We start from the raw sequence: 55195 nt of genomic DNA, 5'->3' as shown, positions 1-55195 counted from the left end.
GACCGTGTTGCCAAGTACAACCAGCTGATCCGTATCGAAGAAGCTCTGGGTGCCAAAGCTCCTTTCCGCGGTCTGAAAGAAGTTAAAAACCAGGCTTAATTTGCTGGTTTGCCAGCCTCGGCTGGAATGAAAAAAACCGGAACCCTTGGGTTCCGGTTTTTTTATGCCTGAGCCTTGCCACAATGGCCTGAGAGGTGAGAGGGCTGTGGCTCTGGTCTCGGGTCAGACAAAGGGGAGCGTGCGCTGATAGCGCCCTGCATGCGCCTTGAAGCCCAGTGTTTCAAACAGGGCGATAGAGCGGACGTTATCTGCATCGATATCTGCGGTGAGGCAGGTGACTCCCAGTGTGCTGGCGTGGGCGAACAGCAATCCCAGCGCCTCCGACATAAACCCTCTGCGCCAATAGGCCGCATTGAGCAGGCAACCTACCTCGCAGGGAAGACCTTGGACACCCATCTTTTGGGTGCGGGCTATGCTGCGCCTTGCTCAGAAAGGTGGGTGTCCCAGATTTAGGTTCTTCGTTGAAGAAGCGGTCAAGCTCTGAAAAGAGTGGGTCGGTTTTTTGAAGTTCAATCATGTGCGAATTCTGTGCCTTCTAACGCCGCGTTAAGGGGCAGCCAACGCTACTGCCAAGCTTCCGCATAACACCGTAATCACAAAAACCAACGCATAATAAAAATGCCACGCGTTGGCTGTCCCTCTTTAACGCCTTGTTAAGGCTCGGTACTTAAGGGGTATCCGACTGTAATAACTTCACGTAGTTGAGGAAAGTTGTAAGTAGATAAAGCTTTTGTAATGCCATTCGCGTTGGGAGATATATTGGTAGAAATACTGTCTCCGAACAATTTCATCAAAATCTTTCTATTGCTCTCACTTTCAGACTCCCACCACTTCGGTGATACAAAGACATTTTCGAAATTCTTGAACATGTACTGAATGATGATCGGAACGTAGTCCTCTCGATCTTTATGCAGAAGCGATGACATTAGTTTGCAGCATGTTTCATCACTATTTTCTAACCACGAAAAGGCGATAATTCCCTTTTCACCATCATAATAAGATGTAACAGAGAGGTTATCAGTCCTTTTCATAAGATCCATTAAGTCCTGAACAGGGTTTCCATCAAAGTCAAAGTCTGGATTAATTCCGCCACAGACCATAACAGGAGGAGCTTCATCGAATGTAAATATTACCGCCCTTGCTGTAGAAAAGTCGTCATTTTCCAAGGCACAATCAAAATAGCTTTTATGGTGCTTTAGGTCTTCAATAGCAGCTCTGTTCCCTAACTCGTAAAGGAAGTTGTTCATCTGAATATCAAATTGAGCCTCAATGTGTTTACCTTTATCTGCACCATGCCTCAATGTGGAAAGGTCGTGAGCACCTTCTTTAGCGTAGTACTCCCGAGCAAAAGCTCGATATGCGAGTAGAAAACACTGTTTCTGACTCGCCACAAATGACTCTTTTTCTAAAGGAGCAAAAATCACGTCATCATGATATTTACAAAAGCCATTGAATGTAGACGCATGATTGATACCGATTTTCTCTAATAAAGGTCTACCTCTATTCTTTCGGATCGCCTCATAACTCATTTTAAGCCCAAGGACATGCCCTGCTTCAGAGATTGCTTTCAAACTGGAAGTCTTGGGGACAGTATGAGCTCGTATAATATTTCCGGCGCAATTCTCATTAAATGAGTCAGGACAAGAGCACTTTTTACGTGAGTTTACATTGTTAAATTCTCTGTTTATTTCCCAATGTTTCATTGGCTCTTGTCTATCACGAAACAAGTGACATTTTTTGTATTTTATCTGAGAACCACACCAACAAGGGTCATTTCTACCAATCTTTTTATCGTACAAGCTAAACTCCTTCGTGAGCCTTAACGCCCGCCTAAGGGGCTGGCAACGCATAACAACCAAACTCAAACACAACAACCGAAACCACCGCGGCTCATTGGGACTGGAAACGCCACGCGTTGACAGTCCCTCTTGAGGCGTTTGTTATGCCACTTGTGATTTCAGATTTTCATAAGATTCATTTATTCGTTGCATCATATGTTTACTACCACCTTTGTCAGGATGATGTATAGAGGCTAGACTCTTGTACCTCTTCTTAAGCTCATAGCTTGACGGCAGTTGATCAAAACCGAGAATATCTTTGTCCGAAAGACTACAAGATAATTCTTGTAGTCTATTGTTCAATTTTTGATTTGCCTCGTACAATTCTGAAATTGTGAGTTCAGCTGCTTGTAGTTGCAGCTTCAGTTCATTGATTCGTGCATTAGCTTTACGAATAGTTTCATTGGCTCTATCGAGTAAGTTGTCACTATTTTCAGTATTATTTTTTACATTATCTGAAGTCAGATAACCTAATTTAGTTAAAACATAAACAACCCTTTCTCTCTCTATCTCATTGTAATAATTTGTATAAAGGCGACTGAGCATTAACTTAGCAGTCTTAACTGAGATCTCTTCACTGCCTTCATAAAGCACGGCTCTTTGCTCAGAGTGAGTAGTAGTAAAAATATCAAACATAGTCCATTTAACTCGTGAGTTAATTTAAATCAGAGATACCTTGGACACCCACCCTTTGGGTTCTGGCTATGCTACGCCTTGCTCAAAAAGGTGGGTGTCCCAGATTTGTTAGTCTCAAAAAGTAATTACTACAGATCCCGCACTACGCTTTGCCTCACCGTGATAAACCGCTTCGATATTATTGCCGTCCGGGTCGAGGACAAAAGCTGCGTAATAGCCGGGGTGATAATTACGCTCGCCCGGGGCGCCGTTGTCTTTGCCGCCATTGGCCAGTGCGGCCTGATAAAAGCGATCCACCATAGCGCGATCTTTTGCCTGAAAGGCGAGATGGTGGCGACCGGTCAACACCCCCAGCGCGGCGGGGCTATCGACAGCGGTGACAAACAGTTCGTCTGCCCAGAAGTAGCCCTCACCTGTGCCGCCCAGCGGAATATCGAGGGTGGTGAGAATGGCCGTGTAAAAGCGCTGGCTGGCGACCAGATCTTTGACCACCAGCTGGATATGGTCGATCAAGCGACCACGATGCAGGGTTTGTGTTTCCATACACCACCTTGATTTGCATGTTGTGGATGAGTCAGCGGCTTGCCGGTCAGTTTGTTTGGATCAAAAAGGGACCGGGCGAGATATGGCATGGCTACCGCCCCTGAATTTCAGCCTCCAGTCTGCTGTTTTGTAACCAATGGGGTGAGATTGGCATGGCTCATGGGAGACTCCGACGAGGCAATTGTTGCCAAATGGCAATATTAACCATGGCGCTGTGGAGAGAAAGCTCAATATTGAGAATTTCTGTGCAAGATCAATAAATTAATCAAATGTCACCCACGATTGATGACGCGCCGACATAGCGTGAACAACCATTCTTGAGCTATCGCCATAGAATATTCATGGTTATATCTGGCTTGAACCAGCATAAAACTCTTTGTTATTGTCCGCGCTCCCCGCTCAAACAGCTTATTTATCTATAAATCAACAAGATAGCATTATGCGGTGGCGTCGCGGGGGCATCTGCTATCGGGAAGGAGAGTTATGAAGTCGCAGTTCAAAGTGGCGCTGGCCATGTTGGCCCTGTTCGTCGTCCAAGGCTGCACAGCCCCGGATTCATCCACCAAGCGCAATGCACCCGGCCCGGTGCTGACCGTGCATTACGAAAGTGCCCCCCTGATCCCCGTCACCATCGCAGGTGAGCAGTACCAGTTTTTGCTCGATACCGGGGCCAGTATCACCTTTATCGATCGTCGTCTGGCCAGCCGCTTCAAGGCGCTGACCTTAAGCGAATTGCCCAGGGCCTATCAGGCTGATTTTGCCAGTGTGAACAGCGTGTCGAGCCAACTGGGCAGCGAGCAGCTTGGCTTTGTTGAGCCGCAGCCCTTCTCGGTGGGGTCGGTCACCATTGATGACAGCGATCTGTGGGCAACTATTGATTTCGATCTTTTCTCCCAGTCTCTTGGCAGCCGTATCGATGGCATCCTCGGGATCGACACCATCCGCCGTTTCAACTGGGTGTTTGATCGCGACAGGCATCAGCTCACGGCTTCGCTGACGGCACCGTCGGCAGCCACGTTCGAGCGTTGCATCGGCTATGAAGACAGCTACAACCGCTCCCCGGCAGTGTATCTGACCCACGGCGAGAGCAGCGTGCGTATGTATCTGGATACCGGGGCCGATCAGAGCTATGCCGATCATGCCTTTATCGACTTTATGGCGAGCCAGAAGGCGATCTCTGGCGAAGATGCCACGCCACGCAAAGGGGTGGACGCCAGCGGTATGGTGGAGGGGCGTGAACATATCCTCACCGGCCTGCACTTTGATGAGCGCCAGCTCGGTGAGCTGCGCGTGTCGGAAAACAGCAATGAGCAGTATGGTCTGGGGCTGGATTTTGTTAGCCGCTTCAATCGCTTTGCGATCATGCCCGGGCGGATGATGCTCTGCTACGACGCCGACAGCCTGGCGCGCAAAGTGCCGCCAATCCTGCGCAATATCGGGGTGCGCTTTGATGGCAAGCATCTGCAGGTCTACTACAGCGACGAACGGGATCTTGCCCCCTATGGTCTGGCCAACGGCGACATTCTGGAGCAGATCAACGGGGTGGCTTATCGTCCCCTCGATATCGACAAGGTGCGTGAACTGCTCAGCACCGGCAAGCCGGGGTCGCTCAAGTTGCGGATTGTGCGGGAAGGAAAACCGCTGGATATCGCCATCTAGTCAAGGTGGGGGCGGCAAGACGAGCCGCCCCTATGAGCCTCAGCCCTTGGTTGGATTTTCCATGCAGGTGAGGGTTGGCTGGCCGTAACGCTCCAGCGTGGCTTCATCCCCTTTGGTGAAGAAGGTGAGGTTTTGCCCTTCATAACGGGCGCCGCTGGCGCTGGGGGCTTCATAGGCGAGCACTTGTTGCTGCTTGTCGCCCTCGCTCAGGTTAATCACCGCGGCGGGCAGCTTGGCATCGTTATAGAAGTAGGTAGAGAGCATAACGCTCTTGCCGCACTTGTAGTTGACCGGTGCCGGCACCATCAGCTGGCCGCCGCTGATCTGCAGTTCGGTGATCCGCAGCAGGTAGTTATCCTCCACACACTGGCGCAGATCCTGCCCCTTCCAGCAGTCGTTGCGACCCTTGATCCAGCCGCGCTGCATGGCGCGCTCTGTCTTGAGCTGTTCGGGAGAGAGTGCGGCAATCGCCTTGGGATAGAGGGCCGCCAGTTCGTTATCAAGGGCGGCCAGTCCAGCATCCTTGCAGATCAGGGTTTCGACCGACCCGGAGGCTTTGGTGCAGTCAAAGGAGGGGGTTGCGGCGCTGGCCAGCAGAGGGGCAAACAGCAGGGTGGCAAGCAAGGTCTTGTTCATCGATAGATTCCAGCAATGAGGAGGGTATATCTGCCTACTACAGCACACTCTACAGGGCAATGCAGCAGGGGAGCCGAGCGCATTTTGCGCAGCTGTGTGTGCTGGCGACCGGTTTTGCCGCGCTACTCCAGTGGGGAAGGGAACTGTTGCTGGATGAGGCCGGCTTGTTTGAAAACTGGTCAGGAGTGGTCGCTATTTTGAGCATTCAGACAGGCCTGCAGCATTGTACTTTCACTCCTGTTCGAGAGGCGTGCTAGATTTGCCGCCTTTTCTTAATAACAAAAATGTTAGCTATGTTCAGGTTGATGACGGGGGCCTTGCTGGCCATCATGCTGTCCGGTTGTGCGGCCATGTTTAACGGCACAAGTCAGCAGGTTTCCATTCGCAGTCAGGATCCCGATGCGGAGATCTACGTCAACGATATGCTGCTGGGCCACGGCAATGTGATCACCTCGTTCAAGAAGAAAGAGAATTACACCATCACGGTCAAGCGTGCGGATTGCTACTCGGTGACAGTGCCGGTCTCAAAGTCGTTCGATGCCACCACTCTGCTCGGGATCTTTGTCGATTTCGGCGTGGTCTCCATTCTGGTGGTCGATGGGGTCGGCACCGGCGCCTGGCAGAAGTTTGATCAGAATGCCTTTATCGTTGATCCCATCTGCAAGAAAGCCTGATCGTTATGGATGGGGCATCGGATGATGCATCCAGATACAGCTCTTTGCTGATGTGAAAAACCCGACACTCCTGGCCGGAATGTCGGGTTTTTTGTGGCCGCGATAAAGGGGGGGCGGGTTGCCAGGTTGATCAGGCCAGCGCCAGTTGCTGACTGCGGGCGCGCCACAGCCGCTCGTGGAAGAAGAACACCACGGTATTGATGGCCGGTTCGATCATCGCCATCACGCCGCCGGTGAGCAGCTCGCCGCTCAGCAGGAAGGCCACTCCGAAGGCCACCGAGAAGTGGACCACCGCGAAGCTGCTGGTCTTGGCCTGCAGGCTGTGATTTGGTTTGAGCTTGTGCCAGCCAAGGTCATGAAAGTAGAAGGCGACCGTGTTGACGGCGGGCTCGATCAGGGCGATCAGGCTGGCGGTCAGCAGCTCACCGGTCAGCAGGTAGGCCACGGTAAAGGCGACACCGAAGTGCAGGATGGCAAAGCTGATGGTCTTTTTCATGATGGCGGCTCCCTCTGTTGATGATGAGAGTATCCGCCGAAATGAGATTAAATGAAAACTATTCTCATCTATTGCCAGAATAGAGAGAACCTATCAACGGGCGAGTGGCCGGTGTGGTTCAGCGGTTGCCAATCGCAGCCAAGGCGATAAAGTACAGGTTCCTCACACTTGCCCATGAAAAAGGATCTTTCATGAATATCAATGCCACCCTGCTTGGCCAGTTCATTGCGTTGCTGATGGTCATCGTCGGCGTCATCGCCTGGCGACTGGCGCGCCGCAAGAGCGAGCATCCGGCGCTGATCACCCTTATCTGCTCCCTGCTCTGTCTGTTTCCGCCCTTTGGCCTGTTGGCCCTGTTGCTGGTTGCGCTGAAACAGGATCTGCCCGCCCGTTCATAGGGCGCGCAGGTTCAGGCTGCCGCACACACCGGCTGCACCAATAGAAAAAGCCCCGTGATGGGGCTTTTGCTTTTGAACTCGGTGAGCAGAAGGCCTTGGACACCCATCTTTTGGGTTCGGGCTATGCTACGCCTTGCTCAAAAAGGTGGGTGTCCCAGATTTGCTGCATTTCTTATACTCCCGTTACTTTGTTACGGCCAATTGGGAACGTTTTTGTAAAGAGAGCTGGTGCCAAGCAGGCGCTTGGTACTGCTCACATCAGCCGCAACATAATTGGCAAAATTATTCATGGCATAGTCAGCAAGATCTTGTGCACTTATCTGTAAACTCATGTCACTCGGTTCTACGACTTGCAGCCACGCTGTCCTGCCAGCCTCTACAGCGATAACGGCATAAAGATTGACCTGATCAGATCGGCAGACTAGCGCGACGCCATCGATAATCTGCGGTTTATTGCCGGTATTCAGGCAGTGGTCGAAGAAGTCAGCATAGATGCCCACAACACCAGGCAATTTGAGCGTTAATTTTTCCTGGATAGCATAGGAGGAGCGGAAAAACTTACCTCTCGGAAAATCAAATGTGTTATCAACCGAAACCATGAGAACGCTGAATTTGTCATGTGCGAACTCAATTCCAGATGCTGGTGTGTTCTGGGAAGGGTTGGATTGGCAACCAGCTATCAAAAATGCACTGGCAACTACCTGTATCAGGTTCTTCATTTTTTCCTCGGTCTCACTACTTCATGCACATTTCAACGCCTTTCGATCATGAGGCTATTTGCTCTACTTTAACCGTACCTTTCATTCTTGATGCCACTTCGGTTGCTTGCTCATGGTCGAATCCTCGGGCCTCATGAATTTCTGATGATGCGCGAGGTTTGCCATCTTTACTCAGACTCGTAATGTAAAGTGGCCCCGTGGGAAGTCCGTGGTCTTCGATTTTAACGATCCAGCTCCCTGGAGGGGCCTTCATGGGAGGTGGAATTTGCTCATGCTCAAAATTGCCATTTTCATTACGATTGATTGCAACAGCAATAGCATATCCTGCGCCTCTACGTTTGGCTGATGTCCACGCTTTTGCAGCAGTTTCATAGATTATCGCAGCTGCTGGATCCCATAGATAATTACTCGGAGATGCGGTTGCCAAGTAACCAGCCTCTATCTCGCTGTAAACTGCATAGCCTATTCGTTCTGACATCCTGTTTTTCCTTTTTTGTTGATGCCCAACGCCGCGTTAAGGGGCAGCAACGCGCTACCCAAACTTCAATTTACCGCCGTAACCACCGACGCCAAGATTTAAGCCAAATTCGCCACGCGTTGACTGTCTCTCTTGAACGCTTTGTTAGCAATGTTTGACTACTTATTCCCAATACCTTTGAACGTAACGAACTGGATTAGAGTTATTAAATTCTACATTTTCATATAGCAAGACAGGATCGATTTCCTTGTAATCTCTGAAATAAATGTCTATCCGACCATCCATGTTCTGCTCAGTTTGGCATGTTACTACATGTTCCGTTGCATGCGAAACCTTAGCTAATACAGCTCTATTATTAAACGTATTAGTCATCACAATATGGCTAATTTCAGAATTAACTCTGTTCAAGGAAGCTTTAAAGCCCGGAGCAAAACCCTGTTCCAGCATTTGATCTATTACTTTTTTGTCTAAGCTTTCATTCGCCCGAACAACTATTACCGATTTATACATATGTTAATTCCAATTTACTCAACAATATTGCTAACGCCCGCCTAAGGGGCTGGCAACGCATAACACTAAACTTAAACACAACAACCGTAACCACCGCGGCTCAATGGGACTGGAAACGCCACGCGTTGACAGTCCCTCTTGAGGCGTTTGTTATGAGGGAATTTGAAGCGACAAAGAATAAAAGTGCTCGTCACTATCAATAAGCTGATAACCAAGCGATTTGTAAAATCTTACCGCGGCCTCATTTCGGATAAAGCTGGATAACGTCACCTGATTTCTCCCCTCAGCGTCCGCGAGCTTATGGACATAATTCATTATCTTTTCCCCAAATTTTTGGTTCTGAAACTCGGGAAAAACAACAAGTAGATGAACATGAATTGCATTGCCATAAGGTTTGAAACACAACATGCCAATTCGCTGACCTCCTTGTTGTACCCAGTAAAACCAACTAGGGTCATAGTCTCTTTTTAGACGGTTACGTTGAAAGTCATCGTTCCAACCAAAAACACCATCAACGAGTGAATAAATTCCCTGCTTTACAACAGAAAAAAGACTATCGAACTCTTCACTTTCTATTGGTCTTAATTTGATATCCATATTCCTCATAACGCTCGCTTAAGTGGTGAGCAACGCAATACGGTGTTTCCGCAAACCACCTTAATCACTAAAATCAATGCATGGTAAAAATGCCACGCGTTGCGAATCCGTCTTGAAGCGTTTGTTAAGTTTTGACTTTAGAAATGCTACGCAAGACAATATCAGCTTTCAGCACAAATAATTCAGTTCTACGACTGATTCTCCCTACCGCAAAAACAAACCTTGGATACCAGCGTCTTGATGTAGCGGTGACACTAAATAGTATTCCTGCAACAACGACTAGGGGTATTGTGATCGGTAAAATAGCGAGCCCTAATATAAATTTAACCACGTCCCACAAACCCGACAGAACCTTACCTAGAGTTAACCTTCGGTCAAATTTGAAATTTCTAGTTATCACTTCCGTTAGCAGGTTAGTGCCTATAGCTGCCGTGACAAAAGGAAATACAAATAAAAAGAGAGTGCTTTTCTGTTCAAAGTCATCAAACACTTCTTTAGACATTCGTTGAGATTCCACCCAACCAATTGCCATCGATTTCATATTTTCTATGTACATAACAGCACCCGCAGACAAAATAATAAGTACTAAGCCCACGCAAAATACCGTTAGAGCATATGGGTTTTCTCCAGAAACCAGTGCTGAGATACCCATAGCTAAAAAAAGAAACATAACCCCGAATATAAGTTGCATTTCCAATGAGAACATAAAATCTAACTGCATTACTGAATATTACCTCTTAGAAACTTAACAGTGATTAGATAGAAGGCGGCACTAATCCGTTAGCAGAGCATTCCATATAACTCCGTAACATTTTCACTGCCGCCAAGTAAAAAAATCATTAAATCATAATGTTACAAACTTGTTCTCGTGCTGAGCGTATTCGCTTGACTTCCTCTTTTTGCGCCACCGTTACTACTGTATGAAAAATCAGTGCTCAGCGCACTCTTGGCAAGCGCCGCCAAAGCACGCCTGCGTAAGCGGGTCAGAAATCAGCATAAGGCTGCCACCATGTTGACTGGGTAGTCGTAGGCAACGTTCGCTTATCCATTCCATCCGGCATGGCTACCGCCCCTGAATTACAGCCTCCGGTCTGCTGTGTTTAACCAACGGGATGGGGTTGGCATGGCTCATGGGGTGACTCCTACGAGGCTTTGTTGCCAATCGGGTATATTAGCGGCGGGTAGGCGGAGGGAAAGGACCAGATGGCCGATTTCTGATCTGGATCGGCTAATTAGTCAATAACGACTGATCTGGTGTGCAGATGGGGCGGGTGCTGCCATTGGTGAGGAAAATGGTGAGGAAAACAGTTAGTGAGGAAAAGAGTTAGTGGGTAAAGCGGTAGCGGGTAAAAACAAGAAGCCCCTCAACGGGGCTTCTCTTTGCTGGCCATGCCGCCACTGTGAACGGCTTGGCTGACCGGCTCGCTGACGTGTTGGCCGGGCGCCGGAGCGGGTTGGTGCGGGCCTACTCTTCGACCTTGTTGAGCCACTCCACTTTGTACTGGGCGCCGGCGCCCTGAGCCAGTTTGGCACAGAGCGGTTTGAGGAAGGCTTCGATCTGCTCGTCCAGCATCCAGGGCGGGCTGATGATCAGCATGCCTGAGCCGTTCATGCCCCAGTCGGCTGTTTGACCGGCCACTTCCAGCTCGGCCACCAGGACGTTACCGAAGTTCTCGCGCTTGATGGCGCGCAGCATGTCGCGGGATTTGTCCGCCTCCTGCCCGAGGATGGGATACCAGAGGGCGTAGATGCCGGTCGCCCAGCGCTTTTGCGCCTTTTTCAGGGTGTCGACCACGGCGAAGTAATCTTCTTTGAGCTCATAGGGCGGATCGATCAGCACCAGCCCGCGGCGCGGAGTCGGCGGCAGCAGGGCGATCAGCCCCTCGAAGCCGTCACGGTGGTGCACGGCGACGCGGGGGTCATAGCCCATGTTGGCGCGCAGATCTTCGACCTCGTTGTTGTGCAGCTCCATCAGCGCCAGCTTGTCCTGCTCGCGGGTGAGGCGGCGGGAGAGCTCCGGCGAGCCGGGGTAGTAGTGCAGCTCGCCGTTCTGATTCATCTCCTCGATAACGCCCAGATAGGTGGCTATGGCAGACCACTGGGTCCGCTCGTCCCACAGGCGGCCGATGCCGTCGGCATACTCGGCCTTCTTCTGGGACCAGTCGCCGCGCAGGTCGTAGAGACCGCCACCGGCATGGGTGTCCAGCACGATGAAGGGTTTCTCCTTCTTCTTGAGGGACTCGATGATCAGGGCCTGAACGGCGTGTTTCAGCACGTCGGCATGGTTGCCGGCGTGAAAGGCGTGGCGATAGCTCAGCATATTAGATCTCTGAGGGGGCCCTGCTGGGCACCCAGTAACGATAGATAGTTCAACAAATTGCGGCTGTTGCCGCGAAACAGGGAGAGGCTGCGCAGGGTCTGCAACAGGACGCCCTGTTGCAGCCGCTCCAGCTCCAGCTCGTGGGCCAGCATCGACTGATACTGCTGCTCGTCGAGTCGCGTCTTGGCGCTCTGGCGCAGGGCGCGCCACGGGGTCAGCACCGCTTCGGTCTGCACCAGCGCCGGTTGCAGGTCGGTCAGATCGACCACGATGCCGAGTTGATCGAGCCGGTGCAGCAGCAGCGCCAGATTGACGTTGCCCCCCTGCTCCTGCACGGTGAGCCAATCCTGGCTGCGCTCACCATAGACTTTGCTGCTCCAGTGCCAGAAGCCGATCGGCGTCGGCAATTCGTGGACCGCGACCCGCTCGCTGGCCATCAGCTGTTCGTCACGCAAAGAAGGCTTGCTCCATGGTTTCCAGCTCCTCACTGAGGCTCATCCACTCCAGCTCCACCTCTTCCAGCTGCTCCTTGAGGGGCCCCTGGGATTTGAGCAGCTCGGAGAGCTTGGTTTTAGCACTCTCTTCATAGATGGCGGGGTCGGCCAGCTGGCTCTCGATGTCGGCCAGCTTGCCCTGCAGCTTCTCCATGCTCGCTTCGAGCTTTTCCAGCTTCTGGCGCAGGGGACGTGTCGCTTGCCGGAACTCAGCCTCGCGTCGCTTCTGATCCTTGCGCGCCACCGCCGAGTTGGCAGAGACGGGACCATCGGCCGGTTTGGCGTTGGCCTCTTTCTCCTGCTCGCCGAGCCACTTGTGGTAGTCATCCAGATCGCCGTCGAACGGCTCGACCCGGCCACCGTGTACCAGATAGAAGTCATCTGTGGTGGTGCGCAGCAGGTGACGGTCGTGCGACACCACCACCATGGCCCCTTCGAAGCCTTGCAGTGCCATGGTGAGGGCGTGGCGCATCTCCAGATCCAGGTGGTTGGTCGGTTCATCCAGCAGCAGCAGGTTGGGTTTTTGCCAGGTGATCAGCGCCAGCACCAGTCGCGCCTTTTCGCCGCCGGAGAAGGGGGCCACCTTGTCGAGCGCCTTGTCTCCGTGAAAACCGAAGCTGCCCAGATAGTTGCGCAGCTCCTGCTCGGTCTTGTCCGGCGCGAGGCGGGCCAGATGATCGAGCGGGGAATCATCGAGACGCAGGGTCTCCAGCTGATGCTGGGCGAAGTAGCCGATGCTCACCCCGGCGCTCACTTCGAGCTTGCCCGACAGCGGCGGGTTGGAGCCCGACAGCATCTTGATAAAGGTCGATTTACCGGCGCCGTTGCGACCGAGCAGACCGATGCGCGAACCCGGTACCAGATTGAGTTTGATCTTCTCCAGGATCACCTTGTCGCCGTAACCGGCAGAGAGGTTCTCCATGGCGATGAGCGGGGTCGGCAGGGCCGAGGGCTCGCGAAACTCGAAGCTGAATTCCGAGTCGGCGTGGGCGGGCAGGATCTTCTCCATCCGCTCCATGGCTTTCAGGCGGCTCTGGGCCTGACGGGCCTTGGAGGCCTTGTAGCGGAAGCGATCCACATACGCCTGCATGTGGGACATCTCCCGCTGCTGTTTCTCGTACATCGACTGCTGCTGGGCCAGCTGTTCGGCGCGCTGCAGTTCGAAGTCGGAGTAGCCGCCGGTGTATTCGTTGAGCTTGCCGTTCTCGATATGGATGATGCGGCTGATGACCGAATCGAGGAAGTCGCGGTCGTGAGAGATGAGCACCAGCGTGCCCTGATAGCCTTTGAGCCACTTCTCCAGCCAGATGACGGCGTCGAGATCCAGGTGGTTGGTCGGTTCATCCAGCAGCAGCAGATCGGAGCGGCAGAGCAGCGCCTGAGCGAGGTTCAGGCGCATGCGCCAGCCACCGGAGAAGCTGCGCACCGGCGAGCTTAGCTGCTCGTCGCTGAAACCAAGGCCGTGCAGCAGTTCGGCGGCGCGGGCGCGAATGCTGTAGGCGCCTATGGTATCGAGGCGACCGTGCAGCTCGGCCACCAGCAGCCCATTGTCATCCTGCTCGGCTTGCACCAGCTGGGCTTCCAGCGCGCGAAACTCCTTGTCGCCGTCGATCACATACTCGAGCGCGGAGCAGTCGAGCGCCGGGGTCTCCTGCGCGACGCCTGCAATCTGCCAGCCAGCGGGCAGGCTGAAGGTGCCGCTGTCGATGGCCAGCTCGCCCCGTACCAGTGCAAAAAAGGTGGACTTGCCACAGCCGTTTTTGCCCACCAGACCCACTTTGTGGCCGGGGTGAATGGTGGCGGAGGCGTTGTCCAGCAGCTTGCGGCCGCCGCGGATCAGTTCGATTTGACTGGCAACTATCATGGGTGGGATCTGCTTGCTCAAAATGGAGGAGAAAAACTGGCGCGGATCTTACGTGAAATGACGCTGATTTGCACTGTAGCGAAGGGCTGGCCACTGGCTGGCGCTGCAAAAACATGCCATAACAGAGAAACCAGTTTGGTTACGGGAGGTTAGCATGCATATCAGGGATATTATGACGACCCGGGTCGCCACCGTTTCAATGGATGATCGACTCAGTGTCATCAAGGATATCTTCGAGCAGGCTCACTTTCGCCACCTGCTGGTACTGGAAGAAGGGGAGCTGGTAGGGGTCATCTCGGATCGGGATCTGTTCCGTGCCATTAGCCCCTATCTCGACTCCGAAGCCGAGATGAGCCGTGATACCGAAACCCTCACCAAGCGGGCTCATCAGATCATGAGCCGCCACCCCGTCACCATCGCCCCCCATCTCACCGTGCGCGACGGCGTCAAGCTGATGCTGGAGAAGGGGGTCTCCTGCCTGCCGGTGCTGGAGAATGGCGCCCTGGTCGGCATCATCAGCTGGAAAGATTTTCTCAAGGCGGCGCTGGAGAGTGACGCGCTGGTTTGAGCCAACGCTCATCGCCATCAGCTGACAGAGAGCCAATATAGAGAGAGGGGAGCCTTGGCTCCCCTCTCTCTATATTGGCTTTGCCGACAATGCCGGTTTGCACGCCGCCAGCATCCTCACGGCTCGGGCTGCCCTGCGACAAGGCAGGAGGGGCCGCTGCCGGAGAGGTGCGGCTGAAGATGGGTGCGGATCTCCTGCAGGGTGCGCTGGTACTGCTGGGCATGTTGATCGAGAAACGCGGGGCTGTGCTTGAGGCGTCGCTCCAGAGTATCGACCAGCAGCGCCACCCTGGGGGCGGCCATACCCGCAGGCCAGCAGTGTTGCAGCAGCTCCAGCAGTTGCCAGGCATCGCCCGGCAGGGCGGGGAACTCCTCCAGCAGCTGCAAGCCCGCTTGCAGGGCTATCTGATATTGGCTGGCCTGCATCGCCTTGTGGCGCAGTTGGCGCAGTTCGCTCAGCCGTTGTTCTCTCGCCGTCAGGCGCTGGCCCAGTTCGGCCACCAGATGGTGGAACAGCTGGCGAGTGAGCGGGTGGGGCGCCACCCTGACGCGGTATTGGGTCAGCTGGATCAGGTAGCGCTGGGCGTGGTGGGGCAAACCGCAGAACTGGCTGACCGCAAAGCCGAGCAGCAGGGTGAGGTGGTTGTCGCTCCCCTCATCCGGCTGGTGGTGGGCAATCAGGATCAGCGCCTCGTCGAAGCGGTAATCCAGCCCCAGCATCAACGCCTGCAGCAGCTCATATTCGTGGGGTTGCAGGTGGACGGTGCGCTTGAGGTGCTCCCACTCCTGTTGCAGGGAGCGGATCCGGTTGCTGGAGGGGGCGTGCCACAGCACCGCCAGACTGGCATTGAGCATGAAGCTGTCGATGGCGAGGCGGACGCGCTGCTCGCTGAAGTGGCGCAGGGTCAGGCTGTTGGCCTGCTCCAGCACCTTCTCCTCATCTTGCAGCACCAGCCCGAGCAACATCGCCAGCTGATGCCAGCGCGGCTGATGGGGGCGGATCTGCAGCAGCTCTCCCATGGTCTCCCAGGCCGCCAGCCAGTGATGCTGATGCAGCTGGCTGGCGAGTTGCAGCTCCAGCCGGGTGGCCATCGAGACGCTGGCCTGATGGTGCTGCAAGTCGGTCTGGGCGCTTTGCAATTTGCCGAGCCCCAGCATGGCGTAGAAGAGCCCGGCCCTTGGCCAGCTCGCCTGATACTCGTTGGCACAGAGGGCATAGTGCTGGGCGGCGGTGATCCGCTCGGCTGATTGCAGCAGCAGGTAGCCCTTGAGCCGATCCAGCCAGTGGGTCAGCGAGCGATTCTCCCGTTGAAACAGCAGGTCTTCGCACAGGGCAGTAGCCAATTGCCACTCCCGCAGCAGAATGGGGGCGGCCAGCGTGCGGGTCAGGTTGCTTAGCTTCACCAGCTGGCCGAGCACCGCGGTGAGCTGCTGGGTCATGAAGGGGAGGGGCAGATAGAGGGAGAAGTAGAGATCCGAGGGGAGAAACTCCTGCTCGCTCTGATCGGCATCGAGCAGCAGTAATACGCAACCGGGTTGTAGCAGGCCGAGATAGTGCGCTTCGTGCAGCAGCCGGGCTCCGTCAAGATCCTGCTGCTTGTCCTGCTGACAGATGATGGCGTCGAAGGCGTGCTGTTGCATCAGGGCCAGCAGGCCACTGCGCTCGTGGTTTGGATGGCTGTGGTAGTGGATCCGGTCGGCGGGCACCCCCTGTTCGGTCAGTTCCCGGGTGATGGCGCTACGGAGCAGGGGATCCTCTTCGAGCAGCAGTATCGTCATGCAGGTACTTCCTGTGAGCAAACCATTAGGTTGATTATGGTAGACCCAAGAGGAACATAGGCACAGCACTCGCTGAGTGAAAAGCTGACAGTAGCCAGCAGGGGGCTGTAGGGCGCACTATGGGCTGTTATTTCAATCGGTTATACCACCTCTCAGGGCGGCAACCTGTTATTGCTGAGAGCGGATCTGCGTCCCGAAGGGGCAGTCGCTCTGGCGGATCAGCCGCGACCCCTTGCCCTGTTCCCCCAGCCAGCTTAATTCCAGTTTGCCGAGGCGGCCCAGATGGCGCAGCTCGAACTCGTAGCGCTGGCAGAGGTTGTCCTGGGGCAGACTCGCCATGCCCGCTGGCAGTCGGTATTGATAGCGCAGGAGTGGCCCATCCTCCAGCTTGCTGGTCACCGGCACCAGCCCCTCTGGCGTGGGCTGCGGCGCCCCGAGTGCGCGGCGCAAACTGAGCGGTGCATCGATCGCCTTTTGATAGTGCAGGCCGTTCATCGCCGCCAGCTCCTCTTCCAGTCGTTGCAACTCCCCTTCCAATCCATTGAGTGCCGCCCCCAGCTGCTGGTGGGTCGTTGACGAGGCGCAGCCACCCAGCAACAGGGTGGCAAGCAGCAGGGCGGCTCTGATGGGGGGCACGGCATCTCCTTGGCAATGACGATGAAGCGTGAAGGTCAGGTTGGCTGGCCCTGACTATAGCAGGGGATTGCTGGGGGGCGTCCCCTGCAGCAGTTGGGCCAGACGAGCCAGCCCTTCGCCGACCCGGGCGTCGGTGGCGGGTTGGCTCAGGCTCAGGCGCACCCCTTGCGGAGCGGCAAACTGACCGGCGGCGAAGTGTTCCCCGCTCGCCACGCCAACGTCAAGGGCGTCGGCGGCGGCAGCAAACTGCTGGCTGCGCCAGGGCTCAGGCAGCGGCAGCCAGGCGTGCATGCTGCCAGGCTGCCAGCGGGCGGCAGGCAGCAGGTGGCGCAGCAGTTCGCCACGGCGCTTGAGGATCTCCCGCTGCTGCTCGACCAGCGGCATGATCTGGCGCTGACTGACCATTTTGCAGGCCAGTTCGATCAGCAGCGGACTCACCATCCAGCTCGACAGCCGCATGGTCTGGGCGAAGGCGCTGCGCAGGGCAGGAGGCGTCAGCACGAAGCCCACCCGCAGACCGCCGCAGGCGATCTTGGCCAGACTGCCCAGATAGATGACCCGCTCCGGCGCCAGATTGACCAGAGGGATCACAGGTTGCTGGGGCAGCAGGCCGTTGACGTCATCCTCGATGATCAGCAGATCGTGGCGACGGGCGATGGCGACGATGGCCTCCCGCCGCGCCAGACTCATGATAGCGGTGGTGGGGTTTTGCAGGGTCGGCGTGAGGTAGAGCAGCTTGGCCCGGCGGGTACGGCAGGCGGCGTCCAGCGCTTCGGGCAGCAGCCCCTCCTCATCCATCGCCAGTCCCACCACCTGATTCTTCAGCTGGCGAGCGTTACCCAGCATACCGGGGTAGCTCAGCCCCTCGCACAGGATGGTCTCCCCTACGCAATTGGTAGCCAGCAGCGCCAGCATGATGCCGTGCTGGGCGCCGTGGCTGAACAGCAGGCGATCCTCACTGCAGGCCACCCCTTGCTCCGCCAGCCAGTTGACGAACTGCTGGCGCTGATCCGGTCGTCCCGCCTCCTTGTCATAGCCGAGCAGGGCGTTGAGATCCCCGTCTGCCACTTCCCCCAGCATGGGGCGAATGATGGCCGCCCGATCCAGCTGCACCGGCAGGTTCTGCCACAGCTCGATGCGGTGCCCCTCCTCCTGGCGGATCACCCACTCATTGGCGGGATCCGTGTTCGCTCCCTTGACCCAGGTGCCGTGGCCCACCCGGGCGGCCAGCAGGCCGCGCCGCTCCGCCTCGCTGTAGGCGCGGGTGACGGTGCCGACGGTGACACCCAGACGATCCGCCAGGGATCGGTGGGTAGGCAACCGGGTCTGCGGTGGCAGCTCGCCATTCGCGATCCCCTGTTCGATCGCTTTGACCAGCTTGAGGTAGAGGGGGCCATCGAAGGCCGTAAGGTCGGGTGTCCAGATTGTCATGGTGACAATAAATCCATTGATCAAAATTTGCTGTCAATATAGCGTGAATTTCAACCTGATAACAACCAAATAGTACATATTGTATCGATACAATGTGGCGGATAAGGAGTCACAATATGACGATGGAGTGGTATGTCACCCTGTTCGGTTTTGCCGTACTCACCTGCGGTACGCCGGGGCCCAACAACCTGATGCTGACGGCCTCCGGCGCCAACTTCGGGGTGCGCCGCACCCTGCCACATCTGCTTGGGGTCGGATTGGGGCAGCCGGTGTTGCAACTGGTGCTGGCGCTGGGGCTCTATCCGCTGTTCGAGCGCTGGCCCCTGCTGCGCCTCGGTTTGCAGATCTTCGGCAGCCTCTATCTGCTCTGGCTGGCGTGGCGTATCGCGGTGGCTGGTGCGCCGGGGGATCCGGCCCGGAGGGCCCGCCCGCTAACCATGCTGGAGGGGCTGGGCTTTCAGTTCCTCAATCCCAAGGCGTGGATGATGGGGATCTCCGCCATCAGTCTGTTCAGCCTGCCCGGCGCCAGTTACTGGTCGAGTCAGCTGGCGGTGATGGTCATGTTTGTGCTGGTGGCCCTGCCGGTCTGCTTTGTCTGGGTACTGTTCGGCCATCAGCTGAGCAACTGGATCAGCTCGGATCGGGGCTGGCGGCGACTCAACGGTTCTCTCGGTCTGCTGACGGCACTCTGTGTGGTGATGCTCTGGTATTGAGCCGTGTTGCGCTGATGGGGGAGGTGGCCTAGAAAGAGGCATTTCTGACTTGTCGCCACGGGGTTGGCTCTGCATATTAGAAGGCTTTCCCCATAACGGGTGCGTTGTATCGACAAGAGGTTGAGATGGATCTGAACTGGTTACTGCCCCTGGCGGGGTTTGCTCTGGTTACCTGCGGCACGCCGGGGCCCAACAATATGTTGCTCACCAGCGCCGGGGCGGCGCAGGGTTTTCGCCGCACGATTCCTCTGCTGGTTGGGGTGGTCGGGGGGATCAATCTGATGATCCTCGCTACCGCGCTGGGGCTTGGCGTGGTGTTCGAGAAGGTGCCGCTGCTGCACGACGGCCTCAAGATTATCGGCTCGGCCTACCTGCTCTGGCTGGCGTGGAAGGTGGCGACCGCCAGCGGCCCGGCCGAGGGCACCCGGCCGCTCATTCCCGCTCATCAGGGGGCCATGCTGCAACTGCTCAATCCCAAGGCATGGATGATGGCGCTCTCCGCCATCAGCGGTTTCACCCTGGCGGGGGAGGCTTACTGGCCCTCTGCGCTCTGGGTGTTGGTGATCTTCTTTATTACCGGCCTCTACACCGGGGCGTTTTGGGTGCTTTTTGGTGCCCAGGTGCGGCAAATCATTCGCACCGCCCGGGGCTGGCGGCGTTTCAATCTCGGCATGGGGCTGGCGACGGCCGCCTGTGTCGCGATGATCTGGATTTAGCCCGGGGTTGACCCGGGCCTTTACCGGCTGTCTTGTTGGCCCTGCGGGGCCTTTTTTATCTCGATCCCGTGACCTTGCCTGCAAGGTGGCGTGGTTCTGCCCTCCCTTGGGATGAAAGGAGTTCATATGAAATGTATCGGTCTGCTGGGTGGCATGAGCTGGGAGTCCACCGTCAGTTACTATCAGGCGCTCAACCGCGGGGTGCGCGTACAGCTTGGCGGTTTGCACTCGGCGCGGGTGCTGCTCAATAGCGTCGACTTTGCCGGTATCGAGCAGTTGCAGCATGCCGGTGACTGGCCCGCTACCGCCCGTCTGCTGGCGGCGGAAGCGCGCAAGTTGCAGGATGGCGGCGCCGATTTCTTGCTGATCGGCACCAACACCATGCACAAGGTGGCCCCCGAGATTGAGGCGGCCATCGATATCCCGCTGCTCCATATTGCCGATGCCACCGCGGCCAAATTGCGGGCGGACGGGGTAACCCGGGTCGGCCTGCTCGGCACCCGCTTCACCATGGAGCAGGATTTTTACAAGGGGCGCTTGCAGGAGCGCTTCGGGTTGGCGGTGCTGGTACCCGATGAGGCCGGGCGGGAGCGGGTACACAGGATCATCTATGACGAGCTCTGTCTGGGGGAGATCCGCGAATCATCGCGGGCCGAGTATCTGGCCATTATCGAGGGGCTGGCGGCCGCGGGTGCCGAGGCGGTGATTCTTGGCTGCACCGAGATTGCCCTGCTGGTGGGCGATGCCCGGGCGGCGGTGCCGCTCTACGACACCACCGCCATCCATGCCGAGGCGGCGGTCGCGCTGGCACTGGCATCCGATTAATAAACTGGTCAGATCTCACTATTCATGCTTGTCTCATACCCCTTGCCATAAAAGCGTGTAAAATTGCGCCCTGAATTTTCCCCGGCCAACGCGGGTTGGCTGCGGTTTCCTAGCATGCAAGGCTGACATTGTGACTGAAGTAGATAGATTCGCGGATATTCGCCCCTACCGCGATGAAGAAGTGCCGGCAGCCATCGAACGGCTGATCCAGGATGATGAATTTATCGGCGCCATCGCCAAGTATCGTTTCGGTTCCCTGATGAGCTGGCTGGGTTGGGCCATCCGCCCGATGATCCGCCTGTTCCTGCGCCGCAAATGGTCAAAAGTGACCACTGTGCATCAGGTCCAGATGGGGGTCACCCGGTACATGTCCCGCATGATCGCCACCTCCACCAAGGGGGTGACCTTCTCCGGGATCGAGCATCTGAAGAAAGAGCAGGGCTATCTGTTTGTCTCCAACCACAGAGACATCGCCATGGATCCGGCGTTCGTCAACTGGGGGCTGCACACCCACGGTTTCGATACCGTGCGCATCGCCATCGGTGACAACCTGCTGCGCAAACCCTGCGCCACCGAGCTGATGAAGCTCAACAAGAGCTTTATCGTCAAACGCTCCGCCAAGGGGCCGCGAGAGATGATGAAGGCGCTCGGCGAGCTGTCTGCCTATATTGGCAACTCGGTCCACGAAGGTCACTCCATCTGGATCGCCCAGAAGGAAGGGCGCGCCAAGAATGGCGATGACAAGACAGATCCCGCCATCCTCAAGATGTTCTACGTCGACGGCAAGAAGCAGAAGATCGACTTCGTCGACTACATGCGCAGCCTCAATATCGTGCCGGTCAGCATCAGCTACGAGCTGGATCCGACCGACAAGGCGAAGGCGCGCGAGCTCTACGAGAAGTCGGTCAACGGCAGCTACGAGAAGGGCGAGTTCGAGGATATCGAGAGTATCGTCGCCGGTATCGTCGGCATGAAGGGGCGGGTACATGTCTCCTTCGGCGCGCCGATTACCGAGGGCTTCAGCGATCCGGACGAACTGGCCGCGCTGATCGACAAGGCGATCTGGAGCAGTTACCACCTCTTCCCCAGCAACTATCTGGCGGCAGATGTTTCCGGCAAGGCCAATACCATCGAACAGGCTGCCTTCCTGACCCGTCAGTCAGAGGTGCCGGAAGAGCACAAGGCGATCTGGCGTGCCATGTACGCCAAACCGGTGGAAAACGCCAAAAAGGCTTGAATGAAACCGGTTGTTAAACGGTTTTGCGAAAAAAACGGGCGCTGATGCGCCCGTTTTTGCGTCTGGTCAAAGTCGAGGGGAAAAGGGTGGTGAATAATATGGTTTCAGCTGGTACGATCACTATGAAAATGGGATTATGTCTCTTGGCAAGGTGCTGACGAGTGTGTAACAGTGCCCATATAGCTGAACATGAGCAAAAGCTCTAAACCGGTTTGCACGGATTGCAGACGGCATTATTGAAGGACCTGTCACAGGTCCTTTTTCATTGGCTGGCAAAGATGCCGCCCAGATATACCTAACAGGAAACAGACGCCATGATCACCGGTAGCCTGAACACCCTGCAGCGGACGCCGCTGCCCGCCCCGCTGGCCCGCATCATGGCCGAGGTGGTGAAGAGCGTGGCTCACTGGGGTGACGCTCCGCTCGGCAAGACCGAGATCGATGGCCTGAACCTGTTCTGTCTGGTGAGCGAGGATCTGACCGAGCCAGCCGCGGATCGCCGTGGCGAATTCCATCAGCAGTATCTCGATATCCAGCTGCTGCTGCGCGGTGAAGAGTGGATAGGTGTGGGCCCCCACGACTACGTGAGCGACGGCGCCGACCATCCCCATCCTGACCTCTGGTTTGTTGATGACGAGCAGACCACTTATCTGGCGCTGCAACCGGGCGATTTCGCCATCTTCTGGCCGGGCGAACTGCACCGCCCGCTCTGTACCTTCAACCAGCCCGCCAAGGTGAAGAAGCTGGTGGTCAAGGTACACAAGGATCTGCTGGCTATCGCCTGAGCATTCCCATTGAGGCGAGCCCTGCGCAGCTGATGTGTTGAGACTCGCAAGCATTGAAACCAGTGATACGCACCACAAGTTGCGATGACTCTTTCAAGAGCAAGAATTGAAAAATTGGACGCACCCTCCTGCGACCATAAGCCCCCGGCAGGGGAATCCCATCCTCTTTTGGATGACACGACACTGTCGGCATAAAGCCGAAGCACAGGAAGATGTAGAAAATGAGCAAGTTGGTATTGATCCTTAACTGCGGTAGCTCTTCCCTGAAATTTGCCGTAATGGACGCCGAAACAGGTGAGGACATGCTGTCCGGCCTGGCCGAATGCTTCAATCTGGATGATGCACGTATCAAATGGAAACTCCACGGGGTCAAGGGCGAAGCCATGCTGGGAGCGGGTGCCGCTCACCAGGAGGCCCTCGACCATATCGTGGGTCACATCCTGCCGCAGGATCCGACTCTTGCCGAGCAACTGGTGGCCATCGGTCACCGAATCGTACACGGTGGCGAGCAGTTCTCACGCTCCGTGCGCATTGATGACGGCGTGATCGCCGGTATCGAAGCCGCCATTCCGTTCGCCCCGCTGCACAACCCGGCGCACCTCATCGGTATTCGCGCCGCGCTGAAAGTGTTCCCGCAGCTGTCCGAGAAGAACGTGGCCGTGTTCGACACCGCTTTCCACCAGACCCTGCCGCAAGAGGCCTACCTCTATGCGCTGCCGCACAAGCTCTACCGCGAACACGGCATCCGTCGTTACGGTGCCCACGGTACTTCTCACCGCTACATCGCGGAAGAAGCGGCAAAAGAGCTGGGCAAGCCGTTGAATGAACTGAACATCATCAACTGCCACCTGGGTAACGGTGCCTCTGTCTGCGCCATCAAGAACGGCGAATCCGTAGACACCTCCATGGGTCTGACTCCGCTGGAAGGTCTGGCGATGGGAACCCGCTCCGGTGATATCGATCCGGCCGTGGTCTTCTTCATGCACGACCAGCTCGGTTACAGCGTGGAGCAGATCAACCACACCCTGACCCGTGAGTCCGGTCTGCTGGGGATGACCGAAGCGAGCAGCGATTGCCGCTACGTCACCACCAACTACGCTACTGACGCCGGTGCCAAGCGCGCGCTGGATGTCTTCACCAACCGTGTGGCCAAGTATGTCGGCGCCTATGCCGCTGCGATGGACGGTCGTCTGGACGCCGTGGTCTTTACCGGTGGTATCGGTGAGAACGCCGCCATGGTGCGCGAGATGGTGCTGAACCGTCTGGCCCTGTTCGGCTTCAAGGTGGACAAAGAGGCCAACAACGCCGCGGTACTGGGTGGCGAAGGTCGCATCACCACCGCCGAGAGCCGTTGCGCCATGGTGATCCCGACCAACGAAGAGCTGGTCATCGCTCGCGATGCCCTGAGCCTGGTCTGCTAAGTCAGCCTCGCTTTGAAACAACGCCCGGCCTGTGCCGGGCGTTGTCATTTCTGGCGTACGCCGATTTGACATGGGGGAGGGGAGCGGTACCCTGACCACCACTGTTTTTGCAGCCAGCGGGCTGCCAGGTTCGGGAGAGAGCAATGAAAGAGGCGTTTTTTAACTGGTTGTCGGGCCTTGGGGTGGAAGTGACCAGCCTGATGGCGCTGGTGATCGCGCTGGGCTTTATCGTCATCACCTCGTTGCTGCTGCACATGGCGCTGCACCGGGTGCTGCTGGTCCGGCTGGTGGGGATCCTCGGCAAGGCCAAGCAGGTGTGGCTGCCGCCCCAGCTGCAACAGCGCCTCTTCAACCGGCTCGCTTTCGTGTTGCAGGGGGCCGTGCTGCTCGGTCAGGCGGAGATCTGGTTGCCCCGTCAATCGGATAGCCTCAAGCTTATCGAGATGGTGGCCCAGCTCTGGATCTTGCTGTTCCTGCTGCTGGCCTTCTTCGCCCTGCTCGACTGCCTGTTGTCGGTGAGCCGTTACACCCGCCTTGGTCGGGATTTGCCCCTGCGTGGCATCTTCCAAGGGGCCAAGCTGGTAGGCAGCATTCTGGTGGGCATCCTGATGATCGCGCTGCTGCTCGGCAAGTCGCCGTTGTTCCTGTTCAGCGGTCTGGGTGCCATGACCGCAGTGCTGATGCTGGTGTTCAAGGACCCCATCCTCGGGCTGGTGGCGGGGATCCAGCTCTCCGCCAACCGGATGCTGAGCGTCGGTGACTGGCTGCAGATGGACAAGTACGGCGCCGATGGCGAGGTGACCGACATCGGGCTTACCACGGTCAAGGTATCGAACTGGGACAAGACCATTACCACCATTCCCACCTATGCCCTGATCTCCGACTCTTTCAAGAACTGGCAGGGGATGACCGAGTCGGGCGGCCGCCGCATCAAGCGCAGCGTCAATATCGACATGACCAGTGTGCGCTTTCTGACGGCTGAGGAGCAGTTGCAGCTCAAGCAGGCGCAGCTGCTGGCACCCTATCTCAGCCGCAAGGAGCAGGAGCTGAGCGCTTACAACCAGCAGCTGAGCGATGCATTGAGCTGCCCCATCAATGGTCGTCACCTCACCAACCTCGGCACCCTGCGCGCCTATCTGGATGCCTACCTGCGTGCCCACCCCGGCATTCGCAAGGACATGACCCTGATGGTGCGCCAGCTGGCACCCACGTCAGACGGTTTGCCGCTGGAAATTTACTGCTTTACCGCGACCACCGCATGGGCCGATTACGAAGGGATCCAGGCCGATATTTTCGACCATATCTTCGCCATCATTGAGCAATTTCATCTGCGGTTGCATCAATCTCCCACAGGTTACGATATGCGTGTCTGGCAACGGGGATAAACAGGGAAACCGGGCGGGTCGAGGACGTGGAAAAAACCGCATATTAATCATCGACCCGTCGCCACTTGTCAGTTGAAATTTGCCGTACAGAGGAGAAAAATGGCGGCCTTCTCTTCGCGCCCCTGATCCTCTCTTGATCAGCTGCCAGCCCAGAGACGTCACTTCAAGTCATCATCATGGGAAAGTTATGAAGCTCCTTCGCAATAGTGTGGCAACACTCTGCTACAGCCTGCTGCTGACCGCTGCGCCGGTTTTCGCTGTTGAATATGCTCTGCCTGCGGCCAACAGCCGTCTGGTAGGGGAAAATCTGGAATACGTGGTTCCGGCCGAAGAGAACGGCCAGCCGCTGGAGGCCATTGCGGCCAAATTCCAGCTGGGGCTCACCAACATGACCGAAGCCAACCCCGATGCGGATCCCCTGCTGGTACAGACCGGCGAGAAGCTGGTGATCCCCCAGCAACTGATCCTGCCGGATGCACCCCGTGAAGGGATCGTGCTGAACGTGGCCGAGATGCGCCTCTACTACTACCCCAAGGGTAAAAAAGTGGTGGAAGTGCTGCCCATTGGCATCGGCCAGCTCGGTACCGATACTCCGGAAAACTGGGTGACCAGTGTGCAGCGCAAGAAAGCGGGCCCGACCTGGACCCCGACCGCCAAGATGCATGCCGAATATGCCGCCCGTGGCGAGAGCTTGCCTGCGGTATGGCCGGCCGGCCCGGACAACCCCATGGGTCTGTTTGCCCTCTACATCGGCAAGATGTACGCCATCCACGGTACCAACGCCAACTTCGGCATCGGCCTGCGGGTGAGCCACGGTTGTGTGCGTCTGCGCAACGACGACATCGCCTACCTGTTCAAGCAGGTACCGGTCGGTACTCGCGTCCAGTTCGTCAACCAGCCGATCAAGGCCTCCCTCGAGCCCAACGGTGTCCGCTATCTGGAAGTGCATCAGCCGCTGTCGCGCAGCGAAGAGGAGTTCAACTCCAAGCTGCCGGCACCGCTGCCGATGACTCCGGCGGTGACCCGCTTCATTGCCCACGCCGACAGTGACTCCCAACTGGTGAAGCAGGCGCTGGAGCAGCGCAACGGCATGCCGATGGCGATCAACCGCTAAGGGCAAATCCCCGTCACGACAAAGGGCGAACAGCATGCTGTTCGCCCTTTTTGTTTCTGCTGCGTTGACTCAGCTTCGCAGCAGATTTGTCTGCAGCTCGCTGCCGAGCTGATCGAGCAGCTGATAGCGCGCCTTGTAGCTGGCCCGCTTGCGGGAGGGGATCTCCTCCAGCGTCTTGCGGGGCACCTCCAGCGGCAGGCTCATCCAGAGTTCATCCTGCACGCTGCCCTGATGCTCCTGCCACAAGCCGTCGAGGTCGAACTTGACCCGATCGGCGGTGCGCTTGCTGCTCTGATAGACGTGGCTTTGGGTGCGGATCCCGAGCAGGCTCTTGCACGCCAGCCCCCGGGCCAGCTCGGCGGCCATATAGACCAGCAGGGACATGGGGCGCAGCCCGCCGCACGCCTTGGTGACCAGCTTGATCTCCTCGCTCTGCCCCTTGCCGCCCTGCAGCGAGCAGATCTCGAGGGTCGGGTTCGGCGCGGGGCGCAGATTGAGGGCCATGTAATAGAGCGCAGCGTCACCCAGCTTGAGGGTCAGGCTCATCTCTCCCTCTTTGCCCATGTGGGTTTGGTAATCCAGTTGCAGAGTGAGGGGGGCCGTCAGCTTGTCGCTCTGCCACTGGGCCAGCAGCAGGCCGCGCCCGCTGTAGATTGCCAGTTGTTGCGCCTTGGGCAGCTGACGTGCCAATTGCTGGTAGTGGCCGCTGATAAGCCCCGCTCGCAGGCGCTTGCGGAGCCCCTTGTGGCGATAGGGGTGGATCGGCTTTTCCAGAATATCGGGGAAGCGGCTGATCGCCTGCGCCAGCAGCGGTTGCTCCTGCTGCTGGCGATAGAGGGCGCGGGCGCCGGGATTGAGCCAGAGACGCCCCACATACTTGGCCCGTCGGATGAGATGACCCGACTCCTCCACCGGGTGAAGGCGGCGGGCGAGGGTTCGCAGGTGTGACAGATGAGATGACATGGTGCCGACCTCTGACTGGTGTGATGAGACAGGGCGGGGAGTGTAGGAGCGGGGCGCTGGCTTGTAAAAAAATGGATAGTAACAAAATGTGAAAACATAACGCTCAGTAGCGGCTGGCGCAGCGAGATGACCGTCACGGCCACGGCAGGAAATCTGGCTCCATCCTCTTGATGCGGCAGATGATTTGATACGCAAAGGTTTTTATTGTGTTTTGTGTTTGTTAAAAGTGGTTGAGCTGGCGCGAACGGCTGATTAAGCTAGGCCGGTTTTTTAGGGATGAGCCCGTCACCAGAGCGGGCAAAAAATGACACAAAACGGAGTTTTGCATGACAGCTAGCACACCCATGTTAATCACCTTCCTGGTGTATATCCTCGGGATGGTGTTGATCGGCTTCGTCGCCTATCGCGCCACCCGCAACTTTGATGACTACATTCTGGGCGGCCGCCGGATGGGGAGCTGGGTCACAGCCCTCTCCGCCGGCGCCTCCGACATGAGCGGCTGGCTGCTGATGGGGCTGCCCGGCGCCGTCTTCGTCAGCGGCATCTCCGAGAGCTGGATTGCCATCGGTCTTGTCATCGGCGCCTACCTCAACTGGCGCTGGGTAGCGGGTCGCCTGCGGGTACATACCGAGAAGAACCGCAACGCCCTGACCCTGCCGGACTACTTCACCTACCGCTTTGAAGATCACAGCAAGGTGCTGCGCATTCTCTCGGCGCTGGTGATCCTGCTCTTCTTCACCATCTATTGCGCCTCCGGCGTGGTGGCCGGTGCCCGTCTGTTCGAGAGCACCTTCGGCATGGATTACAACACCGCCCTCTGGGTCGGTGCCGCCGCCACCATTACCTACACCTTCTTCGGCGGCTTCCTCGCGGTGAGCTGGACCGATACGGTGCAGGCGACCCTGATGATCTTCGCCCTGATCCTGACCCCGGTCTTCGTCATCATCGCCGTCGGCGGGGTGGACAGCGCCATGATCGAAGTGGCCGCCAAGAGCGCTACCAACCTCGACATGTTCAAGAATCTGGATGTGATCGCCATCATCTCGCTGATGGCCTGGGGCCTTGGCTACTTCGGTCAGCCCCACATTCTGGCCCGCTTCATGGCGGCGGATTCCCACCACTCCATGGCCAATGCCCGTCGCATCAGCATGACCTGGATGGTGTTCTGCCTCGCAGGCGCGGTGGCCATCGGCTTCTTCGGGCTGGCCTACTTCGCCCGCTTCCCGGAAGTGGCAGCTGGGGTGACCGGCAACCCGGAGCGGGTCTTTATCGAGCTCTCCAAGATCCTGTTCAACCCCTGGATCGCCGGTGTGCTGCTCTCCGCCATTCTGGCGGCGGTGATGAGCACTCTAAGTTGTCAATTACTGGTCTGCTCCAGCGCCATCACCGAGGATCTCTACAAACCCTTCCTGCGCAAGAACGCCTCCCAGCGTGAGCTGGTATGGGTGGGTCGCCTGATGGTGCTGCTGATCGCCGTGATTGCCATCGCCGTCGCCATGAATCCGGAAAACCGGGTGCTGGGGCTGGTGAGCTACGCCTGGGCCGGTTTCGGTGCCGCCTTTGGCCCCGTGGTGCTGCTCTCCGTGCTGTGGCCGCGGATGACCCGCAACGGCGCGCTGGCGGGCATGCTGGTCGGTGCCATCACCGTCATCGTCTGGAAGCAGTTCGGCTGGCTGGGGCTGTATGAGATCATCCCGGGCTTCCTGTTCGCACTGCTGGCCATTGTGGTGGGCAGTCTGCTGGGCGAAGCGCCCTCAAAAGCGATGCTGGAGCGTTTCCGCGATGCCGAGGAGGAGTACAACACTCCGGCCGAGAGTGCGGGAGAGCCGGTCGCGGTGAACTGATCCCCCTTACCGCTTTCTGATTGAGAGCCCCGCCCCCGGACAAGGAGCGCCCTGGTTGGCCATCCTTGCACCGGTTTGGCGGGGCTTTGTGCTATCTGATTCACTCTTGGGCACTTTTTTATGTTCGGCCGGTGGCTCCCGGGTGCTCGCTTTCTTTTGTCTTGGCACCGAATATGGGACACTAGGCCGCCTGAAGGAGACCTAGTGCATGCGGCTATTCACCCTGATCCTGATCCTCCTGCTGGGGGGACTGCAATATGACCTCTGGCTGGGGAAGAACGGGCTATCCGATTATCAGAACCTGTCGGAGGCCATCTCGCAGCAACAGCGGGACAACCAGACTCTCAAGGATCGTAACGACCTCATTTACCGCGAGATAGATGATCTCACCTCTGGCCTCGAGGCCATCGAGGAGTTGTCGCGCAACGATCTGGGTTATATCAAGCAGGGGGAGACCTTCTACCGGATCATCCCCAAAGAGAAAGACAAAGAGACAGCGCCGGACGATGAGCCCTACGATGACTGATGCCAGCCGGGTATCCGGCCTGACGGCGATCGTCCCTGCTGCCGGTATCGGCAGCCGGATGGGGGCCGATTGCCCCAAGCAGTACCTGCAACTGGCGGGTAAAACCATTCTCGAACATACCCTGGAGCGGCTGCTCTCCCACCCGGCCATCGCCCAGGTGATCGTGGCGCTGGCGCCCCATGACCGCTGGTTCGAGGCCCTGCCCGTGGCGGCCGACCCACGGATTGTGCGGGTAGAGGGAGGCGCCGAGCGCGCCTTTTCCGTCCTCAATGGTCTCCATGTGGCGCAAGGGGAGTGGGTGCTGGTGCACGATGCGGCCCGCCCCTGCCTGACTCACGGCGATCTCGATGCGCTGATTGCCGCGGCCATGAACTGCGGCGGTGCCATTCTCGGCAGTCGGGTGCGCGATACCATGAAACGCTCCGATGGGGAGGGCAATATCATCGCTACCGTCGAGCGCGAGCAGCTCTGGCATGCCCTGACGCCGCAGATGTTCCCGACCCTAGCCCTGAAGCGGGCGCTGGAAGAGGGGCTACTGCTGGGCGCCACCATCACCGACGAGGCCTCCGCCATGGAGCGGGCCGGATTCACGGTGAGGATGGTGGAGGGGCGCGCCGACAATATCAAAGTGACCCGGCCGGAAGACTTGTCGCTGGCGGGGCTGTTTTTAAGCCAGCAGGCATAAGCCCCTCAGTCAGAACAGACCGTTCAGAGCAGAGTGTCTCGAACAAACAGGCCCGAACAAGGAGTTAGCATGATCCGGATTGGACATGGTGTGGACGTACACAAAATTGATGGGGTTGGTTTCAGCATGTTGGGAGGTTGCCGCTAATGATGCGCATTGGTCATGGTTTTGATGTTCATAAATTTGGTGGTGTTGGTCCCTGCATGCTGGGTGGCGTGCCGGTTCCCTACGAGCAGGGGCTGGTTGCCCACTCCGACGGCGATGTGGTGCTGCACGCGGTGAGCGATGCCCTGCTGGGGGCCATCGGTGCCGGTGACATCGGTCGCCACTTCCCCGATACCGCTGCCGAGTTCAAGGGGATCGACAGTCGCATCCTGCTGCGGGATGTCTTTGCCCGGGTACAGAAGGCGGGGTATGCCATCGGCAACCTGGATGTGACCATCATCGCCCAGGCCCCCAAAATGGCCCCCCATATCGACGCCATGTGCGCCGTGCTGGCCGCCGATCTGCAATGTGATTTGAACCGGGTGAACGTCAAGGCGACCACCACCGAACAGCTTGGGTTTACGGGGCGCAAGGAAGGGATCGCCACCGAAGCCGTCGTCCTACTGGTGAAACAATAATGCTGGAACAACTTGCCTATCTGCACGGGGCGCCCACTGCCCGCGGTATCCTCAAGGCCGAGGCCGCCGATTTCGTGGTCAATGAAGATCTCGGGTTTGAGCCTTGCGGTGAAGGGGAGCACATCTTCGTCCGGGTGCGCAAAACCGGCGAGAACACCGCCTGGGTGGCGGGTCTGCTGGCCGATGCGGCCGGTGTCAACCGCAATGCGGTGACCTGGGCGGGCCTTAAAGATCGCCACGCGGTGACCGAGCAGTGGTTCGGCATTCACCTGCCGGGCAAGGCCGAACCGGACTTGTCGGTTATCGAGAGCGACAGCATCCAGATCCTGCAAGCCAAGCGTCACAACCGCAAATTGCGGGTTGGCTACCTCAAGGGCAACCACTTCACCCTGCGTCTCACTGGTCTGGAACAGGCCGACGGGCTGGAAGCGCGCCTGCAGGCCATCGCCACTCAGGGCGTGCCCAATTACTATGGTGAGCAGCGTTTTGGCCGCGATGGCAACAACCTGGAAGCGGCCAAGGCGATGTTTGCCGGCAAGCGGATCAAGGATCGCAACAAACGTTCCCTCTACCTCTCTGCCGCCCGCAGCATGCTGTTCAACGCCATTGTCAGCGCCCGTATCGAGCAGGGGCTGGCTCATCAGCTGCTGGCCGGTGATTGCGTGATGCTCAAGGGCAGCCACTCCATCTTCAGCGAAGAGAGCGTGACCCCCGAGCTGGAAGCGCGTCTTGCCTCCGGCGACGTGCAGCTCACCGCCCCCCAGTGGGGCCGTGGCCGTCTGGCCAGTCAGGGCGCCGCTGCCGAGTTCGAACAGGGCGTGCTGGCCCCTTACAGCGATTGGTGTGACGGGCTGGAGAAAGCCGGGCTGGATCAGGACAGGCGCCCCCTGCTGCTCAAGCCGGAGCAGATGAGCTGGCAGCTGGACGGCGAGGCGCTGACCCTCTCCTTCTTCCTGCCGGCGGGCGCGTTTGCCACCAGCGTGGTGCGCGAGTTAATGCAGGCCGAAGAGGCCGATCACGGTTTCAGGAATCAGACCGATGCGAATTCTGGTCAGTAATGATGATGGTGTGCATGCCGAGGGTATTCGTGCCCTCAGCGAGGCGCTGCGTGCCTGCGGCGAGGTCATTGTGGTGGCGCCGGATCGTAACCGCAGCGGCGCGAGTCACTCCCTGACGCTGGAAGTACCGCTGCGGGTTACCCGCATTGCAGAAAACGGCTTTAATGGGTGCGAGAGCTATGCGGTGAAGGGGACGCCGACCGACTGCGTGCATCTGGCGGTCAACGAGCTGGTGCGTCCTGAACCCGACATGGTGGTGGCCGGCATCAACCACGGTGCCAACCTGGGGGATGATGTCATCTACTCGGGCACGGTCGCCGCGGCCACCGAGGGGCGCCATCTTGGCTACCCCTCCATCGCCATCTCGCTGGTGGGCAAGACCCACTTCGCCACGGCGGCCCACTATGCGGCCCTGCTGGTGAAGGGGTTGATGAAACACCCCCTGCCTGCCGATCAGATCCTCAACGTCAACGTGCCGGACTTGCCCCTCGAGCAGATCAAGGGGATCAAGACCACCCGCCTTGGCAATCGCCACCGGGCGGAGTCGGTGATCTGCACCGAGGATCCCCATGGCCAGCCCATCTACTGGATCGGCCCCCCCGGTAGCCAGCAGGATGCCGGTGACGGTACCGATTTTGCTGCCATCGAGCAGGGCTATGTCTCGATTACCCCCCTGACCATCGATATGACTGCCTACGACAGTCTCGCCGGTCTGGGGGCCTGGTTAGATCTGCAGGGATGAGGGTGGTGTGATAGTACAGCGCCTGTTAAATCAGCTCATTGCGCAGGATATTCGCGATTTTCGCGTGCTGGCGACCATCGCGAAAGTGCCGCGCCAGCTGTTCGTGGACGAGGCCATGGCGCACAAGGCGTGGGACAACACCGCCCTGCCCATTGGCCACGGCCAGACCATTTCGCAGCCCTATATGGTGGCGCGAATGACCGAGTTGCTGATGCAAAACAATCCGGCCCATGTGCTGGAGATTGGCACTGGCTCGGGCTACCAGACGGCGATCCTCGCCCATCTGGTGGAGCATGTGTATACCGTGGAGCGGATCAAGTCGCTGCAGTTCCAGGCCCGGCGCCGACTGCGCCAGCTCGATCTGCACAATGTCTCGGCCAAGCACGGCAACGGCTGGCTGGGGTGGCCCAACAAGGGGCCTTATGACGCCATTCTGGTGACGGCCGCGGCGAGCGAGATCCCGACGGCGCTCACCGATCAGCTGGCCGAAGGGGGTCGACTGGTGTTGCCCGTGGGTGACAGCCAGCAGACCCTGCAGCTGATCGAACGATCCGGATCCCAGCTGACCAGCCGTATTCTGGAGCCGGTACGTTTTGTTCCCCTGATTGACGGAGATGTTGAGTGAAGTTGTTTTCCCGTTTGTACGTACTGGTGATGCAGTGGGCTCGCCACAAGCATGCCCCCTGGTATCTCTCCATCACCGCTTTCATCGAGTCGGTGTTCTGGCCGATCCCGGTGGACGTGATGCTGGCGCCGATGGCGCTCGCCAAGCCCCACAAGGCTTGGCACTACGCCACGCTGGCTACCCTCTTCTCTGTGCTGGGTGCCCTGTTTGGCTATGCCCTTGGCTATGCCCTGTGGGATCCGGTAGTGCTGCCATTGGTGGAGTCTGTGGGCTATCAGGACAAGATCGAGATTGCTCGCAACTGGTTTGAGCAGTGGGGGATCTGGGTCATTTTCATTGCCAGCTTCACCCCTATCCCCTACAAGGTGTTTACCGTGACGGCAGGGTTGTTGCAAATGGCTCTGCTGCCCTTCATCATCACCTCCCTCATCGGTCGTGGCATGCGCTTTTTCCTGGTTGCGGGCCTGATGCGTTGGGGTGGCGAGAAGATGGAACGCAAACTGATGCACTACGTAGATGTGCTCGGTTGGCTCTGTATTGGTCTGGCCGTGGTGGCCTATTTCTGGTTTAGTCGTTAAGGATCCATTATGCGTTCGCGTATTTGGCAAGGAAGCAGTGTCGTGGTGTTGTCATGGCTGCTGCTTGCCTGCTCCTCCAGTAAAAATGCAGCTCCGGTAGATGGTGTTGATGAGGGGCAGTTTGTCTCGACCATTCCGGCTCGCCAAAGCGGTGCCCAGGTCAGCGCCCCCATTCAGGGCGGCAGCTATGTGGTGAAACGGGGCGATACCCTCTACTCCATCGCCTTCAACTCCGGCAACGACGTGCCGTCGCTGGCCAGCCTCAACAACATCAGCCCGCCCTACAACATCTATCCGGGGCAGCGACTGCGACTCGATGGTTCCAGCGCCAGTGTTGGCAGCAGCCGCAGTGCCGGTACCTATGAGGTGCGCCGCGGCGATACCCTGAGCAGCATCGGCCGCCAGTTCGGCATGACACCGCAGGCGCTGGCCCAGAGCAATAACCTGAGCGCCCCCTATGCGCTGCAACCGGGTCAGGTACTCAATGTCCAGACCGCAGGCGGTTCGACCCAGATGGTGGCTGCGACTCGTCCGGCAACCGTGACGCCAGTGGCCGTGAGCCGTCCGAGCAGCGGTCCGCGTCCGTTGGCCGAGCCGAGTGGATCTGGTCAGACCACGCCGTTCATCTCTCAGAAATCCGTTGCTCCGGCAGCACCGAAGGAATACGCTCAGTCCAAAGAACAAAAAATAAACAACTCCCAGTCGAGACTTGCTTGGCACTGGCCCGCAAAAGGCCGGATTGTCGAGGGGTTCTCTGTTGCAGAACAGGGTAACAAGGGGATCGACATAGCCGGCCAGAAGGGGCAACCCGTCTACGCCGCCAGCAGCGGTAAAGTGGTATACGCTGGCAGTGCTTTAAGGGGGTACGGCAAGCTGATTATCCTCAAGCATGATGATGACTATCTCTCCGCTTACGCACACAACGACGAGTTGCGGGTGAAGGAAGGGGACAGCGTCAAGGGGGGCTCGGTCATTGCCAACATGGGTAGCACGGACGCGCCGGATGTGCGATTGCATTTCGAGATCCGGTACAGAGGCAAGTCGATCAATCCGATGAGCTATTTGCCAAAGCGTTAACCCCAGAGAGACCGTCTTACTCTGGTAACGTCAGGGAGACACACCATGAGCCAAGAACAACTGGTAATGCAGGATGCAGAGTTAGAGTTTGACGCTGAACCCGAATCTCATGAAGTAGAAGAGTTGCAGGAGGTAGCCGCCGAGGCGGAAGATATTATCTCCGATGAGTTGCTGGCACCTGAGCTGAACAAGGTGATGGATGCCACGCAGCTCTATCTGGGGGAGATAGGTTTCTCCCCGCTGCTCACTGCCGAAGAGGAAGTCTACTACGCCCGTCGTGCCTTGCGCGGTGACAAAGCCGCCCGCAAGCGCATGATCGAGTCCAACCTGCGACTGGTAGTGAAAATCGCCCGCCGTTACAACAACCGTGGCCTGGTGCTGCTGGATCTCATCGAAGAGGGCAACCTCGGTCTTATCCGCGCGGTCGAGAAGTTTGACCCCGAGCGCGGCTTCCGTTTCTCTACCTATGCCACCTGGTGGATCCGCCAGACCATAGAGCGGGCCATCATGAACCAGACCCGCACTATCCGTCTGCCCATTCATGTGGTCAAAGAGTTAAACGTTTACCTGCGCACCGCCCGCGAACTCTCTCACCGTCTCGATCATGAACCGACCGCCGAGGATATCGCCTTCGCGCTGGATCGTTCGGTGGACGATGTGAACCGCATGCTCAAGCTCAACGAGAAGATCACCTCGGTGGACACCCCCATAGGCGGCGATCGCGACAAGGCGTTGCTGGATGTGCTCTCCGACGAGCGCGGCATGGGGCCTGAGCTGGAGTCACAGGAAGATGATATGCGCAGCAGCATTGTCCACTGGCTTGAGGAGCTCAACCCCAAGCAGCGGGAAGTGTTGGCCCGTCGTTTCGGTTTGCTGGGCTACGAGCCTGCCACCCTTGAGGATGTGGGAGCCGAGATTGGCCTGACCCGCGAGCGGGTACGTCAGATCCAGGTCGAGGGGCTGCGCCGTCTGAGGGAGATCTTGTTGAGTCAGGGGCTCTCCATCGAGGCGCTATTTCGTACCAATTAAGCATCCGCACCAACTGATCAGCGCATCAGCCAGATAGCACGAGGGGAGCAACAGCTCCCCTCGTTTTTTATTGCCTGTCGTCTGGCGATGGCTTCGTGGTTATACCAGCTCAGCCAGCATGGTGTCGGCGTAGGGCACCAGCGCTTCTCCCTTCTTCACCTTGGTGAGGTAGTCCGGGTTGGCGATAAGCGGACGACCGATGGCCACCAGATCGAAGCGGTTGGCCTCGATGGCCGCAGCGGCGCGCTCGGCGTCGTAGTTGCCCACACCGACCAGATTGCCCTTGTAGTGGGCGCGCAGATAGTCGGAGGCGCGGCCACCCAGATAATCGAAGGTGAGGTTGTCATCAAAGATGCCGAGGTGGATATAGGCCAGCGGGCGATCGTTGAGCTTGCCCAGCAGGTAGTCGAACACGGCGCGATCTTCCGGGCTGCCCGCCAGATGGACATAGGCACCCGGGGAGAGGCGAATACCAACCCGATCACCACCGATACGGGCGCTGATGGCATCGACCACTTCCAGCGCGAAGCGGCTCATCTTTTCCGGGTTTCCACCGTAGTTGTCGGTGCGCAGGTTGGTAGAGTGGTGCAGGAACTGGTCGATCAGGTAGCCGTTGGCACCGTGGATCTCCACCCCGTCAAAGCCCGCCTCGATGGCGTTGGCAGCGGCCTGGGCGTAATCCAGCACCAGCTGGGCGATTTCGGCCTCGGTCAGGGCGCGTGGCACCTGATAGGTCAGCTCGCGCATGCGGGGCACAGTGCCCTCGTGCGCCACGGCAGAGGGGGCCAGCACTTCAGCCTGATGGAAGAAGGGGTGGGAGAGGCGACCGACGTGCCACAGCTGGGCGAAGATCTTGCCACCCTTGGCGTGCACGGCGCTGGTCACTCTCTTCCAGCCATCGATCTGCGCCTGGGTGAAGAGGCCCGGGGTATTGGGGTAGCCCTGCGCATCGGGGCGGATGATGACGGCCTCGGAAACAATCAGGCCGATGTCGGCGCGGCGGCCGTAATAGGCAGCCATCTGCTCGGTCGGCACCAGACCTGGGCCTGCCATGCAGCGGGTGAGCGGGGCCATCATGAAACGGTTGGCCAGGGTCAGAGTGTCATTGAGTCGATACGGCTGAAACAGGGTATTCATGATAGGTTGTCCTGAACGGGTTATTCTTGAACGTGCATTCAAGACGTTTTTTGCGTCGGGCGCAAGCTTTTTTTGAATGCGCGTTCAAGAAGGTTGGCCCGAGCGGGCGGCTGGGGTAAACTTGCCGCCCTTTCCAGCCACTCTTTATCGGCGGGCCCTGTTGCCCCTTGCCGGTGAACCATTTCCCACGGGAGGAACCATGCGCATAGCCGAGTTTGATCGGGACGAGGTACTGCGAAATGCCATGGAAGCGTTTCGCGCCAAGGGATATGCCAAGACCACCATGCAGGAGCTGGTGGCCGCTACCGGCCTGCACCCAGGCAGCATTTACGGCGCCTTTGGTAACAAGCGCGGCCTGCTGCTGGCGGCGGTGGATCACTATGTCGAGGGTAAACGCACCCAGCGCCGCTCCCTGCTCGACAACCCGAGCCCGCTGGCGGGCCTTGCGGCCTATCTCGACCGGATTGTGGGGGAGGCGCTCTGCGGCTCCTGTCTGGTGACCCGCACCATGATGGAGCTGAGCGAGCAGGATGAGGAGCTGACCCAGCGGGTCAAGGGGATCTATGGCGAGCTGGAGCAGGATCTGGCCGAGTTGCTGACGCAGGCGCAGGCCAAGGGTGAATTGGCCCCGGATAGCAATATCCATACCCTCACCGCCCTGCTGCTGATCAACCTGCAAGGGCTGGTCACCTTCGCCCAGTGCCGCCCCGATCGCCCCCTGCTCGACGACGTCGTCGCCCAGCTGATGCGGGCCCTGCGGGCGTAATGCGCGCCCAGAAACAACCATGGCTCCTGCGGGAGCCATGATTGTTTCCGGGGATGCCACACGCGCCGGGTTGTTTGCTCCCTTCTCCCCTTGCGGGAGAAGGGTTGGGGATGAGGGGGAGGGCTCTGCTCAGCGCAATGAGAGCCAAATATGGGCCAGTACGACCTCCATCCGACTCAGCACATCGTTATTCCACACTCGTATCACCCGAAATCCCTGCTGATTGAGATAGGCTGTCCGAGCCTCGTCATGCATCTGGTTCGCTTGTGTTCCATGTTGCGAACCATCCACTTCGATGATCAATCCCTGTTCAAGGCAGATGAAGTCCACCACATAGGGGCCGATGGGCATTTGGCGGCGAAATTTCAACCCCACCAGACGGCGATTGCGCAACTGTTGCCATAGTTTCTGTTCTGCCTGTGTGGCATCTCGTCTCAATCGCTTGGCAACACGGTTGCTCTTCATTAATTGCTCCCACTCTGTATCGCCTTATAGATATAGCCAGCTTCCCATCTGTTTAGTGGTTGGATATTGCATTCCCTCACTCTAGCCCTCTCCCAAAGGGAGAGGGAACAGATCGAGTCGTTGTCGGGATTTGGTTGATCAGCACTGTGTCTATTGCCTTATTCGAGCTGGGGAAGCTGGATTGGGTGATAGCAGATGGCGATAACTTTTCGAATGTATTGGGAATCGCCTGGCTGGCTGGCTGACTGCGATGCTGCAAGTTGTAGCGTAACGGCTCCCTTCTCCCATTGCGGGAGAAGGGCTGGGGATGAGGGGGGAGGGAGCCGCCCTCACCCTAACCCTCTCCCAGAGGGAGAGGGAATTGATCGAGGTTCGGTTTGGGCATCATGGTCGGTCAACAAGCTCCTTCATCAAATCCTTGAGCCACACCAGCGCCGGTTATTGCGTATGCGGCGATGGGGTATGCCAGACGCAGCGGCCTTACCTCGGCCCCACCAGTTCCTTCATCAAATCTTTCAGCCACACCAGCGCCGGTTGCTGGGCGTGCACGGGGTGCCAGACGCAGTTGAGGTGGTAGTCGGGCACGTCTTCGGGCAGCGGCAGGCTTTTCAGCGGCCAGTGGGTGGCGAGCAGCTCGGCCACCATGCTGGGCAGCACCAAGAGGTGATCGCTCTGGCTGACGATAGCGGCGGCGGACATATAACTCTGGCTGTTGACCGAGATGGTGCGGCTAAAGCCCTGACTCTTCAGATAGCGGTCGAGGCTCGCCTCCGAGGTGCCCAGCGGCGAGTGGAACACATGGGGCATGGCGATGAGCTGCTGCAGGGTGATGCGCTCCTGCCATCGGGAGGGGTCATCCTCGGTACCGGCGGGGGCCGATTTGGCAATAGGCAGATCGGCACGTACCAGTCCGGCCAGCGGCTCGGTGAGCCAGGTCTCTTTGCCCAGATACCCCGGCACCTGCATGTACTCGTCAAAGCCCAGCACCAGATCGATCTCGCCGCTCGCCAGCTCGGCTTCGGGCAGGGTGTCGCGCAGGATGCGGATCTCGATGGTGACCCCGGGCGCCAGCCGTCTGAGCCGCTGAATAAGCGGCGGGATCAGCACGCACTCCACGTAATCTGTGGTGCAGAGCACGAAGCGCCGCTTTGACTGGCTCGGCTCGAACTCTTCTTCTTCGGTGAGCTGCTGCTCCAGCAGCCGCAGTGCCTGCTGCACCCCGAGATGCAGCCGCTGGGCGCGCGGGGTCGGCAGCATCCCCTGCGGGGTGCGCACCAGGAGCGGGTCGCCGAGAAAGGTGCGCAGCCGGTTAAGGGAGTGGCTCATGGCGGGCTGGCTGATAAAGAGCGCTTCGGCGGCGCGGGTGACGCTGCCCTGCGTCATCAGGGCGTCAAACGCGAGCAGCAGATTGAGGTCGAGCTGGTGCAGTTTCATGGGGGGATTATTCGCCGTGTTTATGGGACAATCCATCCTATTCATTTGATGGATGGGGGCGCAACGTCTTAATCTGCGACCCACTCTTATTTTTCCGGGTTCCCGCGCCGCATCGGGCGTAAACGGGGGCCTCAATCCATGCAAGGAGCCTTGCGATGAGCATCAAGACCATTAACTCCACGCCGGCCGCCGACGGCTTCACCATGCCCGCCGAGTGGGCGCACCAGCAGGCCGTCTGGATGATCTGGCCGTTTCGCCCGGACAACTGGCGCGTAGCCGGTCGCTTCGCGCAAGAGACCTTCGCCAAGGTGGCGGATGCCATCGGCGGTGCCACCCCGGTCTTTATGGGGGTGCCGGCCCAGTTTATGGAGCAGGCCCGCGCCATCATGCCCGCCCACGTTACTTTGGTTGAAATGAACAGCGATGACTGCTGGGCCCGCGATACCGGCCCGACCATCGTCACCAACGCGGCCGGCGAGTGCCGTGGAGTGGATTGGGGCTTCAACGCCTGGGGCGGTCACAAGGGTGGTCTCTACTACCCGTGGAATCAGGATGAAGAGGTCGCTGCCCAGATGCTGGCCCAGCACGGCATGGCTCGCTACGATGCGCCGCTGATTCTGGAAGGGGGCTCCATCCATGTCGATGGCGAAGGTACCTGCCTGACCACCGCCGAGTGCCTGCTCAACGAAAACCGCAACCCGCACCTGACCAAAGCGCAGATCGAAGCTCACCTGCGCGACTATCTGGGCGTCACCCGCTTTATCTGGCTGGACGAAGGCGTCTATATGGACGAAACCGACGGCCACATCGACAACATGTGCTGCTTCGTGCGTCCGGGTGAAGTGGCGCTGCACTGGACTGATGACCAGAACGATCCCCAGTACGCCCGCTCCGTGGCCGCCCTCAAGGTGCTGGAAGCGGCGGTGGATGCCAAGGGTCGCAAGCTGAAAGTGTGGAAGCTGCCCCAGCCGGGCCCGCTGTTCTGCACTGAAGAGGAGTCTGCCGGTGTCGAGAGCGGCAGCGGTGTGCCGCGCGAGGCCGAAGGTCGTCTGGCCGGTTCCTATGTGAACTTCCTCATCACCAACGATCGCATCGTCTATCCGCTGCTGGATGCCGCCACCGATGGCGAAGCCCAGCGCATTCTGGAAGAGATCTTCCCGGAGCACACCGTGATCGGCGTGCCGGCTCGCGAGATCCTGCTGGGCGGTGGCAATATTCACTGCATTACTCAGCAAATCCCCTCAGGGAAATAAGAACCTGTTCCAAGCCAGCTGAGGTTGGTATTCAAAACCCCACGCCGTGGGGTTTTATCTCTTGATGATGTGATGGTCGCAGGCGCTGATGCGGCGATCATCATGACAAACAGTCACCCTTTTACAGGAGATCCTAAATGATCGAAGTGACCGAGGTTTCCATTGCCGAGCTGCGTGCCGCGCTCGAATCAGGCCGCACCACAGCGGTCGAACTGGTCAAGGCCTATCTGGCCCGTATCGAGGCCTATAACGGCCCCGAGACTGCCACCAAACTCAACGCCGTGGTGGTCGTCAATCCCGATGCGCTGAAAGAGGCGCAAGATTCTGATGCCCGCCGTGCCCGTGGCGAGACCCTGGGGCCGCTCGACGGCATCCCCTACACCGCCAAAGACAGCTATTTGGTCAAGGGGCTGACCGCTGCCTCCGGCAGCCCGGCCTTCAAGGATCTGGTGGCCCAGCGCGATGCCTTTACCGTTGAGCGCCTGCGCGCCGCCGGTGCCATCTGCCTTGGCAAGACCAATATGCCGCCGATGGCCAATGGCGGTATGCAGCGCGGCGTCTATGGCCGTGCCGAGAGCCCCTACAACGCCGACTACCTGACTGCGCCGTTTGCCTCCGGCTCCTCCAACGGGGCCGGTACCGCCACCGCCGCCAGCTTCTCCGCCTTTGGTCTGGCCGAAGAGACCTGGTCGAGCGGCCGTGGCCCGGCCTCCAACAACGGCCTGTGCGCCTACACCCCGTCCCGTGGCGTGATTTCGGTGCGCGGCAACTGGCCGCTGACTCCGACCATGGATGTGGTGGTGCCCTATGCCCGCACCATGAATGATCTGCTGGAAGTGCTCGACGTGGTAGTGGCTGACGATGCCGACACCCGTGGCGATCTGTGGCGCATGCAGCCCTGGGTGCAGCTGCCCAAGGCCTCCGAAGTGCGTCCGGCCTCCTATCTGGAGCTGGCAGCCAAGGCCGATGCCCTCAAGGGCAAGCGCCTCGGCGTGCCGCGCATGTTTATCAACAAGGATGAACTAGCCGGCACCAGCGAAAACCCCGGTATCGGCGGCCCGACCGGTCAGCGCATCCATACCCGCGAGACCGTGATTGCCCTCTGGGAGCAGGCCCGTCAGGCGCTGGAAGCCGCTGGCGCTGACGTCATCGAAGTGGACTTCCCGCTGGTCTCCAACTGCGAAGGTGACCGACCCGGCGCGCCGACCGTGTTCAATCGCGGCATCGTGAGCCCGGAGTTCCTCAACGACGAGCTGTGGGAGCTCTCCGGCTGGGCGTTCGACGACTTCCTGCGCGCCAACGGTGATCCCAAGTTGAACAAGCTTGAGGATGTCGATGGGCCGAAGATCTTCCCCCACGATCCGGGCACCCTGCCGAACCGCGAGGGCGATCTGGCAGCGGGCATGGACGAGTACGTCAATATGGCCAAGCGCGGCCTGAAATCCTGGGACGAGATCGCCACAGTGCCGGACGGCCTGCGCGCTCTGGAGAAGACTCGCAAGCTGGATCTGGAGGACTGGATGGACGGGCTCAAGCTCGACGCCGTGCTGTTCCCCACCGTCGCCGACGTCGCCCCGGCTGATGCGGATGTGAATCCGGCCTCTGCCGATATCGCCTGGAGCAACGGCATCTGGGTTGCCAACGGCAACCTCGCCATTCGCCACCTCGGCGTGCCGACCGTCACCGTCCCCATGGGGGTGATGGCTGATATCGGTATGCCGGTGGGCCTGACCTTCGCCGGCCGCGCCTATGACGACAACAACCTGCTGCGCTTCGCCTCGGCCTTCGAGTCCACCGGCAGCAAGCGCAAGGTGCCGCCACGCACGCCACCGTTGGTTTGATTGTTGTGAGTTAAATTTCTCGGGTTCATTCTGAGATAATGAAAAAACCACCCGTTATGCGGGTGGTTTTTATATAGATATTTCATGCCTATTAATTTTGATGTATAAGGTTTTTTATTGCTCATTTATTAATTTTTTTAGTATCCGCTTAGGGTTGAATACTAGAGGGCCTATTTTATATTCCACTAATGATATTGCACCATCGAATAAATTCAATCTGTCATTTTGTAAACTTTCCAATAAAGATATTTTTTCTTTCGCTGATTGTAATTGTTCTTGTAATTTACCATTAGAGATATTTTGAAGCTCTATGATAGAACTCTTAATATCACATTGTTGAGTAAAAAACATTACTTGTTGCTGTAGAGATTGAATAAATATTTTTGATTCAATGTCATTTTTTATTTGGTTTACTGGAATGTGATCTGAATAAGGAAGTGATAGGTATAAATACAAGGCTTTTTCTATATTTTCTTTAAATGCACTTTCATCTTTTTTAGTAATGGTTAGAAAAGTGTATCCTTCTTTGTTTTCAGTCGATACGTCAGCATTAATTCCAATATGTTTCAGTAGTTCGCCGAACCATAAAACATATTGGGAACAGATTACTTCATAGCCGATTGGGAATTTGAAAATTTTAACTATCAATTCTGATTTTACGTTCATTAATAGTTCTTTTTCTAACTCTATTAGTTTTAATCTTGCTACATGTGAAAAACGTTCAATCTCATCAATAACATTACCATTTTCAATAACGTCCTTAACTTCAAAAATTAATCCATAGCCATCATCGTCAATTAAGTCGACACTTTCACAAAAACCAGTGAGCTTTGACTCATAGTGTTGCGATATATATGCTGGTGGGACAAGTTCAGACCAATCCTTGTAATTGAAAACCAAGGAGTATTCTACTTCTATGTGATTTTTCTTTTTGTTTAACACAACCATTTCTAAATATTTAAATGACTGTGATTTATAGTTGTCAGAGATCATCAAACGATCAGGGAACGAATCTACAGTTATATCTGATAATTTGTTTATGACATATCCTTGATCTCTTGGCTCCCAAATATAACTGTATTCATTGGTTTCTTTTTTGCTGATGGATGTGAGTAAATTGCCATCTAGGTAGATCTGCAAGGTATCATCAATATGTTCAAAAGTGATGCTCAACTTTGAATCTCCAATAATAAGTTTAATACTGTATTAGTTAGGGAAGGTGCGAATAAGTCACCAAGTACAAAAATACGCCTTTGTAAGCATTTGAATTAAATCGACTAAAATTTTCAGTTTTGTTGTGGAGGGTACTTGTTCTCACCCTCCTTAGTATAATCTTTCTTTTGGGTTAGATTGAAGCCCATTTTTATATATCAGGCCGTAGGTTCGAATAGCGAAGCGTATTCGGACGATCGCGGATAGGAGGTCGCCGAGAGGCCGCTGATGTTCAGGGTTTCCTGCTTCTCTTGCTATCAGGATATTCGCGGTAAACGGACGATTACGCTGCGCTAATCGACCCTACATGATGTGGCATATTGTTACCTCCCCCTCATCCCCAGCCCTTCTCCCGCAAGGGGAGAAGGGAGCAAAACGGTTCAGCTGACTGTGCTTTACGTACGAGGTTCGGGTGGGGATGGGAGTTTGGAATTGGCACGGGCCATCCCCTCTCCCTCGGGAGAGGGCTAGGGTGAGGGGCCGCTATCTGTGTTGCAGGTTCGAATAGCGCAGCGTATTCGGACGTTCGCGAACAGGGGGTCGTTGCCGATTTTTCCGTACTTTCCCCTGACTTCCCCCAGACTTCACCTTCTCTTCACACAGCCTCATTTTCCCCTCACAAATCCCCCGTATCTTCTGCCCACTGCTTAAAAGGCCCGGCTTGCCACAGGGGTGGCGAGGGGGCGGTTGGTTCGAGGGAGCAAGATGATGAAAGGTTGGATAAAGTGCACATTGGCCGGAGCCGTGGTGCTGATGGCGAGTTTCTGGGGTGGCAGCGTGCGGGCGGCGGGGATCTCCCTTAAGCAGGTGAGCGGCCCTGTTTACGTGGTTGAAGATAACTACTACGTAAAGGAAAACTCCATGGTCTATTTCGGGGCCAAGGGGGTGACGGTGGTGGGGGCGACCTGGACGCCGGATACCGCCCGCGAGCTGCACAAGCTGATCAAACGGGTCAGCAGCAAGCCGGTGCTAGAGGTGATCAACACCAACTACCACACCGACCGGGCGGGTGGTAACGCCTACTGGAAGTCCATCGGTGCCAAGGTGGTGGCGACGCGCCAGACCCGGGATCTGATGAAGAGCGACTGGGCCGAGATTGTCGCCTTTACCCGCAAGGGGCTGCCGGAGTATCCGGATCTGCCGCTGGTGCTGCCTAACGTGGTGCATGATGGCGACTTCACGCTGCAAGAGGGCAAGGTGCGCGCCTTCTTCGCGGGCCCGGCCCACACGCCGGACGGCATCTTTGTCTACTTCCCCGACGAGCAGGTGCTCTATGGCAACTGCATCCTCAAGGAGAAGCTGGGCAACCTGAGCTTTGCCAATGTGAAGGCCTATCCGCAGACCATCGAGCGACTGAAAGCGATGAAGTTGCCGATCAAGACGGTGATTGGCGGTCACGACTCGCCGCTGCACGGCCCCGAGCTGATTGATCACTACGAGGAGCTGATCAAGGCGGTGCCGCAGTCATAAGGGTTGTGCGACAGACTGGCAGCAAGCCGTGCCATCGCTGCAATCAGCAGCCATAACGGCACACCACAAAACGCCCGCTTTCAGGAAATAAGCGGGGGTTTTGCTGTTGCGGCTTTTTTGGTGGCTGTGAGTGCGTGGCATTAACGCTGTTCAAGGGAGGGAGGCTTTCATAAGATGGCCCTCTCTCTTTTCCCTGAAAGTTATCCATTTTCGTTATGCAATACGCCTCTCTCGCGCGCCTCAAGCAGGCCTTTATCACCGGGATGTGGGCCTCACTGGTCAGCATCGTTATCGGCTTCGCCTTCAAGGTGTGGCTGGCGCAGTGGGTCGCCAAGGGGGAGCTGGCGCTGTTCAACAGCGTGGTAGATTTGATCTCCCTCTCTTTTATCCTGATGACAGGTTTTCGCTCCTCCATGGTGGTGAGCTACTCCCAGACCAAAAACGATCGGGACATCATCAATATCTTTCGCTACTTCCTCATCGGCATCGTGCTGCTCACCTGGGGGGCGGTGATCCCCTATATCAAGCACGGGCTCCATATCCGGGTGGAGTATCTGCAACTGGTGGGGGTCATCTTCGGGCTGGGGCTCAAGGTCTACTTCACCAATCTGGTGGCCATGTACCGGATGTATGCGCTCTCCAACCGGGTCACCTGGCTGGAGCCGCTGGCCAACGGTCTGCTGTTTATGGCCTGCTACTTTGGGCTCGGGATGGATGCGCTCCCTTCGCTCTTCTACGGGCTGACCTTCTCGTCGCTCGCTATCGCCGGTTATATGTATGTTTCGCGCCGCCGGGCCATCGCCACCAGGCCGCTCGCCAAGGTGGCGCTCGGCCCCGAGATGGTGAGCTATGTGAAGAAGAGCTTTACCGCCTCGCTGGAGGCGGGGGCCAGCATCCTGATGATTTACATCACTGTGCTGCTCACCATCCGCCACTTCAGCATCGACGAGCTGGGGGATTTTCAGGTGGTGGTGCGTCCCATCTTCACCTATATGACCACCCTGTTTGTCTTCCCCATCTACCGCTTTGTGCTGCCTGAGCTGGCGGTCAATCTGCGCAACGGCGATCACCGCCAGATAAGGCTTATTCGCCGCTGGATCTTCCGCCTCTTCGCCATCGTCAGTCTGGCGTTCTTTGGTTTGATGCTGCTGGCGGGCAAGCCGCTGGTGCTGTTGTTCTTCCCCGCCGACTACGTGGGGGCGGTGCCGGTGCTGTTCCACTTCTCCATCTTCTTTATCTTTATGATGCTCAACGGCTATCAGCTCGCCTATATCAAGGCTCACGGCCACTTTACCCAGAGCCTGCTGATCCGGCTGGCGGGCATAGTGGCACTGGTTGCCGCCTACTATCTGGTGGCTAAATTCACTGCCAATGTGGTGGCGATTATCGTGGCGCTGGGGCTCGGCTATATGGTGATGTTTATTCTCTCGACCCTGGCGGAGCGGCAAATTTTGCGATCCCTGCCACTGGTGCTGGCGACCCGCTAGGGGGCTACTCGCCAAGAGCAGGCTCCTGTCAGATAACAAAAAACGCCCGTGCGGGCGTTTTTTTATTGGCGGCGCAGGGCAGGCTTAACGCTTGCCCTTGCCACCCTTGTTGCCAGCGAGGGCCTGCTTTCTGGCGCGCTGCTTCTGGGCCGCCTTGCTGTTGCGGCGCGGCTCGGGCTCGAAGCGGGTGAGATCCGGCTCAAAGCCCGGGAACCACTGCTGGGGCAAGCGAGTGTCGAGCACAGCTTCCACCTTCTCAAGCAGGGGCGCATCTTCCGGGCTGAACAGGGTAATGGCGAGCCCCTTGTTGCCGGCACGGCCGGTGCGCCCGATACGGTGGACGTAATCCTCGGCCACAAAGGGGAACTCGAGGTTAATCACATAGTTGAGATCCGTGATATCGAGGCCGCGAGCCGCCACGTCGGTGGCGACCAGCGCCTGCAGGGTACCGGCGCGAAACTCCAGCAGCACTTTTTCACGCGCGCTCTGCGACAGATCGCCGTGGAAGGCCAGCGCATTGATGCCCGCCTTGCCAAGCTGCTGGGCCAGTTTGTCCGCCCCCTGACGGGTGCGGCTGAAGATAAGCGCCGGTGCCCACCCTTTCACTTTCAGCATGTGTTCGACCAGCGTCAGCTTGCGATCGCTATCCACCGTGTAGACCCGCTGCTCCACCTCGGCCGCCGTGGTGTTGCGCGGCGCTACTTCAATCAACTCGGGGTCGCGTAGCAGCACCTTGCTCAAGGAAAACAGGTTGTCGTCGCAGGTGGCGGAGAAGAGCAGGGTCTGGCGATCCACCGGGAGCTGTTTTAGCAGCGCCTTGATCTCGTCCATAAAGCCCATGTCGAGCATGCGATCCGCCTCGTCAAACACCAGATGGCGCAGGCTATCCAGGCTCAATGCCCCCTGACGCAGATGGTCGAGCAGGCGGCCCGGGGTGGCGATCAGGATATCCACCCCGGCTTGAAGCGCCTCGACCTGAGCCGCGATACTCACCCCGCCGTAGACCAGCGTGCTGGTGAGACCGGTGCCCTGGCCGTAGCGCGCCACGCTCTCGGCGACCTGCACCGCCAGCTCGCGGGTCGGCACCAGCACCAGCGCGCGGAGCGGGCGGGGCTCTGCTTGTGGCTGTTGTAGCAACTGCTCCAGCAGCGGTAGCACAAAGGCTGCGGTCTTGCCGGTGCCGGTCTGGGCCCCCGCCATCAGATCCCGCCCTGCCAGAATGACCGGGATGGCGCGAGCCTGAATGGGGGTCGGTGCGGCATAGCCCAGTTCGGTCAGGGTCTGCTGCAAGCGGGAGGAGAGGGCCAGTTCGGCAAAGGAGGCTGTGGACATAGGGGCACCAGTCGGGGTTATCGCGGCCTGCGGCCACGATGCAATGAGTGATCGTGGCCGCGATGGTAACAGAAGCTGGGGGAGCGGCAGAAGGCGGCTATGCCTCTGCGTCGTCCGGCAACGGGCGGATCAGCCGGATCTTTTTGCCCTCGTAGCAGGCGATGTTGTGTTTGCCGTGCTGTTTGACGTGGTAGAGCAGCTCGTCGGCCAGATGCACCGCCTCGGTGACGGTGAGGTAGTCGCGAATGCGGATCACCCCGGCGGAGAAGGTGATGGGGGTGGGCAGCTCGGGGATCCCCAATGGCCGATCCAGCAGGCGACCAGCGGAGTGGATCATCATCTCGTCATCCTCCATCCCCTTGAACAGCACGATAAACTCCTCGCCGCCCCAACGGATGGCGCTGTCCACCTTGCGGATATTGCTTCTGAGATGGCGGGCAAAGGCGACCAGGGCCAGATCCCCGACGCTATGGCCATAGGTGTCGTTGATCGACTTGAAGTTGTCGATATCGAGGATCATCAGGTAGTCGTGCTCATGGAGCAGACTCTGGCAGAGCACATCTCTGCGTGGCAGCCGGGTCAGGTGGTCGGTGTGCGCCAGGGTGCGCAGCCGCAGGTAGATCTGCTTCCAGGCCACCATGCCCAGCAACAGCACGATGAGATAGACCTTGAAGGCCGCACTTTGCAGGGCCAGCTTGACGAAATCGAACCAGCTGTAGGACCACTTCAGATAGAGATCATCCCCCGCCTTGGTGCGCATAAAGGGTTTGCTCAGGCAGAGATGCCTCGGGCGGCAGGGCTCGGCGGCTTCAAACGATATGTTGGTGCGGGTCGGGTTGATGGTGTCGAAGGGGTGCAGCACATCGTTAAATGCTTCATCGACGGCGATATCGATACCGAGCAGCCCGTATTTGTAACCGCCGCGCCCCGACTGATGAATGAAGGGGAAGTACATCACTATGGTGTTGCGCATGCTGAAGCTGTCGATCTCGATATCGGAGACAAAGGCTTCATCGGCGCTGCACAAGGGGCGTCCGGGCGCAAAGCTGGCGCAACCGAAGTAGTGATACCAGGCGGGCAGTGTCATCAGATCCACCTTGATCGGCGCCAGTCTGGTGGGCAGCACATTGTTGTCGGCCACCATGCCGATCAGCCGGTAGTCATTCCAGATGGTGTAGATGTTGATCACCTCCGGGTAGGAGAGGGCATAGCGGAAGGTGTTGAGGATATTGGCTGCCGGGTATTGCAGCGGAATATCGGCAAAGCGGTATTTGCTTTTGAGGTCATACCCGTAGAGATAGTCGCTGCCGACGCTATTTGGGGGCGGTGGCTGATCGAGCAGATGGTGTTGTGCCAGATAGCTGGTGATGTTCTCCACCTTGAGGATCTTGGCTCGCTGGTAGAAGACCTCGAACACGTTCTTCTGTCTGGCGGTGATGAGATCCATGTCGTGCTGGATAGTGAGATAGGTGTAGTAGAAGACAGTGCCCAGCCCGGTCAGGGCGAGCAGGGCCAATCCGGCCACTTTGACGATAAACTGGCGAGCACACGCCGATGGCCAGCGCAAGGCTGGGAGGTTACCTGAAAATAAGGTCATAGGTGTCTGGTTAGAGTACCGATAGGGGCGCGGGCGCCATACGGGCAAAGTATACGCGAAGGAAATCCCGACAGGATCCACCGACAAACCTTGCCAGAAGCTGAAGCCCTCACCACTTATTTATCCCTACTCCACGATCAGCACGCTCTCGCTGGCCAGATGGTGCAGCCACTCCCTGACGATCAGCAGCACGGCGGCAAAGTGCTCGTCGCGTGGCAGCAAGCTGGCGGCGAGGGGATCCCCTTCCGCCATCGCGGCCAGCTGGCCAAAGGCTTGCTCCACCAGATCCCGGTCGAGCTGGTTGTCCCCCAGCGCTTCGGCCAGTGATGGCTGGCTGCGCAGGGTCAGCTGCAAGCCGGGCGGGATCTGCGGGGCAATGCGCATCAGCTCATCTTCCACCACCATGATGGCCCGCTCCAGTTCGAGCGGGGTGGGTGGCGCATTGCGAAACGGTCCGGGCTGGATGGCGTGGGTGCCAAAGGCCAGCGGGTATTGTGACGGGGCCGCATCTGGCTGGCTCAGCCAGAGCTGGCTGCTCTGTTCACCAATCTCCAGCAGCAGGGTCATCATCTCCGGTACGGGTTGTGTCATGGTGCTGAGCTCCTGTATTGTAAACGTTTTCCTGTTCTGCTTTTGATACCCCCGCCGCCGACGTTTGGCGAGCACAATTTCTGCGAGTCGTTCCTCACTTTGTTGCAAACCCCTTGCAAAAAAATCCATTGGTGGCAGTCTGGATGTCTAAATGGCTGTCGCCGTTTCGTTATCCTCAGATGATTCAGGAGTTCAGATATGGATATTCGTACCGCTCCCCGCGCCATTGCGCTCGCCCTCATGCTGGCAAGCTGCATCGCCGCTGCCAACGAAGCGCTGGTGATCCAGACCGATTTCGGCCTCAAAGATGGCGCCGTGTCGGCCATGAAGGGGGTTGCCTTCGGGGTGGATCGTACCCTGCCGCTCTATGACCTGACCCACGAGATCCCGGCTTACAACATCTGGGAAGCTTCCTACCGCCTCTACCAGACCCTGCAGTATTGGCCCAAGGGCACTGTGTTTGTCAGCGTGGTGGATCCCGGTGTCGGCACCGAGCGCAAGTCAGTGGTGCTCAAGACCAGGAGCGGCCACTACATCGTGACTCCGGACAACGGCACGTTGACCCTGGTGGCCGAGCACTTCGGCATCGAGGCGGTGCGCCAGATCGATGAGAAGCTCAACCGCCTCAAGGGCTCCGAGAAGTCCTACACCTTCCATGGCCGCGATGTGTACGCCTATACCGGCGCACGGCTCGCCTCCGGCGCCATCAGCTACGAGCAGGTCGGCCCGCTGCTGCCCGCCGAAGTGGTGAAGATCCCCTATCAGCCTGCGGTCGCCGAGAAGGATGGCACCCTCAAGGGCACCATCCCGATCCTCGATGTGCAGTACGGCAACGTCTGGACCAATATCGACGATGCTCTGCTGACCAAGGCGGGGATCAACAAGGGGGATAACGCCTGCATCAAGATCCGCGAAGGGGATGTGGTCAAATATGACGGCAAGGCGCCGTACGTCAGCAGCTTCGGCGATGTGCCGGAAGGTCAGCCGCTGGTCTACCTCAACAGCCTGCTGCAGGTGTCGGTGGCGCTGAACATGGACAGCTTCGCCGCCAAGCATCAGGTGCAATCCGGTGCCAACTGGCATATCAGCCTGAAGAAGTGCTCCTGACCCGCACATATATAAGTAGAGATAGAAACAGCAACGGGCGCCTCGGCGCCCGTTTTGTTCTCTGGTAATAAAGAAAGGGATCAGAACTCGTTGGAGAGCGCCTTGTACCCTTTGACCAGATCGATATTGGTGTGGGCCACGTCTTCGGAGAACTCGGCGGCATCGACCGAAACCCGCGGGATATGGGTCAGATCGCTCTGCTGGTTGATGCGGGTGGTGGAGGGGACGTAGAACTCCGGCGGCAGATCGCAGCCATCGATCACCGAGTTGTGACGCACCACGGCACCGTCGCCGATATGGCAGTTGAACAGCACGCTGTTGAAGCCGATAAAGACCCGGTTCCCCACTTCGCACGGCCCGTGGACTATGCTGCGGTGGGCGATGGAGGTGTACTCGCCTATGGTGACGGCGGCGCCGGATTTGGAGTGGATCACCACGCCATCCTGAATATTGGAGTTGGCGCCGATGACGATGGGTTCCATCTCGCCGTTGGCATCCACTTCGTCGGCGCGGATCACCGCATAGGGGCCGACAAAGACATTCTCTTTGATGATCACCTTGCCGCAGATGATGGCGGTCTTGTCGATATAGGCGGATTCGTCGATGACAGGCAGATGGCCGGAGGGATTCTTGCGGATCATGTTACATCCTGTGGTTGCCAAGAGGGATTATCTGGTGGTGGACGAGGAGCCTACCGGTCGGTCAGCTTACCCCTGCTCGCCCTCTGGTGAAACCCCTGACTGGTCTGACCCTTGTCGTATGCCGTTTCGGCATGGCTGTTTCCCGCCGCCAGAATATGGGAGCATGGCTGTCATCCCGAGTCGCGTTAGGTGGACATATAAAGATGAAGAAGATGATTGCCCTGTTGGCGGGTGGTTTGTTGCTCTCCTCGGCCGTGCAGGCCAAAGGGGAGGCGGGGGAGTTTGACTATTACGCCATGGCGCTCTCCTGGTCGCCCGAGCATTGCGCCGTCAAACCGGCGGATCGGGACCAATGTTCCCGCAAGCTGGGGTTTGTGCTGCACGGTCTTTGGCCCCAGTACGATCGCGGTTACCCCAGCAACTGCACCCGCGAACGGCTCAATCCCGATATGGAGAGCGAGTTTGCCGACCTCTACCCCAGCCGTTTCCTCTATCGCCATGAGTGGGAGAAGCACGGTACCTGCTCCGGCTTGAGCCAGCAGGACTTCCATCAGCTGGCGAGCGATTTGCGCCAGAAGGTGAAGATCCCGGCGGCTTATCAATCCCCGGAAGAGCCGCTGCGCAAAACCAGTTTCCAGCTCAAGGCCGATTTGGCGAGCGCCAACGAGTGGCTAGCCCCCGACAACATCACGGTGGCTTGCGCCGATGGTGGCCGCTTCCTGCGGGAGATCTATATCTGCGTCAATAAAGAGGGGACGGATGCGGTCACCTGCTCCGCCGAGATGCAAAAGCGTGAGCGCCGCTCCTGTGGTCAGCCGGATTTCCTGCTGCGCAGCGTGCGTTAAGCCTCCACTCTCTTCATCGGGCCCCTCGCGGGCCTGATGTGTAACCACGGTTATCGGAAAGGAGTCTGACAGATGGATGGCAACAACCGGTTTGGCCCGACAGAGCGGGCCCTGCTGCTCGGGGTGAAAGGGGTAGGGCCGACCGTTGTCAGGCGGCTCGAACAGCTGTGCTACCATACCTTGGCCGGATTGGCAGAGGCCGACACCGACACCACCCATATCGTCCAGCTGGTGGCCAGCATGCTGGGCTCGACCTGTTGGCAGAACAGCCCGCAGGCGCGCAGTGCCATCGACGGCGCCATTGCGCTGGCCCGCGCACATCTGGCGGCGGATGCGACAAACGGGGTGAATGGATGAGCCTCTTTACCGAACTGGGGATGCGTTATCCCATTATTCAGGCGCCGATGGCCGGTGTGCAGGGCAGCGAGCTGGCGCTGGCCGTGACCCGAGCGGGCGGCTTGGGCTCCTTACCCAAAGTGGCCTTGGGCCATTTAACATCAACTTCTTCTGCCATCTGCAACGGGAACCGGATCCCGTTGCACTGGCCCGCTGGCAGCAGCGCCTTGTTCCCTACTACGCCGAGTTCGGCATACTTCCCCCAACCGTTACGACGGCGCTAAGTCGTGCCCCTTTCAATGAGGAACATGCCGCCATGGTGGCTGAGTTCAGACCGGCGGTGGTCAGCTTCCACTTCGGCCTGCCCGCTCCCGAGCTGCTTGCCCGGGTGAAGGCTGCGGGGGCCAAGGTCTTGGCCAGCGCCGCCACGGTGGCGGAGGCCGTATGGCTCGCTCACCACGGTGCCGATGCCATCATCGCCCAGGGATTGGAGGCGGGTGGTCATCGCGGTCATTTCCTCTCTGATGATCTCGCTTTGCAGCAGAGCACCTTGACCCTGCTGGCGCAGATCCTCGCGGTGACCGATCTGCCGGTGATCGCAGCTGGCGGTATCGTCGATGGCAATGGGATCGCCAACGCGCTGACGCTGGGGGCGAGTGCCGTGCAGATGGGCACCGCCTTTCTCTGCTGCCATGAAGCGACCACCTCGGCGCTGCATCGAGCCTCCCTTCACTCACCCCAAGGCCTGCAGACGGCACTGACCAATCTGTTCAGTGGCCACCCGGCGCGGGGTATCGTCAACCGTCTGATGCGTGAGCTGGGCCCGCTCTCGGATCTTGCCCCTCACTTCCCCTATGCCAGTGGCGCACTGGCACCGCTGCGTGCTGCCGCCGAGAAGGCGGGGGACAGTGGCTTCTCTCCGCTCTGGGCTGGGCAGGATGTATCGGGCTGCCGGGATCTTCCCGCTGGCGAGCTGATAGCGTGCTGGGTCAAAGAGGCTGGATTGGGATAAGTGCTTCTATATATGCCTCATACGCCTTCTTATATAGAAGATGTCGAGGGCGCTGCGCGTTAGACGCGACAGTGCGGCAATGGTGGATGAGTGCCAGGCCAGTACCCTTGTAAGGCATTTATCCGGTGTAAAACGTCCTCACTTCACCCCTGGTTGTGGATAAGTCTGTATAAATGCTGTGTGTTGATATGAATAACTAAGAAATTGCACTTTTTTGCAATTTTATTGCGGTAAAGCCTTGCCAATGTGAGCTGGATCTCTATAATGCGCCACATCGACAGGGCAAGCGGCAACGCAGAAAGCCAAGTCGATAACCTCGAAAAGCCTTTGAAAATAAGGCTTGACTCGAGAAGGCGGTTGAGTAGAATTCCACTCCCGCAGCAACACA

At 58.0% G+C, this 55195-nt stretch carries 57 protein-coding genes and 1 pseudogene (1 of these 58 cut by a window edge); 32 read left to right on the top strand and 26 right to left on the bottom strand.

The annotated features are described in order from the left end of the window. Positions 1 to 99, top strand: the end of a protein-coding gene (gene eno / locus OKC42_RS03985; protein ID WP_005335583.1) for a phosphopyruvate hydratase. The gene continues 1203 nt to the left of window position 1, outside the view; 99 of the gene's 1302 nt are visible here — the last part of the coding sequence; the start codon falls outside the window, past its left edge; it ends in the stop codon at positions 97 to 99. A 123-nt stretch (positions 100 to 222) separates the two neighbouring features. On the opposite strand, the gene OKC42_RS03980 is transcribed toward eno, so the two are convergent. From OKC42_RS03980 to OKC42_RS03965, 4 genes are all read right to left on the bottom strand, one after another. After that, positions 223 to 456, bottom strand: a complete 234-nt coding sequence (locus tag OKC42_RS03980) for a GNAT family N-acetyltransferase (RefSeq protein ID WP_270819089.1) — start codon at positions 454 to 456, stop codon at positions 223 to 225. A 257-nt stretch (positions 457 to 713) separates the two neighbouring features. After that, a complete protein-coding gene (locus OKC42_RS03975; RefSeq protein ID WP_270819088.1) occupies positions 714 to 1859 on the bottom strand; it encodes a YecA family protein in 1146 nt (381 codons plus the stop codon). 141 nt (positions 1860 to 2000) lie between these two features. Beyond that, entirely contained in the window at positions 2001 to 2534 is a 534-nt protein-coding gene (locus OKC42_RS03970) for a J domain-containing protein (protein ID WP_151287382.1), read from the bottom strand. Positions 2535 to 2648: 114 nt separating this feature from the next. Beyond that, positions 2649 to 3077 (bottom strand): VOC family protein, encoded by a 429-nt coding sequence (locus tag OKC42_RS03965; RefSeq protein WP_151287381.1) that lies wholly within the window; start codon positions 3075 to 3077, stop codon positions 2649 to 2651. Between the two features lie 483 nt (positions 3078 to 3560). On the opposite strand from OKC42_RS03965, the gene OKC42_RS03960 reads away from it, so the two are divergent. Beyond that, positions 3561 to 4736 carry a retropepsin-like aspartic protease gene (locus OKC42_RS03960; protein ID WP_270819087.1) on the top strand — a complete coding sequence of 392 codons (1176 nt, stop codon included), beginning with the start codon at positions 3561 to 3563 and terminating at the stop codon, positions 4734 to 4736. Positions 4737 to 4775: 39 nt separating this feature from the next. Here OKC42_RS03960 and OKC42_RS03955 read toward each other — a convergent pair whose 3' ends face one another. Continuing rightward, entirely contained in the window at positions 4776 to 5372 is a 597-nt protein-coding gene (locus OKC42_RS03955) for an MliC family protein (protein ID WP_201904504.1), read from the bottom strand. 293 nt (positions 5373 to 5665) lie between these two features. On the opposite strand from OKC42_RS03955, the gene OKC42_RS03950 reads away from it, so the two are divergent. Next, a complete protein-coding gene (locus OKC42_RS03950) occupies positions 5666 to 6046 on the top strand; it encodes a hypothetical protein (protein ID WP_005335561.1) in 381 nt (126 codons plus the stop codon). A gap of 130 nt (positions 6047 to 6176) precedes the next feature. Here OKC42_RS03950 and OKC42_RS03945 read toward each other — a convergent pair whose 3' ends face one another. Then, positions 6177 to 6542 carry a DUF2061 domain-containing protein gene (locus OKC42_RS03945; protein ID WP_042084552.1) on the bottom strand — a complete coding sequence of 122 codons (366 nt, stop codon included), beginning with the start codon at positions 6540 to 6542 and terminating at the stop codon, positions 6177 to 6179. 191 nt (positions 6543 to 6733) lie between these two features. Here OKC42_RS03945 and OKC42_RS03940 point away from each other — a divergent pair, with 191 nt between their 5' ends. Then, entirely contained in the window at positions 6734 to 6940 is a 207-nt protein-coding gene (locus OKC42_RS03940; RefSeq protein WP_005354562.1) for a hypothetical protein, read from the top strand. A 191-nt stretch (positions 6941 to 7131) separates the two neighbouring features. Here OKC42_RS03940 and OKC42_RS03935 read toward each other — a convergent pair whose 3' ends face one another. From OKC42_RS03935 to OKC42_RS03895, 8 genes are all read right to left on the bottom strand, one after another. Continuing rightward, the gene (locus tag OKC42_RS03935; protein WP_139474495.1) at positions 7132 to 7659 is read right to left on the bottom strand and encodes a hypothetical protein; all 528 of its coding nucleotides are present in this window, start codon (positions 7657 to 7659) and stop codon (positions 7132 to 7134) included. A 46-nt stretch (positions 7660 to 7705) separates the two neighbouring features. Further along, on the bottom strand, positions 7706 to 8137 hold the full coding sequence (locus OKC42_RS03930; protein ID WP_270819086.1) for a hypothetical protein: 432 nt from the start codon (positions 8135 to 8137) through the stop codon (positions 7706 to 7708). Positions 8138 to 8299: 162 nt separating this feature from the next. Beyond that, a complete protein-coding gene (locus OKC42_RS03925; RefSeq protein ID WP_270819085.1) occupies positions 8300 to 8647 on the bottom strand; it encodes a hypothetical protein in 348 nt (115 codons plus the stop codon). A gap of 150 nt (positions 8648 to 8797) precedes the next feature. Further along, a complete protein-coding gene (locus OKC42_RS03920) occupies positions 8798 to 9244 on the bottom strand; it encodes a GNAT family N-acetyltransferase (RefSeq protein WP_270819084.1) in 447 nt (148 codons plus the stop codon). Between the two features lie 124 nt (positions 9245 to 9368). Continuing rightward, positions 9369 to 9965, bottom strand: a complete 597-nt coding sequence (locus tag OKC42_RS03910; protein ID WP_270819083.1) for a hypothetical protein — start codon at positions 9963 to 9965, stop codon at positions 9369 to 9371. 744 nt (positions 9966 to 10709) lie between these two features. Next, the gene (locus OKC42_RS03905) at positions 10710 to 11564 is read right to left on the bottom strand and encodes a 23S rRNA (adenine(2030)-N(6))-methyltransferase RlmJ (RefSeq protein WP_270819082.1); all 855 of its coding nucleotides are present in this window, start codon (positions 11562 to 11564) and stop codon (positions 10710 to 10712) included. Continuing rightward, complete coding sequence (locus OKC42_RS03900; RefSeq protein WP_270819081.1) at positions 11558 to 12019, bottom strand: DUF2390 domain-containing protein; 462 nt, start codon at positions 12017 to 12019, stop codon at positions 11558 to 11560. Before OKC42_RS03900 ends, OKC42_RS03905 begins: the two co-directional genes overlap by 7 nt. Next, positions 12012 to 13922, bottom strand: coding sequence for an ABC transporter ATP-binding protein (locus tag OKC42_RS03895; RefSeq protein ID WP_270819080.1), 1911 nt, complete (start codon positions 13920 to 13922; stop codon positions 12012 to 12014). The genes OKC42_RS03900 and OKC42_RS03895 overlap by 8 nt, the downstream gene beginning before the upstream one ends. Positions 13923 to 14076: 154 nt before the next feature. Here OKC42_RS03895 and OKC42_RS03890 point away from each other — a divergent pair, with 154 nt between their 5' ends. Further along, positions 14077 to 14490, top strand: coding sequence for a CBS domain-containing protein (locus OKC42_RS03890; protein ID WP_021229522.1), 414 nt, complete (start codon positions 14077 to 14079; stop codon positions 14488 to 14490). Positions 14491 to 14606: 116 nt separating this feature from the next. Here OKC42_RS03890 and OKC42_RS03885 read toward each other — a convergent pair whose 3' ends face one another. From OKC42_RS03885 to OKC42_RS03875, 3 genes are all read right to left on the bottom strand, one after another. Continuing rightward, positions 14607 to 16268 carry a hypothetical protein gene (locus OKC42_RS03885; RefSeq protein WP_270819079.1) on the bottom strand — a complete coding sequence of 554 codons (1662 nt, stop codon included), beginning with the start codon at positions 16266 to 16268 and terminating at the stop codon, positions 14607 to 14609. 168 nt (positions 16269 to 16436) lie between these two features. Beyond that, complete coding sequence (locus OKC42_RS03880; protein ID WP_270819078.1) at positions 16437 to 16904, bottom strand: hypothetical protein; 468 nt, start codon at positions 16902 to 16904, stop codon at positions 16437 to 16439. 54 nt (positions 16905 to 16958) lie between these two features. Continuing rightward, positions 16959 to 18335: an aminotransferase-like domain-containing protein gene (locus tag OKC42_RS03875; protein WP_236272233.1), complete on the bottom strand. Its 1377-nt coding sequence runs from the start codon at positions 18333 to 18335 to the stop codon at positions 16959 to 16961. 116 nt (positions 18336 to 18451) lie between these two features. On the opposite strand from OKC42_RS03875, the gene OKC42_RS03870 reads away from it, so the two are divergent. The 8 genes from OKC42_RS03870 to OKC42_RS03835 all read left to right on the top strand — a co-directional run bounded on the left by OKC42_RS03870 (position 18452) and on the right by OKC42_RS03835 (position 26531). Then, a complete protein-coding gene (locus tag OKC42_RS03870) occupies positions 18452 to 19048 on the top strand; it encodes a LysE family translocator (protein ID WP_005335536.1) in 597 nt (198 codons plus the stop codon). A 125-nt stretch (positions 19049 to 19173) separates the two neighbouring features. Then, positions 19174 to 19764: a LysE family translocator gene (locus tag OKC42_RS03865; RefSeq protein ID WP_270819077.1), complete on the top strand. Its 591-nt coding sequence runs from the start codon at positions 19174 to 19176 to the stop codon at positions 19762 to 19764. A 126-nt stretch (positions 19765 to 19890) separates the two neighbouring features. Next, positions 19891 to 20589: an aspartate/glutamate racemase family protein gene (locus tag OKC42_RS03860; protein WP_270819076.1), complete on the top strand. Its 699-nt coding sequence runs from the start codon at positions 19891 to 19893 to the stop codon at positions 20587 to 20589. Between the two features lie 130 nt (positions 20590 to 20719). Beyond that, the gene (locus tag OKC42_RS03855; RefSeq protein WP_005362790.1) at positions 20720 to 21826 is read left to right on the top strand and encodes a 1-acyl-sn-glycerol-3-phosphate acyltransferase; all 1107 of its coding nucleotides are present in this window, start codon (positions 20720 to 20722) and stop codon (positions 21824 to 21826) included. A 314-nt stretch (positions 21827 to 22140) separates the two neighbouring features. Then, positions 22141 to 22611, top strand: coding sequence for a YhcH/YjgK/YiaL family protein (locus OKC42_RS03850; protein WP_043821633.1), 471 nt, complete (start codon positions 22141 to 22143; stop codon positions 22609 to 22611). Between the two features lie 221 nt (positions 22612 to 22832). Next, positions 22833 to 24032, top strand: coding sequence for an acetate kinase (locus OKC42_RS03845; RefSeq protein WP_270819075.1), 1200 nt, complete (start codon positions 22833 to 22835; stop codon positions 24030 to 24032). 143 nt (positions 24033 to 24175) lie between these two features. Next, entirely contained in the window at positions 24176 to 25417 is a 1242-nt protein-coding gene (locus OKC42_RS03840) for a mechanosensitive ion channel family protein (RefSeq protein ID WP_088868536.1), read from the top strand. A 187-nt stretch (positions 25418 to 25604) separates the two neighbouring features. Beyond that, positions 25605 to 26531 carry a L,D-transpeptidase family protein gene (locus OKC42_RS03835; protein ID WP_005354531.1) on the top strand — a complete coding sequence of 309 codons (927 nt, stop codon included), beginning with the start codon at positions 25605 to 25607 and terminating at the stop codon, positions 26529 to 26531. Positions 26532 to 26600: 69 nt separating this feature from the next. On the opposite strand, the gene OKC42_RS03830 is transcribed toward OKC42_RS03835, so the two are convergent. Next, positions 26601 to 27494, bottom strand: coding sequence for a VirK/YbjX family protein (locus OKC42_RS03830; protein WP_150996137.1), 894 nt, complete (start codon positions 27492 to 27494; stop codon positions 26601 to 26603). 326 nt (positions 27495 to 27820) lie between these two features. On the opposite strand from OKC42_RS03830, the gene putP reads away from it, so the two are divergent. The 10 genes from putP to rpoS all read left to right on the top strand — a co-directional run bounded on the left by putP (position 27821) and on the right by rpoS (position 36281). After that, a complete protein-coding gene (gene putP / locus OKC42_RS03825; RefSeq protein ID WP_108613607.1) occupies positions 27821 to 29338 on the top strand; it encodes a sodium/proline symporter PutP in 1518 nt (505 codons plus the stop codon). A 208-nt stretch (positions 29339 to 29546) separates the two neighbouring features. Continuing rightward, positions 29547 to 29864: a cell division protein FtsB gene (gene ftsB, locus OKC42_RS03820; protein ID WP_005335520.1), complete on the top strand. Its 318-nt coding sequence runs from the start codon at positions 29547 to 29549 to the stop codon at positions 29862 to 29864. Further along, positions 29857 to 30549 carry a 2-C-methyl-D-erythritol 4-phosphate cytidylyltransferase gene (gene ispD / locus OKC42_RS03815; RefSeq protein ID WP_270819074.1) on the top strand — a complete coding sequence of 231 codons (693 nt, stop codon included), beginning with the start codon at positions 29857 to 29859 and terminating at the stop codon, positions 30547 to 30549. Before ftsB ends, ispD begins: the two co-directional genes overlap by 8 nt. A 146-nt stretch (positions 30550 to 30695) precedes the next feature. Continuing rightward, entirely contained in the window at positions 30696 to 31172 is a 477-nt protein-coding gene (ispF, locus tag OKC42_RS03810; protein WP_005335518.1) for a 2-C-methyl-D-erythritol 2,4-cyclodiphosphate synthase, read from the top strand. Then, on the top strand, positions 31172 to 32230 hold the full coding sequence (gene truD, locus OKC42_RS03805) for a tRNA pseudouridine(13) synthase TruD (protein WP_069528913.1): 1059 nt from the start codon (positions 31172 to 31174) through the stop codon (positions 32228 to 32230). Before ispF ends, truD begins: the two co-directional genes overlap by 1 nt. After that, on the top strand, positions 32211 to 32972 hold the full coding sequence (gene surE, locus OKC42_RS03800) for a 5'/3'-nucleotidase SurE (protein WP_270819073.1): 762 nt from the start codon (positions 32211 to 32213) through the stop codon (positions 32970 to 32972). The genes truD and surE overlap by 20 nt, the downstream gene beginning before the upstream one ends. A gap of 7 nt (positions 32973 to 32979) precedes the next feature. After that, positions 32980 to 33597: a protein-L-isoaspartate(D-aspartate) O-methyltransferase gene (locus OKC42_RS03795; protein ID WP_005335507.1), complete on the top strand. Its 618-nt coding sequence runs from the start codon at positions 32980 to 32982 to the stop codon at positions 33595 to 33597. Next, positions 33594 to 34175 (top strand): YqaA family protein, encoded by a 582-nt coding sequence (locus OKC42_RS03790; RefSeq protein WP_021229508.1) that lies wholly within the window; start codon positions 33594 to 33596, stop codon positions 34173 to 34175. Before OKC42_RS03795 ends, OKC42_RS03790 begins: the two co-directional genes overlap by 4 nt. 9 nt (positions 34176 to 34184) lie before the next feature. Then, positions 34185 to 35252, top strand: a complete 1068-nt coding sequence (locus OKC42_RS03785) for a LysM peptidoglycan-binding domain-containing protein (RefSeq protein WP_139733639.1) — start codon at positions 34185 to 34187, stop codon at positions 35250 to 35252. 45 nt (positions 35253 to 35297) lie between these two features. Next, positions 35298 to 36281: an RNA polymerase sigma factor RpoS gene (gene rpoS / locus OKC42_RS03780; RefSeq protein WP_005362773.1), complete on the top strand. Its 984-nt coding sequence runs from the start codon at positions 35298 to 35300 to the stop codon at positions 36279 to 36281. Positions 36282 to 36380: 99 nt separating this feature from the next. On the opposite strand, the gene OKC42_RS03775 is transcribed toward rpoS, so the two are convergent. Continuing rightward, complete coding sequence (locus OKC42_RS03775; protein WP_270819072.1) at positions 36381 to 37418, bottom strand: alkene reductase; 1038 nt, start codon at positions 37416 to 37418, stop codon at positions 36381 to 36383. Positions 37419 to 37617: 199 nt separating this feature from the next. On the opposite strand from OKC42_RS03775, the gene OKC42_RS03770 reads away from it, so the two are divergent. After that, on the top strand, positions 37618 to 38184 hold the full coding sequence (locus OKC42_RS03770; RefSeq protein ID WP_042081487.1) for a TetR/AcrR family transcriptional regulator: 567 nt from the start codon (positions 37618 to 37620) through the stop codon (positions 38182 to 38184). Positions 38185 to 38313: 129 nt separating this feature from the next. On the opposite strand, the gene OKC42_RS03765 is transcribed toward OKC42_RS03770, so the two are convergent. Both OKC42_RS03765 and OKC42_RS03760 read right to left on the bottom strand, forming a co-directional pair. Then, positions 38314 to 38649, bottom strand: a complete 336-nt coding sequence (locus OKC42_RS03765) for an endonuclease domain-containing protein (RefSeq protein ID WP_270819071.1) — start codon at positions 38647 to 38649, stop codon at positions 38314 to 38316. 480 nt (positions 38650 to 39129) lie between these two features. Then, positions 39130 to 40083, bottom strand: a complete 954-nt coding sequence (locus tag OKC42_RS03760) for a LysR family transcriptional regulator (protein WP_270819070.1) — start codon at positions 40081 to 40083, stop codon at positions 39130 to 39132. A 155-nt stretch (positions 40084 to 40238) separates the two neighbouring features. Here OKC42_RS03760 and aguA point away from each other — a divergent pair, with 155 nt between their 5' ends. Together aguA and OKC42_RS03750 are read left to right on the top strand one after the other, a co-directional pair. Beyond that, positions 40239 to 41336 (top strand): agmatine deiminase, encoded by a 1098-nt coding sequence (gene aguA, locus OKC42_RS03755; protein ID WP_270819069.1) that lies wholly within the window; start codon positions 40239 to 40241, stop codon positions 41334 to 41336. Between the two features lie 137 nt (positions 41337 to 41473). Beyond that, positions 41474 to 43177, top strand: a complete 1704-nt coding sequence (locus OKC42_RS03750; protein ID WP_270819068.1) for an amidase — start codon at positions 41474 to 41476, stop codon at positions 43175 to 43177. A 114-nt stretch (positions 43178 to 43291) separates the two neighbouring features. On the opposite strand, the gene OKC42_RS03745 is transcribed toward OKC42_RS03750, so the two are convergent. Then, positions 43292 to 44350: a hypothetical protein gene (locus tag OKC42_RS03745; RefSeq protein ID WP_270819067.1), complete on the bottom strand. Its 1059-nt coding sequence runs from the start codon at positions 44348 to 44350 to the stop codon at positions 43292 to 43294. Positions 44351 to 45094: 744 nt separating this feature from the next. Between OKC42_RS03745 and cphA the strand changes: the two genes are divergently transcribed. Then, positions 45095 to 45859, top strand: a complete 765-nt coding sequence (cphA, locus tag OKC42_RS03740; RefSeq protein ID WP_270819066.1) for a CphA family subclass B2 metallo-beta-lactamase — start codon at positions 45095 to 45097, stop codon at positions 45857 to 45859. A 215-nt stretch (positions 45860 to 46074) separates the two neighbouring features. Beyond that, the gene (locus OKC42_RS03735) at positions 46075 to 47346 is read left to right on the top strand and encodes a hypothetical protein (RefSeq protein ID WP_270819065.1); all 1272 of its coding nucleotides are present in this window, start codon (positions 46075 to 46077) and stop codon (positions 47344 to 47346) included. Between the two features lie 84 nt (positions 47347 to 47430). On the opposite strand, the gene OKC42_RS03730 is transcribed toward OKC42_RS03735, so the two are convergent. From OKC42_RS03730 to OKC42_RS03720, 3 genes are all read right to left on the bottom strand, one after another. Further along, positions 47431 to 48678 carry a DEAD/DEAH box helicase gene (locus OKC42_RS03730; RefSeq protein ID WP_021229495.1) on the bottom strand — a complete coding sequence of 416 codons (1248 nt, stop codon included), beginning with the start codon at positions 48676 to 48678 and terminating at the stop codon, positions 47431 to 47433. Positions 48679 to 48775: 97 nt separating this feature from the next. Further along, positions 48776 to 50275, bottom strand: a complete 1500-nt coding sequence (locus OKC42_RS03725) for a GGDEF domain-containing protein (protein ID WP_270819064.1) — start codon at positions 50273 to 50275, stop codon at positions 48776 to 48778. 126 nt (positions 50276 to 50401) lie between these two features. Then, positions 50402 to 50866, bottom strand: coding sequence for a hypothetical protein (locus tag OKC42_RS03720; protein ID WP_270819063.1), 465 nt, complete (start codon positions 50864 to 50866; stop codon positions 50402 to 50404). Positions 50867 to 51064: 198 nt separating this feature from the next. On the opposite strand from OKC42_RS03720, the gene OKC42_RS03715 reads away from it, so the two are divergent. Beyond that, entirely contained in the window at positions 51065 to 51973 is a 909-nt protein-coding gene (locus tag OKC42_RS03715; protein WP_270819062.1) for an SAM hydrolase/SAM-dependent halogenase family protein, read from the top strand. An 80-nt stretch (positions 51974 to 52053) separates the two neighbouring features. Here the strand turns inward: OKC42_RS03715 and OKC42_RS03710 are convergent, their stop codons facing one another. After that, positions 52054 to 52614 (bottom strand): gamma carbonic anhydrase family protein, encoded by a 561-nt coding sequence (locus OKC42_RS03710; RefSeq protein ID WP_005343397.1) that lies wholly within the window; start codon positions 52612 to 52614, stop codon positions 52054 to 52056. Positions 52615 to 52817: 203 nt separating this feature from the next. On the opposite strand from OKC42_RS03710, the gene OKC42_RS03705 reads away from it, so the two are divergent. The 3 genes and pseudogenes from OKC42_RS03705 (at position 52818) to OKC42_RS03695 (ending at position 54807) form a co-directional block, all read left to right on the top strand. Beyond that, the gene (locus tag OKC42_RS03705; protein WP_139401114.1) at positions 52818 to 53459 is read left to right on the top strand and encodes a ribonuclease T2 family protein; all 642 of its coding nucleotides are present in this window, start codon (positions 52818 to 52820) and stop codon (positions 53457 to 53459) included. Between the two features lie 72 nt (positions 53460 to 53531). Further along, positions 53532 to 53816: a helix-hairpin-helix domain-containing protein gene (locus OKC42_RS03700; RefSeq protein WP_270819061.1), complete on the top strand. Its 285-nt coding sequence runs from the start codon at positions 53532 to 53534 to the stop codon at positions 53814 to 53816. Then, a pseudogene (locus OKC42_RS03695) lies at positions 53813 to 54807 on the top strand (NAD(P)H-dependent flavin oxidoreductase). The gene OKC42_RS03700 and the pseudogene OKC42_RS03695 overlap by 4 nt, the downstream one beginning before the upstream one ends. Positions 54808 to 55195: the final 388 nt, after the last annotated feature.

The sequence above is a fragment of the Aeromonas sp. Y311-2 genome (assembly GCF_027706025.1).
In the GTDB taxonomy this organism is placed as follows: Bacteria; Pseudomonadota; Gammaproteobacteria; order Enterobacterales; family Aeromonadaceae; genus Aeromonas; species Aeromonas veronii.
Note: the sequence above shows the minus strand (reverse complement) of the source record. Positions and strands in the feature narration are given on the sequence as shown.

Excerpts from the sequence above, each read along its gene's own strand:
- OKC42_RS03980 (WP_270819089.1), bottom strand. The coding sequence starts at position 456 with ATGGGTGTCCAAGGTCTTCCCTGCGAGGTAGGTTGCCTGCTCAATGCG.
- OKC42_RS03970 (WP_151287382.1), bottom strand. The coding sequence starts at position 2,534 with ATGTTTGATATTTTTACTACTACTCACTCTGAGCAAAGAGCCGTGCTT.
- OKC42_RS03965 (WP_151287381.1), bottom strand. The coding sequence starts at position 3,077 with ATGGAAACACAAACCCTGCATCGTGGTCGCTTGATCGACCATATCCAG.
- OKC42_RS03960 (WP_270819087.1), top strand. The coding sequence starts at position 3,561 with ATGAAGTCGCAGTTCAAAGTGGCGCTGGCCATGTTGGCCCTGTTCGTC.
- OKC42_RS03955 (WP_201904504.1), bottom strand. The coding sequence starts at position 5,372 with ATGAACAAGACCTTGCTTGCCACCCTGCTGTTTGCCCCTCTGCTGGCC.
- OKC42_RS03950 (WP_005335561.1), top strand. The coding sequence starts at position 5,666 with ATGTTCAGGTTGATGACGGGGGCCTTGCTGGCCATCATGCTGTCCGGT.
- OKC42_RS03945 (WP_042084552.1), bottom strand. The coding sequence starts at position 6,542 with ATGAAAAAGACCATCAGCTTTGCCATCCTGCACTTCGGTGTCGCCTTT.
- OKC42_RS03940 (WP_005354562.1), top strand. The coding sequence starts at position 6,734 with ATGAATATCAATGCCACCCTGCTTGGCCAGTTCATTGCGTTGCTGATG.
- OKC42_RS03935 (WP_139474495.1), bottom strand. The coding sequence starts at position 7,659 with ATGAAGAACCTGATACAGGTAGTTGCCAGTGCATTTTTGATAGCTGGT.
- OKC42_RS03930 (WP_270819086.1), bottom strand. The coding sequence starts at position 8,137 with ATGTCAGAACGAATAGGCTATGCAGTTTACAGCGAGATAGAGGCTGGT.
- OKC42_RS03925 (WP_270819085.1), bottom strand. The coding sequence starts at position 8,647 with ATGTATAAATCGGTAATAGTTGTTCGGGCGAATGAAAGCTTAGACAAA.
- OKC42_RS03920 (WP_270819084.1), bottom strand. The coding sequence starts at position 9,244 with ATGGATATCAAATTAAGACCAATAGAAAGTGAAGAGTTCGATAGTCTT.
- OKC42_RS03910 (WP_270819083.1), bottom strand. The coding sequence starts at position 9,965 with ATGCAGTTAGATTTTATGTTCTCATTGGAAATGCAACTTATATTCGGG.
- OKC42_RS03905 (WP_270819082.1), bottom strand. The coding sequence starts at position 11,564 with ATGCTGAGCTATCGCCACGCCTTTCACGCCGGCAACCATGCCGACGTG.
- OKC42_RS03895 (WP_270819080.1), bottom strand. The coding sequence starts at position 13,922 with ATGATAGTTGCCAGTCAAATCGAACTGATCCGCGGCGGCCGCAAGCTG.
- OKC42_RS03890 (WP_021229522.1), top strand. The coding sequence starts at position 14,077 with ATGCATATCAGGGATATTATGACGACCCGGGTCGCCACCGTTTCAATG.
- OKC42_RS03885 (WP_270819079.1), bottom strand. The coding sequence starts at position 16,268 with ATGACGATACTGCTGCTCGAAGAGGATCCCCTGCTCCGTAGCGCCATC.
- OKC42_RS03875 (WP_236272233.1), bottom strand. The coding sequence starts at position 18,335 with ATGACAATCTGGACACCCGACCTTACGGCCTTCGATGGCCCCCTCTAC.
- OKC42_RS03870 (WP_005335536.1), top strand. The coding sequence starts at position 18,452 with ATGACGATGGAGTGGTATGTCACCCTGTTCGGTTTTGCCGTACTCACC.
- OKC42_RS03865 (WP_270819077.1), top strand. The coding sequence starts at position 19,174 with ATGGATCTGAACTGGTTACTGCCCCTGGCGGGGTTTGCTCTGGTTACC.
- OKC42_RS03860 (WP_270819076.1), top strand. The coding sequence starts at position 19,891 with ATGAAATGTATCGGTCTGCTGGGTGGCATGAGCTGGGAGTCCACCGTC.
- OKC42_RS03850 (WP_043821633.1), top strand. The coding sequence starts at position 22,141 with ATGATCACCGGTAGCCTGAACACCCTGCAGCGGACGCCGCTGCCCGCC.
- OKC42_RS03845 (WP_270819075.1), top strand. The coding sequence starts at position 22,833 with ATGAGCAAGTTGGTATTGATCCTTAACTGCGGTAGCTCTTCCCTGAAA.
- OKC42_RS03840 (WP_088868536.1), top strand. The coding sequence starts at position 24,176 with ATGAAAGAGGCGTTTTTTAACTGGTTGTCGGGCCTTGGGGTGGAAGTG.
- OKC42_RS03835 (WP_005354531.1), top strand. The coding sequence starts at position 25,605 with ATGAAGCTCCTTCGCAATAGTGTGGCAACACTCTGCTACAGCCTGCTG.
- OKC42_RS03830 (WP_150996137.1), bottom strand. The coding sequence starts at position 27,494 with ATGTCATCTCATCTGTCACACCTGCGAACCCTCGCCCGCCGCCTTCAC.
- putP (WP_108613607.1), top strand. The coding sequence starts at position 27,821 with ATGACAGCTAGCACACCCATGTTAATCACCTTCCTGGTGTATATCCTC.
- ftsB (WP_005335520.1), top strand. The coding sequence starts at position 29,547 with ATGCGGCTATTCACCCTGATCCTGATCCTCCTGCTGGGGGGACTGCAA.
- ispD (WP_270819074.1), top strand. The coding sequence starts at position 29,857 with ATGACTGATGCCAGCCGGGTATCCGGCCTGACGGCGATCGTCCCTGCT.
- ispF (WP_005335518.1), top strand. The coding sequence starts at position 30,696 with ATGATGCGCATTGGTCATGGTTTTGATGTTCATAAATTTGGTGGTGTT.
- truD (WP_069528913.1), top strand. The coding sequence starts at position 31,172 with ATGCTGGAACAACTTGCCTATCTGCACGGGGCGCCCACTGCCCGCGGT.
- surE (WP_270819073.1), top strand. The coding sequence starts at position 32,211 with ATGCGAATTCTGGTCAGTAATGATGATGGTGTGCATGCCGAGGGTATT.
- OKC42_RS03785 (WP_139733639.1), top strand. The coding sequence starts at position 34,185 with ATGCGTTCGCGTATTTGGCAAGGAAGCAGTGTCGTGGTGTTGTCATGG.
- rpoS (WP_005362773.1), top strand. The coding sequence starts at position 35,298 with ATGAGCCAAGAACAACTGGTAATGCAGGATGCAGAGTTAGAGTTTGAC.
- OKC42_RS03775 (WP_270819072.1), bottom strand. The coding sequence starts at position 37,418 with ATGAATACCCTGTTTCAGCCGTATCGACTCAATGACACTCTGACCCTG.
- OKC42_RS03770 (WP_042081487.1), top strand. The coding sequence starts at position 37,618 with ATGCGCATAGCCGAGTTTGATCGGGACGAGGTACTGCGAAATGCCATG.
- OKC42_RS03765 (WP_270819071.1), bottom strand. The coding sequence starts at position 38,649 with ATGAAGAGCAACCGTGTTGCCAAGCGATTGAGACGAGATGCCACACAG.
- OKC42_RS03760 (WP_270819070.1), bottom strand. The coding sequence starts at position 40,083 with ATGAAACTGCACCAGCTCGACCTCAATCTGCTGCTCGCGTTTGACGCC.
- aguA (WP_270819069.1), top strand. The coding sequence starts at position 40,239 with ATGAGCATCAAGACCATTAACTCCACGCCGGCCGCCGACGGCTTCACC.
- OKC42_RS03750 (WP_270819068.1), top strand. The coding sequence starts at position 41,474 with ATGATCGAAGTGACCGAGGTTTCCATTGCCGAGCTGCGTGCCGCGCTC.
- cphA (WP_270819066.1), top strand. The coding sequence starts at position 45,095 with ATGATGAAAGGTTGGATAAAGTGCACATTGGCCGGAGCCGTGGTGCTG.
- OKC42_RS03735 (WP_270819065.1), top strand. The coding sequence starts at position 46,075 with ATGCAATACGCCTCTCTCGCGCGCCTCAAGCAGGCCTTTATCACCGGG.
- OKC42_RS03730 (WP_021229495.1), bottom strand. The coding sequence starts at position 48,678 with ATGTCCACAGCCTCCTTTGCCGAACTGGCCCTCTCCTCCCGCTTGCAG.
- OKC42_RS03725 (WP_270819064.1), bottom strand. The coding sequence starts at position 50,275 with ATGACCTTATTTTCAGGTAACCTCCCAGCCTTGCGCTGGCCATCGGCG.
- OKC42_RS03720 (WP_270819063.1), bottom strand. The coding sequence starts at position 50,866 with ATGACACAACCCGTACCGGAGATGATGACCCTGCTGCTGGAGATTGGT.
- OKC42_RS03715 (WP_270819062.1), top strand. The coding sequence starts at position 51,065 with ATGGATATTCGTACCGCTCCCCGCGCCATTGCGCTCGCCCTCATGCTG.
- OKC42_RS03710 (WP_005343397.1), bottom strand. The coding sequence starts at position 52,614 with ATGATCCGCAAGAATCCCTCCGGCCATCTGCCTGTCATCGACGAATCC.
- OKC42_RS03705 (WP_139401114.1), top strand. The coding sequence starts at position 52,818 with ATGAAGAAGATGATTGCCCTGTTGGCGGGTGGTTTGTTGCTCTCCTCG.
- OKC42_RS03700 (WP_270819061.1), top strand. The coding sequence starts at position 53,532 with ATGGATGGCAACAACCGGTTTGGCCCGACAGAGCGGGCCCTGCTGCTC.